The organism is Methylobacterium sp. J-043 (assembly GCF_022829505.1).
In the GTDB taxonomy this organism is placed as follows: Bacteria; Pseudomonadota; Alphaproteobacteria; order Rhizobiales; family Beijerinckiaceae; genus Methylobacterium; species Methylobacterium extorquens_A.
The window spans coordinates 112,619-168,048 of the sequence record NZ_JAKSYB010000025.1; the positions used below are offsets into that span (position 1 = coordinate 112,619).

The window sequence follows — 55,430 nt, forward strand, 5'->3', positions numbered from 1 at the left end:
CCTCGGCGGTCGTCATCGTCGGCTACGCGATCCCGAGCTTCCTGTTCGGCATCCTGCTGGTGATCCTGTTCGCGGGCGGCTCCTTCTTGCAGATCTTCCCGCTGCGCGGCCTTACCTCCGAGAATTTCGAGTCCTTGAGCCTCTGGGGCAAGGCCCTGGACTATGCGTGGCACCTCGTGCTGCCGCTCTCCGCCCTGGTGCTCGGCGCCTTCGCCACCTCGACGCTGCTGACCAAGAACTCGTTCCTCGACGAGATCCGCAAGCAATACGTCGTCACCGCCCGCATGAAGGGCGTGAGCGAGCGGCGCGTCCTCTACGGCCACGTCTTCCGCAACGCGATGCTCATCGTCATCGCCGGCTTTCCCGGCGCCTTCATCACCGCCTTCTTCACCGGCTCGCTGCTGATCGAGACGATCTTCTCGCTCGACGGGCTCGGGCTCCTGTCCTTCTCCTCCATCGTCGGCCGCGACTATCCGGTGGTGTTCGCCACGCTCTACATCTTCTCCCTGCTTGGGCTCGCGGTGAACCTGCTCTCCGACCTCACCTATACCTGGATCGATCCGCGCATCGATTTCTCGGCGCGGGGCGCCTGACCAGGGCCTCGGTTTGCCGGCTACCCGGCCGGCTGCTATCGGCCGGGCAGACCTCGCTCGCCGGACGCCACCCGTGACCGCCCTCCCCCTCGTCATCCGACCCGAGCACCCGGACGACGCCGCGGCGATCGAGCGGCTTCACGCCCGCGCCTTCGGCCCCGGCCGTTTCGCCCGCACCGCCTACCGCCTGCGCGAGGGCGCAGCCCCCCTGCCCGATCTCTGCCTGACGGCGCTCGTCGGCACCTATCTCGTCGGCTCGGTGCGGATCGGCCCCGCCGAAACGCAAGGCGGATCGCTCCTCGTGCTCGGGCCGCTCACCGTCGATCCGAGCTTTTCCGACCGCGGCATCGGCACGAGCCTGATGCAGACAAGCCTCGACGCCGCCCGCATGGCCGGCCACGGTCTCGTCGTCCTCGTCGGCGATGCGCCCTATTACCGCCGCTTCGGCTTCCAGCCCGTGCCCGCGGGCCGGCTCACCCTGCCGGGGCCGGTCGATCCCGCGCGCTTCCTCTGGCTCGAACTCAGGGACGGGGCGAGCGCTGGCCTCTCCGGCACGATCCGGTCGCCGCGCGGATAGCGCGGCTCGCGACGACAAGGCCGCGCTTGACCGCCGGGATCGAGGATCGGACACCAGGGCCAACACGAAGATCACCGGAAACGCCCGCAGTGCCGAGCATCGACGACCGCCAGCCCCCACTCCACTTCAACGCCGCCCGCTACTGCCTCGCGGAAAACGCTCGCCTGCGCGGCGACAAGACGGCCCTCGTCATGGTCGGTGACGGCGGCACCGTCAGCCGCCTCACCTATGCGCAAGCCGACCGGGCGGTGCGCGGCATCGCGGCGGGGCTGCTCGGCCTCGGGCTCAAGGCCGGCGACCGGGTGATGATCCGCATGGGCAACGAGGCCGACTACGTGCTGGTCTACTTCGGTGCGCTCGCCGCCGGGCTCGTCGCCCTTCCCTCCTCGCCGCAACTGACGGCCGACGAAGCCGCCTTCCTGATGGAGAATGCCGGCGTCGCCACCGTGGTGACCGGCGAAGGATTCTCTGGCACGCCGCCGACGAATTGCATCCCGCTCGACTCCAAGACAATCGCGGCGATGAAGGCGGGCGAGCCGCTCGCCGACTACGCCGACACCGCCGCCGACGATGCGGCGACCCTCGTCTACACCTCCGGCACCACGAGCCGCCCGAAAGGCGTGCTCCACGCCCACCGCGCCGTCTGGGGCCGCCGACCGATGCATGCGCATTGGCTCGGCCTCACCGAATCCGACGTGATGCTGCACGCCGGCACCATGAATTGGACCTACACGCTGGGCGTCGGCATCACCGACCCCTGGGCCTGTGGCGCGACGACGGTGCTCTATAATGGCCCCCGCGACCGCGGGATCTGGCCCCGCCTGATCGCCGAGCAGGGCGCGACGATCTTCGCAGCGGTGCCGAGCGTCTACCGTCAGATCCTCAAATACGCCGACCTCGCCGAGCACGATCTCGCTCGCCTGCGCCACGGCGTCACCGCCGGCGAGGCGCTCTCGGCCGACCTCCTCGACGCCTGGACGGAGGCCACGGGCAAGCCTCTTTACGAGGCGCTCGGCATGAGCGAGATCTCGACCTACGTGTCGAGCGGCCCGACCATCCCCGTTCGCCCCGGTTCGCCCGGCCGACCTCAACCGGGTCGCCACGTCGCGATCCTGCCCGCCGACGGACCGCCCGAACCGCTGCCGCCGGGCGAGACCGGCCTGCTGGCGATCCACCGCTCCGATCCCGGCCTGATGCTCGGTTACTGGCAGCGGCCGGAGGAAGAGGCGGCGGTACTACGCGGCGAATGGTTTGCCGGCGGCGACCTCGCGAGCTTCGATGCCGACGGCTACCTCTGGTTCCACGGCCGCAACGACGACCTGATGAACGCCATGGGCTACCGTGTCTCGCCCGTCGAGGTGGAGGGCGTGCTGGCGGTCCATCCCGATATCGCCGAGGTCGGTGTGACGGAACTGGCCGTCCGCGCGGATCTGCGGGTCATCGCCGCCTTCGTGGTTCTGCGCCCCGGCGCCGAGCCCGACGCCGACGGGCTCATTGCGTGGTGCGGCGAGCGGCTGGCCGCCTATAAGGCACCGCGCGCCATCCGCTTCGTCGAGGCGCTGCCCCGCACCGCCAACGGCAAGGTTCAGCGCAAGCGTCTGGCGGAGGCCGCCGGATAGCCGCGCTTGTTCGCGCGAAATCCGGCCGGTACAGCGTTGGCGCCGCACGTATCGAGACCCATGGCCCCGCTTCCGTTCTCCGTCTTCATCATCGTCAAGAACGAGGCCGACCGCATCGGCGCAACCCTCGCGGCGGTGCGTGATCTCGCCGACGACATCGTCGTGGTCGATTCCGGCTCGACCGACGGGACACAGGCGCTCGCGGCCTCGCTGGGCGCTCGGGTGATCCACAACGACTGGCCGGGCTACGGCCGGCAGAAGCGCTTCGCGGAAAGCCAGTGCCGTCACGCTTGGGTGCTCAATCTCGACGCCGACGAGGTGGTGCCGCCCGATCTCGCCGACCAGATCCGCGCCGTCTTCGCCCACGGCGAGCCCGCTCATGCCGCATGGTCCATCGCCATCGCCGAGATTTTTCCGGGCGAGACACGGCCCCACCCCTGGGCCTACGTGCTGACCCCCGTGCGGCTCTACCGGCGGGACTTGAGCACCTACTCCACCTCCCCGGTCCACGATCGGGTGGTACTCGGGCCCGGCGTCACCACGGGGCGGATCAAAGGGCGCATCCACCATTTCTCGGTGCGCTCGCTGGGTGACCAGCTCGCCAAGCTCAACCGCTATTCCGACCAGCAGGCCGACGACCTCGACGCCCGCGGCGTCACGATCCCGGCTTGGCGCCTCTACGTGGAACTGCCGGGCAACTTCCTGAAGGCCTATTTCGGCCGGCGCCACTTCGTGCGCGGCGCCTACGGCTTCCTCACGGCCATGAACTACGCGATCTCGCGCCATCTGCGCGTGGCCAAGCATTACGAGCGCCGTGTCACAACCCCGCGCCGACCGGGTTGACCCGTCCCGCCGGAGCTTCTACAGCCAAGCGCAGTGGAGACGTGGCCGAGAGGCTGAAGGCACTCGTTTGCTAAATGAGCATACCCCTAATAAGGGTATCGAGGGTTCGAATCCCTCCGTCTCCGCCATCCCTACCAGCCCGCAAAACATGTTGATGAGTAGCGGACGGGTTTGCGCCTAAAATCGGTTCGTCACCGATTTGTCCCGCGGAACGCCGCTGCGGAAAAGTCTGGGCGATGGCTGCGCGGGACCGACGGAACGTCGCCGAGCGCCTCGCAGATGTGCTCCGCCATCCGACTTCGAGCTGGGATGCTCCGGATTGCTGCGGTGCTGCAATCGGATCGGCAGATCCCGTGCCGTGACTTCGCTCATGAGGCGGCGACAGCCCTCGTTCAGACTTTCGCATTCGGCGAGGCTGGTCGGCACGCTTAAGCTGCTGCAAGGCGAAGGCGGTCTTTTCGTTCAGGCCGCGTTTGCGAGGTATGGCATCCGCCCTCCCTCACGGTTCGAGATGCCCAAAGAACCGGTGCTCGGCGTGGACCGACTCGATGGGGCAGGATCATACGGTCGGTGCATCCGGACTGCGCTTGGACGGGCGGTTCGGCGGAGGTGCTCGCGGCACCAGGGTCTGGCGCCAGACGTCGGCCTGAACCAGGAGCACTGTCCACACGGATCAGTGGCATGATCTCAAATTACTAGATTCAGTTCGGAACCGCTTTGCGCGCAATCTGTTTGAGCACCACTGCTGACTTGGCAGTTGGGTGCGAGAGGGAGCGACGCGGGCGTGACGGCGGATGTCGACAGGCATGAACTCCGGCAGATCATCGCCGGCCTGAGCGAAGGCGTGATCCTGGTCGAGCCTGACCAGACCATCGCCTACGCCAACGAGGCCGCGCTTTCCATGCACGACGTCGACACCCTCGACGCCCTCGGCGCGACCGTCGACGCCTACCGTGAGCGATTTGCCCTGCGCTACCGCAACAATCGGGCACCCGAGCCTTATCCGATCGAACGGGTAGTCGCAGGCGAACGCTTCCACGATGTCGTTGTCGAGGTCCGGCAGCCCGGCCGCCCGGACATGTACTTCGTTCATTCGCTCCGAAGCCTGGTCGCCACCGACCGCGACGGCAAGCCGAGTTGCCTCGCCCTGATCCTCAAGGACGTGTCGGATCAGTTCGAGGCCGAGGACCGCTTCGAGAAGACCTTCAACGCAAACCCGGCGCCCGCAATCATCACCCGGTTGTCCGATCTGCGCCACGTCAAGGTGAACGCGGGCTTCCTGGAAATGACCGGCCATGTCCGTGACGCCGTGATCGGGCGCAGCGTCTACGAAGTCGATGTGCTGGCCGGTGCCCGCAACCGCGACTTGGCCGTTTCGCGCCTGAACGAGGGCGGCACCATCCCGCAGATGGAAGCCTGCCTCGAGCTGCCCGATGGCGGTTCGCGTTTCGTCATCGTCGCGGGCCAGCCCATCGAGATGGGCGAAGAGCCCTGCATGCTGTTCACCTTCGCCGACCTCGAACTTCGCCGGAAGGCCGAGACCGCGCTCCGGCAAAGCGAGGAGCGCTTCGCCACGGCGTTCCGGTTGACTCCGGTGCCGACGCTGCTGGCGCGCCTGGATGGCTTCACGGTAACCGGCATCAACGACGCGTTCACCCGTGTGTTCGGCTACGGCAGCGAAAGCGTGGTCGGGCGCTCACTGTCCGAGACCGGGCTGTGGCTTGCGCAGACAGCCCGCGAGCGGTTCGAGGAAGCGGTCGGGCGCACCGGTTTCGTCCCCGGGCAGGAGGTGTGCCTGCGTCATCAGGACGGATCGGAACTCGATTGCCTCGTCTCCGCCGAGCGCGTCGAGATCGGCGAGGAGACCTTCGCTTTGCTCGTCCTGCAGGACATCACCGAGCGTAAGCGCGGCGAGCGCGAACTGTTCGAGGCGATCGAGGCGGTGATGGCCGACACCTCCTGGTTCAGCCGCGGGCTCATCGAAAAGCTTGCCAACCTGCGCCAGCCCAGCGGCCACGACCGCGATGGTGCGAGCCCGATCCTCACCCTGCGCGAGCGTCAGATCCTGAACCTGATCTGCACCGGCCTCGATGATGACGCCATCGCCAAGCGCCTCAACCTTTCCCGCAACACCGTCCGGAACCACGGTGCCGCCCTCTACCGCAAGCTCGGCGTCCACAAACGGGCGGAGGCCGTGATCTGGGGACGCGAGAACGGCTTCCCGCTTCATGCCTCCGGTACATAAAAACCGATCTACCGGTACGTCGATACTATTGATCGTCGGGCGCGAGCAGACATCTCTAGTCGATGGGGTTTTTCCCAATCACTCGCGAGGTGCCCGTGACCGACCGCGTGAAATCGAGATCCACCACTGAAGCCAAGGCTTTGGTCAAGGAAGCCATCGGCAAGTTGACGGGTGATGCCCGCATCGAAGCCGAGGGCAAGGCGCAGAAGCGCCAAGTGCAGCCGTCCAAGGCGGCACCGCACGGCGAATGACGCGAAGGTCATCCGGCACATCCGCGTGCCGGCTCATCAACAACACAAGGAGAATGACATGGTCGATACGGATAGGATCACGGGAGCCGCGAAGGAAATCGGCGGCAAGCTTCAGGGCGCGGTCGGCGACCTGACCGGCTCGAAGAACGACTCCGCCGAGGGCCGCTTCCGCGAAGCGCAAGGCTCCGCCGAGAACCTCTACGGTCAGGCCAAGGACGCTGTCCGGCACGCCGCCGACGAGGTCTCCGAATACGCCGAGGACGCCTACAGCCAGGGCCGCCGCTACCTGCGCGACGGATCCCGCGATGTCGGCGGGTACGTCTCCGAAGCGCCGGGCACCTCGCTTCTCATTGCCGCCGCCGTCGGCTTCGGCCTGGGCCTTCTCGTCAGCCGGCTCTGACACCTCCCTTCTTCCGACTTCTCTGACCACCGGAGTAATTGCGTGACCACAACTACAGGCCTTTCCCCCGTCGCCGCCGGCGACACGCGGGCCGTGCTGCTCAACGAGGTGTCCTGGGGCGCCATCTTCGCCGGCGCCGTCACCGCCCTCGTGACCCAGGTCGTCCTGAACCTCGTCGGGGTAGGCGTCGGCTTGGCCTCCGTCGGCACCAACGCCGCCGACAATCCCGCCGCCTCCACCTTCTCGCTCGGTGCGGGACTGTGGTTCGTGGTCTCCGGCATCGTCGCTTCGCTCGCTGGCGGTCTCATCGCCGGCCGCCTCTCCGGCAAGCCGCTGCCCGGCGTGGCCGCCCTGCACGGCCTCGTCGCCTGGGCGGTGACCACGCTGGTGGTTCTGTACCTCATCACCTCGGCTGCGAGCGGCCTCGTCGGCGGTGCGCTCGGCACGGTTTCGGGCGCGCTCGGCGGCGCCGGCAACCTCGTCGGCGGCACGGTGCAGACCGCGGCCCAGGCCGCGGCCCCCTCGCTGTCGAAGATCTCCAACCCGCTCGACGGCATCGAGCAGAAGGTTCGCGAGCAGGCCGCCGGCCAGGACCCGCAAGCCGCCCGTGATGCGGCCGTCGCGGCGGTCCGCGCCGTCCTGTCGGGCGACCCGGCCCAGAAGGAGCAGGCCAAAGCCCGTGCCGCCGACGCACTCGCCAAGGCGCAGGGCATCGCGCCCGACCAAGCCAAGGCGCAGATCGACGGTTACGAGAAGCAGTACGAGCAGGCCGTCGCCACGGCCAAGCAGAAGGCCGAAGCCGCCGCCGTCGCCGCCAAGTCCGCCGCCACTCAGGGCGCCTTTTACGCGGCCCTGGCGCTGATCCTCGGCGCACTCGCTGCCTTCTTCGGCGGACGCATCGGCGCTCCGAAGCCCGCGACCTTCGTCGGCGCCTACGACGCTCGCCGCGTCTGATCACCCTCCCCTCGGCTCCCGCCACCGGCGGGAGCCCCCAACGACCGGCGCTGCCGGTGAACCCCTACCGCCAAAAGGAGAGCATCCGATGAGCAGCACGACCGACAAGATCAAGGGCCTGGCCAACGAGGCGACCGGCAACGTCAAGCAGGGCATCGGCAACGTCACCGGTAACGACAAGCTCGTCGCCGAGGGCAAGGCCCAGGAGTTGAAGGGCGAGGCTCAGAAGACGGTCGGCGACGTCAAGGACGGTGCCAAGAACCTCGCCGACAAGGTCACCGGCAAGCACTGATCCCGGGGGTCGATCCCTAGGCGGGGCCGGCCGAGCCGGCCCCGCCCCTTTCCCCCTTTCGCCCTTCCCACCCGTCATTCGGAGAGAGCCATGAACCGCGATCAGTTCCGCGGCGCGTCCCGTCACATCAAGGGCCGCGCCCAGACCGCGCTCGGCGGCGTCACCGGTGATCCGGTCCGCCAAGTGCGCGGTGCCGCGAATCAGGTGGCCGGAGGAGCGCAGTACGCCTACGGCAGCGCCCGCGACCGCATCGAAGATCTCGCCCGCGACGGCGAACACCTCGCCCACTCCGCACGCGAGCGGGCCGACGACCTGATTCAGGACGGGCGCCGTCATGCCGGCGAGGCCCGCCGCCGCGGCCGGGATTACGGTCGCCGGGCCGTCCGCTACGCCGATGCCAACCGCACCTCGACCCTGCTCGGCATCGCCGCCGCCGCCTTCACGCTGGGCTGGCTCGCACGTCCGTCGCGCTGAACGCCGCAACTCGGGAGACAACCATGATCCGCAAGCTTCTCACCGCCCTCGTTCTGCCGAGGGTCATCGCCTTCGTCAGCCGCCGGCTCACCGGCCGGGCTACGACTCCGACGCGTCATAGGCGCTGAGCCTCCGGAACAGGAGGAGAAACCCTGACTGGTCGAGTTCGCCCGTGCCGCGACCTTGGCCGGTCATTCGGCCCCGGTCGTTCCCATGGGCCGGCCCCCGATAAAACCCTCAGTCCAGCGACCGTCCCACGGGCGACCTACCCTGGGGACGTGCGGCTATCGCAGCATGAACCGGTCGGCCTTCGGTGCCTCGCGTCCGATCTCGCCCAAGGCATCGAGGATCGCCGCATCGGCGGTGTGCAGCAGGGTGTCGAGGGGCAGGTCGTTGGCGTCTGTGCCGAACGGCTCCTCCAGCTCGTCGCCGAGCGCGTCGAGGCCGAAGAACGCATAGGCCACGAGCGCGGCGACGATCGGGGTGGACCAGCCGAGCGAGCCGGCGAGCCCGAACGGCAGCAGTAGGCAGTAGAGCCAGGCGGTCCGATACAGCAGCAGCGTGTAGGCGAAGGGCAGCGGCGTGCCGTGAATGCGCTCGCAGGTCGCCTGGATCGCGGAGAGGCTGGCGATCTTGTGCTCCAGGCTCACGAACAGCACGTCGCTCAGCGCCCCGGCTTTCGCAGCCCCGGCGAGATCCCGCGTCAGTCCCGTCAGCGCCGCGTCGGCCCCGCTCGGCCTTTGCCCGAGGGTCGAAAGTTCTTCCGAGGTCAGCCAGGGGGCGAGCGCGTTGGCTTCGTCGAGCCCGCGCAGGCGGGCGTGCAGGGCATGGGCGAAGCCGGCCCCTCTGCGCAGGCAACGGCGGCGCAGGGCCTCGTATTCAGGTTCCGGCAGCAGCGCCGGCAGGAGCCGCGCGAGGCCGCGCAACTCGACGATCAGGCTGCCCCACGCCCGCCGCGCCTCCCACCAGCGATCGTAGCAGGCGCCGTTGCGAAAGCTCAGGAAGATCGAGAGCGCGAGCCCGACCAAGGTGAAGGGGCCGATGCCGGCCGTGATCGGAAACCAAGCCGGGTGCCGCTGCTCGATCGCCACCACGAGAAAGGAGAGCGCGGCGATCACGATAACCTGAGGCGCGACCTTCGGCAGGATCGAGCCGCGCATGGCGAACAGGATCGTCAGCAGGCCGGGGCGGGGGCGGACGATCATGGCGTGTGTCTCAGCCGGCGCAGGCCGCGACCAGCCGGCGCATGAAGGCCTCGCCACGGGCGAGTTCGTCGAGGGTGATGAACTCGTCGGGCTGATGCGCCTGATCGATTGAACCCGGCCCGCACACCACGGTGGTGATGCCGGTCCGCTGGAAGCGCCCGGCCTCGGTGGCGTAGGGCACGGTGATCGTCGCATTTCGGCCGGCGAGCCGCAGAGCCAGCCGCTCGGCCTCCGAGCCCGGATCGGGCGCGAGCCCCGGCACGGAGACCTCCTCGACCGTCGCGATGCGCCCGAATTCGCCGTAGCGGTTGAGACGTTCGCGGGTCACCCGTTCGCAGGCCCTTGTGAACAGGGCGGGGATCTCGGCCATGTCGAGATCGGGCAATCCGCGGAACTCCCAGAGGAAGGTGCAGAGCTTCGGCAGGATGTTGCGGGCGGTGCCGCCCTCGATCACGCCGACATGGACAGTGGTATTCGGCGGGTCGAACCGGCCGGAGGCGTCGCCGCGAACGACCATCGCGTCGGCGATGCGGTTCAATTCGGCGATGAGGTCGGCGGCCGCCATCACCGCATTGGCGCCGAGCCCGGGCTTGGCCGAATGGGCCGCGTGGCCGTGCACCGTGGTGTTGTAGGTCACCACGCTCTTGTGTGCGTCCGCGACCTGCATCTCCGTCGGCTCGCCGACGATCACGGCGCCCGGCCGCGGCAGGTCCGCGCCGAAGCGGGCGATGGTGTCGGCGACACCCAGGCAGGTGGTCTCCTCGTCGTAGGAGAGCAGGATGTGGATCGGCCGTGTCAGCCCGGCTTCCAGCGCCGCCGGCACCATTGCGAGCGCGAGGGCGTCGAACCCCTTCATGTCCACGGCGCCGCGGCCGTAGGCCCGTCCGTCGGCGACGCGGAGGCGGAACGGATCGGAGGTCCAGGCCTGCCCCGTCACCGGCACCACGTCGGTATGGCCGGAGAGCACGACGCCGCCGTCGGTCATCGGCCCAAGGGTGGCGAACAGCGCGGCCTTGTCGCCCTCCGCGTTCGGCACCCGGATATGGGGCACGCCCCAGCCATCGAGATAGCCGGCCACGAAGTCGATCAGCGCGAGGTTTGACTTAGAACTCTCCGTGTCGAACGCGACGAGCCGCTCCAGAAGCTCCAGCGGTGTCAGGCGGGTACCGCCGGCCGGCGTCGTCAATGGACGACGCGGCGCAGATGGGGCGAATCCAGCGAGAAGGCCGGGATCTCCGCCTCGAAGCTCTCCCCGCCGACCGTGGACATCGTGTAGCTGCCGGCCATCAGGCCGTCCGGCGTGGTGAGGGGGCAGCCGCTGGTGTAGCTGAACGACTCGCCGGGCTCGAGAACCGGCTGCTTGCCGACGACGCCCGCGCCGCGCACCTCCTGGCAAGCGCCACGTCCGTCGATGATCCGCCAGTGGCGCGAGCGCAGCTGCACCTGTTCGCTGCCGTTGTTCACGATCTCGACCGTGTAGGCAAAGAAGTAGCGGCTCTCGCCCGGCGAGGATTCCTCCTCGACGAATCGGGGCTCCACCGTCACCATGATGCCGCGCGTCTCGGCCTTGTACATCGCGTGAAAGCATCTCCGTGGACGGCGCGCAGGCCGCATCGCGACATCTGCGACGCGCCGTGGTACGTGGCGCCAGAAACCTCGTCAATCACGGTATCCTACGGTGAGCCGAGGCCGGAGACCACGTGCCGAACGCTTCGCACCGGGGAGAATTCGAGGGAGCCGTGACGGCTGCACGGCCCGATCGACCGCCCTTGGCGGCGGGGCCGGCTTTCGGCTCCCTCCTGATGCTCGCTCTCGCCATCGCCTTCGCGTGGTGGGACCCGGCTCAGAACCGGTGGCCGGCGCTCGCGCTCGTGATGGCGCTCGGCCTCGATACCGCCGCACGGATCGCGGCTCGGGCCGTTCGACAGCGGACGGGCGTGGAGACTGAGATCCGCGGCCTTCCCTCGCCGGTGCTCGCGCTCGGGAATGCGGCGTGGATTGCCGCGATCGTGGCGGCTGTCTCGGCCGGCTTGCGGCCCGCGCTTTTTCCGCTGATGGCGAGCGCGCTCGCCGGACTCGTGGCGATGGGCGCCGTCGCGCGGCTTGCGCTGGCGCGGATGGTCTTCGCGATCGAGGCGGCGGAGCGCGCGGCGGACGAGGCCAAACGCAAAGGCGAGGGGACGGGACGATGAGCGCAGACGTGCCGGCAGCATCCGGTATCCTGCCGGCGCAGGCCATCACGGCGCTGACGCAGGCCGGGGCGATCCGCCCCGCGACAGCCTACGCCGCCGACCAGATCCAGCCCGCGAGCCTCGACCTGCGGCTCGGCAGCCGCGCCTACCGGGTGCGCACGAGCTTCCTGCCCGGCAGCGGACGCTCGGTCGCGACCTGTGTTGAGGCCTTCGCGCTGCACGAGATCGACCTGACGCAGGGCGCCGTCCTGGAGACGGGCTGCGTCTACATCGCCGAGTTGCAGGAAACCCTGGCGCTCCCCCCCGATCTCAGCGCCAGCGCCAACCCGAAAAGCTCGACCGGGCGTATCGATGTGTTCACCCGTGTCATCACCGACCGGGCCAGCGCCTTCGACCAGATCGAGGCGGGCTATGCCGGCCAGCTCTACGCCGAAATCTCGCCGCGAACCTTCCCGGTGCGGGTCCGGACGGGCTCGCGCCTGTCGCAGATCCGCTTCCGCCAGGGCGACCCGCGGCTGCGGGAGGTGGAACTCGCCGCGCTCCACGCCAGCGACCCGCTGATCGATATCGCATCACCCTCGCTTCAGGGCGGCGTGCCGGTCTCGGTCGATCTCGCCGGCTTCGACGGGCTGATCGGCTACCGGGCCAAGCGCCATACCGGCTTGATCGATGTGGACCGGCCGCGCGGCCACCGCACCCGCGACTTCTGGGAGCCGCTGCCGGCCGACGGCAGCCGCACGCTGATCCTCGATCCGGGCCAGTTCTACATCCTGGCCTCGAAGGAGGCGGTGCGGGTGCCGGCCGACCACGCGGCCGAGATGGTGCCGTTCGATCCGCTCGTCGGCGAGTTCCGCGTCCACTATGCGGGTTTCTTCGATCCGGGCTTCGGGCTCAGCGAAGCGGGCGGGGCCGGAGCCCGCGCAGTGCTCGAAGTGCGCTCGCGCGACGTGCCGTTCCTCTTGGAAGACGGCCAGATCGTCGGCCGCCTCGTCTACGAGCGCATGCTGGAACGGCCCGCGACCCTTTACGGCGCCGCAGGTGCCGGCTCGAACTACCAGGCGCAGGGACTGAAACTCTCGAAGCATTTCGCCAGTGAGCCGGAGCCGCCCGCGGCCTGATCGATCCACCGCGTCCGGGGGCGTCGACGCGCCAGCGCATCGGCAAAACGTTGCCGAATGCCCCTGCCTTGCGACATAGGCGTAAAACCGGCGCTGCCCTCGAACCTTCAGGCGCCGACGCGCTCGTGCTCCTCCATATCCGGCGCCACCTGACCGAAGTTGAGCACCGAGACCAATGTCACACCGCCCACGACGTTGCCGAGCAGCGTCGGGACGAAGAACCCGGTGACATACTTCGAAAAATCGATTTCGCCGGTGGCGACAAGGTAATAGGCATCGACCGAGCCGGCAACGATGTGGGCGAGCCCGCACATCGACACCAGCCACGTCATCAGGATGATGATGAACGGTGCCGCCGAGCCCGTGGCTGGCAGGATCCACACCATGAGGGCGATCAGCCAGCCCGCGAACACCGCCTTGATCACCGTAGTCCAGAACGGGTCCTCGATGGTGTGGCGGCTGATCTCGACGAAGGCCTCCCGCACCTCCGGCTTGAACGCATCGGTATGGGCCAACACCGAGGCGATGGCGATCGTCGCCAGGATGTTGGCGACAAGGACGATGCTCCAGAGCCGCACGACCCGCATCAAGGCCGCGAACGTCCTCTCGGTGAGGAGCGGCAAAATCGGCGTCACCGTGTTCTCGGTGAAGAGCTGCTGGCGCCCGAGCACGACGATGAGGAATCCGACCGAGTAGCCCATGCTCGTGATGAGTTCGGCCCAGGGGGCGTGCGGCAGATGCCCCTTGAGCACGCCGGGCACGATCAGCGAGAAGCCCATGGTGAGCCCGGCGGAAAAGCCCGACAGCAGGAGCGCCAGCCACGTGCGGCGCATCTCCTCCTCGCCCTCGCGCCGGATGATCTCATGCAGGATCACCGCATCCGGGCGGTGAGCCTTCTCGACCTGGGCGTCGTCCTTCTCGCGGGTGTGGGCGCCGTGAGTCTTGGGTTCATCCTGGGGCTTCGGCTCTCCGTACGTGCTGGATTCCTGGGACATGCGGCCCTCGGCGGTCGTCTCGTCGCAGCCTAACGTACGGCAGCGCTTGCGTGCTCCCACCACGCAGAAATTTATTTCATGAGCGCGAGAGCGAGCCCGGCAGCGACGTGCCTATGATTGCAGGCCCGCCAGCAACGCCTCCACGGCCGCCCGCGTCGCCGCCACCGCATCCGCGTCCCGCCCGCGCACAACAATACGGTTGCGGAACCCCTCCGGCGTCATCGACGGGTAGGAGCCGATCGAGACGTCGCCATGCGCGGCAGCGATCTCGGTGAGGCCGCCGGCGAAATTGCCCTCGGGGATCGCGCCCGCCTCGATCGTCTCGGACAGCACCGGCGCGTTGCCCGTCAGCGTCGGGCGGATCTCGTCGAGCATCGCCGCCATGATCTGCGGCACGCCGGCCATGACGAAGACATTGCCGAGCCGGAAACCCGGCGCCTTCGACACGGGGTTGGCGATCAGGTCGGCCCCGTCGGGGATGCGGGCCATGCGCAGCCGCGCCGCGTTGAGGTCTTCCGGCCGGTGGCGCTCCAGCAGCATGGCGCGGGCTCGCGGATCGACATCGATGCCGACGCCGAAGGCCGCCGCCACGCTATCGGCGGTGATGTCGTCGTGGGTCGGGCCGATGCCGCCGGAGGTGAAGAGATAGGTGTAGCGCGCCCGCAGCGCGTTCACCGCGGCAGCGATCTCCTCCTTCACGTCCGGGACGATCCGCACCTCGCGCAGATCCACACCGATCTCGGTCAGCACCTCGGCGATGGTGCCGATGTTCTTGTCCTTGGTGCGGCCCGAGAGGATCTCGTCGCCGATGACGAGGATGGCGGCAGTGACGTCGGAACTTTTGGACATGCGGCCTCGGAGGCGATGATCGGGGTGGAAGCTAGGGCGCGGATGCGCGAAAGCGAAAGCCCCTCGTTCCGCCCCGGCCCACGATGCGTTTCCCCACTCCCTTGATCGAAGGGCGCCTCGTGCGGCGCTACAAGCGCTTCCTCGCCGACGTGACGCTGGCCGACGGCACGGAGGTTACCACGCATTGCGCTAATCCCGGCGCGATGCTGGGGCTGAACACGGAAGGGTTTCGCGTCCTCCTCTCGACCTCGACCAACCCGGCGCGCAAACTCGGGTTCTCGTGGGAGCTGGTGGAGGCGGAGCTCCCCGGCGGGCCGCAGTGGGTCGGCATCAATACGGCCAGGCCGAATGCCCTCGTCGCCGAGGCCTTTCGTGAGAATAAGATCGCGCCTCTGCTCGGCTACGAGACGCTCCGGCCGGAAGTCGCCTACGGCAAGGCGAGCCGGGTCGATTTCCTGGCGAGCGGCGGCGGCCTGCCGCCCTGCCATGTCGAGGTCAAGAACTGCCACCTGATGCGGCAGGCAGGTCTCGCGGAGTTTCCCGATTGCAAGGCCGCCCGCTCGGCCCGCCACATGGAGGAACTGGCCGGCGTCGTCGCCGCGGGCGGACGGGCGATGCTGATCGTGGTGATCCAGATGCGGGCCGACGCCTTCGACGTCGCCCGCGACATCGACCCGGCTTTCGATCGTGCACTTCGTGCCGCCTTGGCGGCGGGCGTCGAGGCCTATGCCTATACCTGCGCGGTCGGGCCGGAGGGCGTCGCCATCGACACGCCGGTCCCGATCCTCACGCCGGGCGCGTCGGCTCAGTCCGCTCGAACATCAGGTTGAGCCGCGTGCGGGCGATCTGGCGGTAGCCGTACTTGTTCAGCAGGTTCGGCAGGTCGATCTGCCACTGGTCGGCGCCGTTCTCGATGACGAGCAGCGACGGGAGAAGGGAGGCCGGCGCATCGCGCAGGAACGGCTCCAAGATCAGATCCTCGGCGCCCTCGACATCGAGCTTGATCGCGTCGATGCGCTCGATCCCTTCCGAGCGGCACAGCTCTACCAGCGTCACCGCCGGCACGCGGACCGTCGCGTTCTTGTGGGTGCCGACGATCTTCACGCTCGACTCGCCGCGGTTGCGCGGATCGATGAACAGGGTCAGTTCGCCGGACTTGTCGGCGACCGCGCAGGCGATGGCCTTCACCGTGCCGAACGGGTTCTGGCCGATGTTGAAGGTCAGCCGGTCGAACACGTCGGGCTGCGGCTCCACCGCGAGGATGCGCGCCCGCCGGCCGGTGAAGCCCGCCACGAACAGGGCATAGGCGCCGATGTTGGCGCCGATATCGAGGAACACCGCATCCTCACGCAGGCGCTCCTTGAGGAAGGCCCGCTCCTGTGGATCGAAGAACTGCGGGGTGAAGAGCACCTTCTTCTCGCAGTTGTTGTTGTAGGGGTGCAGCCGCATCCGCGCGCCGTAGCGCTCAACGTCGAGCGGCCGGCCGCGCATCATCGAGATGGCGAGGCGGCGCAGGAACATCGCCATCCGCCGGGCACGCCAGGAATGCTCGGGGAGCTTCTGCGTGCGCTCCGCGATCCGCGCAACGAGGCCGGTGGGTGCGTAGGTGCCGTAGGGCGAGGTGTCCGTCATCGTGCCGGGGTGATGCCAGCCCGGCGCAGCCGCGGCAAGTCGGGCGCCGATGCGCGCGACGCGCCAAACGCCGTCGGTTGTCGCACGAAGCGCAATCGCTGCCTTTGACAACGGCGCCCCGGCACCCGAAGACATCGGCATGCAGAGCTTCGACTCCGACGGCGTGCAGATCGCCTTTATCGACGCGCCGGCCAAGGAAGGCGCCTCCGGCGGCGGCGCTCCCATCCTCCTGATCCACGGCTTCGCCTCGAACCACGCGGTGAACTGGGTCAATACGCTCTGGGTCCGCACCCTGACCGAGGCCGGCTACCGCGTCGTCGCCCTCGACAACCGCGGCCACGGGCAGAGCGAGAAGCTCTACGAGCCCTCCGCCTACACCTCCGACCAGATGGCCGGCGACGCGGTGCGGCTGCTGCGCCATCTCGGCATCGAGCGGGCGGATGTGATGGGCTATTCCATGGGTGCCCGCATCGCCGCGCACATGGCGCTCGATTACCCGGCGGAAGTCCGCTCGCTGTTGATCGGCGGCCTCGGCTTCAACCTCGTGGACGGGCGCGGCCTGCCGCAGGGTATCGCCGAGGCGCTGGAGGCGCTCCCCGGCGCGCCCGCGCCGAACCCAACGGCCGCCTCCTTCCGCACCTTCGCCGAGCAGACCAAGAGCGACCTGCGGGCGCTGGCCGCCTGCATCCGCGCCTCGCGCCAGACCCTGTCGCGGGCCGAACTCTCGGCCATCGACACGCCGACCCTGGTCTCGGTCGGCACGCTCGACACGGTGGCAGGCTCGGGCCCGGAACTGGTCAAGCTGATGCCGAACGCCCGCGGCCTCGACCTGCCGAACCGCGATCACTCGACAGCGGTGGGCGACCGGCTGCACCGCAAGGGCGTCCTGGAATTCCTGGAGCAGCGTCCGTAGCGGCGCGGTTCGCGGGGCAGAGCCTGTCTCGCTTGGCGCCTTGGCCAGCCCGAACGACCTATTGGTGGTAGATCGTTTGACGGACTGCGCCCGGAGCCCGATTCGCCCCTAAGCTCTGGCCATTCTTGAGGAATGGGCCATGTCGGGTCGGACTTCGCAGACAGCCGCGGACGGTGTCCTTCGCTCGGTCTTGGCGGACGCGCTCGCCAGCGCGCTCATCGTCCTGGCGATCCTGCTGCTGGTCTTCGGTGGCACAGCCCTGGCGCGTCCGAAGCTCACCTATGAAGCGGGCAAGGTCGTCGGCTTGAGCAACCTCTCGACCGACGATGGCTGCCTTCCGGCCAAGATGGCGGGTCGGGTGGTGAAGCGGGCGTTCGGCCGCGACGGCCTCTATCTCGAGGCTATCATCCTTGAGGAGCGATCCGGTCAGCGCACCTTCATCAACATCGAGGACGGTGATCGAAACCTCGACGCCGCCACCAACGGCGCAGTCAAACAGTCGTTTGAGACTATGCTGAGCGTCGGCAAGCCGGTTTCGCTCCGCGTTCTCGGATGTGGGGCGGCGGCGCAAATCCTGTCGCTCGACGCCGTGCGATCGCTCTGAGCGGTGCGGGTTTCAGCGCGGTTCCGGGGTCGGATCGGCGAGCCAATCCGGAATCCACGGCTGAGGACGCGGCGCCCGTGCGAGATCGGTCTGCGCCTCCGAGACCGACACCGGAGCGCCGCCGAGGCTCGGCCGGCTCTGATAGTCGAAGCGGGGCAGGATGCGGCCCTGCGCATCGAGCGTCAGATGCACCTCGAACCAGAGGCCGAGTTCGGGATCGGACCGGTGCTGCTCATCGCGCAGGGCGCGCAGAAGCGGTGCGACGGCGGCGGCCTCCGGGACGGGCTGCGGCCCGCGGCGATAGACCTGCACCTCGCAGAGCGCACCGACGACGGCGGCTCTGAGCCGGGTCCGATCCCACGGGGTCTTGCCGGGCGGACGATGGGCAGCCAACGCGCGTCCGATCTCGATCAGGATCGGATGCTCGGCCCAGTAGGCCTCGCGCTCGTGCATCCAGGCTTCCATCCGCGCTGCGAACACGGTTGGGTTGCAGGTCTCATTCGCCAGTTCGTTCAGGCGCTCCGAACCGATGCGCGCACCGAGCCATGCGGCGAGGGCTTCGCGCCCATCCTCCAGCGCGGCCCCAGCCTCGTCTTCGTCTTCCTCCTCATCCTCGTCGGCGGCGAGATCGCTCCAGGCCGTCCCCGAAAACGCATCGCGGGCGAGCTTGGCCAGAAAGCCTTCGAGTGAACCCGCGAGCACCGCCGCATCGCCCTCGGAGCCGAGGCCGACGATGGGGCTCGCCGCTGTCGGCGCGCCCTTCGGATGCCAGAAGCCGACGAGCGAGCCGTCGGGCAGATACAGAAACAGCGAGAATTCCCTGCGAAGGGCGCTGCCGTCGACGATCGGTGCCTCGTCGCTGAGGGTTCCCTGCAAGCGGAAGCAGCCGAGGCTACCCCAGGGCCGCCCGTCGAGCCAATCGGCGAAGTCGAGGAGGAGCGGGGGCGGTTCGTGCCCCGGCGCAAAGGCGGCCGGAAGGCTGTCGCGCGTGACGATGTAGGAATCCTGCGCCATCTTCCCCCTCTGCCATCCCGTCAGCTCTTCAGCCGGTACCCCGTGCGGAAGATGTAGGTCACGAGCCCGAGGCACAGGGCGAGGAACGCCAGCGTCGCGGCGATGCTGACGCCGACCGCCACGTCGCCCTTGCCGAAGAAGGCCCAGCGGAAGCCGCTAACGAGGTAGACGACCGGGTTGAACAGGGTCACCGCACGCCAGAACGGGGGCAGCATGTCGATGGAGTAGAAGCTGCCGCCGAGGAATGTCAGCGGCGTGACGATGAGCAGCGGCACCAGTTGCAGCTTCTCGAACCCATCCGCCCATAGGCCGATCACGAAGCCGAACAGGCTGAAGGTCAAGGCCGTGAGCAGCAGGAAGAACACCATCCAGAACGGGTGCTCGATGTGCAGCGGCACGAACAGCGAGGCGGTGGCGAGGATGATGAGGCCGATGATGATCGACTTCGTCGCCGCCGCGCCGACATAGCCCAGCACCACCTCGAACGGCGAGATCGGCGCCGAGAGCAACTCGTAGATCGTGCCGGCAAAGCGCGGGAAGTAGATGCCGAAGGCCGCGTTCGAGACGCTCTGCGTCAGCAGAGAGAGCATGATCAGCCCCGGCACGATGAAGGCTCCGTAGGGAACGCCGTCGACCGTCTGCATCCGCGAACCGATGGCGGCACCGAACACCACGAAATAGAGCGAGGTGGAGATCACCGGCGCGACGATGCTCTGCAGCGCTGTGCGCCAGAACCGGGCCATCTCGAAGCGGTAGATGGCGAGGACCGCCGGGACGTTCAGCATGGATACGCCCATCATGCGCGCTCGCGGACGAGATCGACGAAGATGTCTTCGAGCGAGCTCTGGCTGGTATCGAGGTCGGTAAACGCGATGCCGGCATCGGCCAGCTCACCGAGCAGGCCGGTGATGCCGGTGCGCTCGCGCCGCGTGTCGTAGGTGTAGACGAGGCTGCGCCCGTCCGCGCCGAGGTGGAGGTCGTGACGCGCGAGGTTCTCCGGCAGGACGCTGACCGGCTCGCGCAGGTGCAGGATGAGCTGCTTCTTGCCGAGCTTGCGCATCAGCTCGACCTTGTCCTCGACGAGGATGATCTCGCCCTTGCGGATCACGCCCACCCGGTCGGCCATCTCCTCGGCCTCCTCGATGTAGTGCGTGGTGAGGATGACCGTGACGCCCTGCTCGCGCAGGCGGCGCACGAGGCGCCACATGTCCTGGCGCAGCTCCACATCGACGCCGGCCGTCGGCTCGTCGAGGAACAGCACCTGCGGCTCGTGGGCGAGCGCCTTGGCGATCAGGACCCGGCGCTTCATGCCTCCGGAGAGCTGCATGATGCGGCTCTCGCGCTTGTCGTACAGGGAGAGATCCCTGAGCACTCGCTCGATATGGGCCGGGTTCTTGGGCAGCCCGAACAGGCCGCGGCTGAAGCTCACCGTGTCCCACACCTTCTCGAAGGCGTCGGTAGTGAGTTCCTGCGGCACCAGTCCGATCATCCGGCGCGCGGCGCGGTAGTCGCCGAGGATGTCGTGGCCGCCGACGCGGATCTGGCCCGTGCTCGGCGTGACGATCCCGCAGACGATGTTGATGAGGGTCGATTTGCCGGCACCGTTCGGCCCCAGCAGCGCGAAGATCTCGCCCTTGGCGATGTCGAGGTTCACGTCGCGCAGGGCGTGCAACCCCGACGCGTAGACCTTCGAAAGGTTCGCGATCGAGACGATCGGTGGCATCGGGGCTCGGGATTGGCGGATGGGGGCCGCCCTATAGCACGGCGACAGAACCGGTGAACCCTGCCGGTCGCTGGTTACATTTCCCGCTGTTTTCTTCGCCCTCAGTGCCCGGTCCGCGGAACCGGTCTCCGCTCCGGGATTTGACGAACTGTTCTCCTGCGACAAATCACCCCTAACCCGACCTGCCCTCGATGCGATGGCGGGTCGTTTTTTTGGATCATCCTGGCAGCCGTCCGGCCGCCTCCCGCTCGCGCAGGTAATCCTCGGTGGTGCGCGGCTTGGCCGGCGGCGCGGCGTGCGGGTCGAAACCCTGCGTCAGCGCCGCCTCGACGCGGCAATCGTCGCACATCATCAGCGAGCGGATGCGTTGCTCGCCGGCCTCGCCGGAGAACATCCAGTGCCGCTCGCGGAGCTTGCCGATCACCCGCTCGATCGTGGCGCGGGTGCCGAACGGCTTGGCGCAGGTGATGCAGCAGAACGGCTCCTCCTCCTTCACGATCCGGCGCGGCTCGCTCCACGCCTCGAAGTCGATCTGCGGCTTCAGGCTGATGACGTCCTCCGGGCAGGTGGCCGCACACAGGCCGCACTGCACGCACAGGCTCTCCTCAAACGCCAGCAACGGTCGCTCCGAGCTGTCCGACAGGGCATGGGTCGGGCAGGCGCCGACGCAGGAGAGGCAGAGCGTGCAATCCTCGGTGCGGAAGTTCAGCCCGCCGAACGGCGCCCCGGCGGCCAGCGGCACCGTGGCGACCGGGGTCGGCGCGGCCGCATGCATCTCGCGGAAGGCGAGGCGCAGCATCTCGCGCTTGCCGCCGACGGGCACGAAACCGGCCGGTGCCGCGGTCGCACGGCCGGGGGCGGCCGAGCGGAGCGCCGCGCCGAGCGCGTCGGGGTCGTCGGTCTCGATCAGGGCGACGGTCGGCGCCTCCGTGCCGCTGCCGTAGCCGAGGGCGTCGGCAAGCGTCCGGGCAAGCGCCACGGTGCGGTGCAGGCTGTCGAGGTCGTGCTTGGGGCGCTCGCGCACGAGCACCCGCGCCACGGCCGCACCGTAGGCGAACAGCGCGGCCAGAACCTCGGGGCCGAACTGCGTCACTTCGTTGACCCGCACCGGCAGGACATGGGCCGGCAGGCCCTCACCGTAGCGGCCGAGGGCGTCGATCAGCGGCTCGCCGTGGTCGCCGTCATAGAACAGCACCACCGCGTCCGCGCCGCCGGCGGCCCGGTAGGCGCGCATCAGGCTGCGCAGGCGGCGCATCAGCGCATCGGCCGGCGGCAGGGCGTAGTTCGCCGCGCCGGTGGGGCAGACGGCGGCGCAGCTTCCGCAGCCGGCGCAGACATAGGGGTCGATCGCCACCGTGTCGCCGGCCGGCGCGATCGCCCCGGTCGGGCAGACGTCGAGGCAGCGGGTGCAGCCGGTGATGCGCGAGCGGGAGTGGGCACACAGATCGCCGCGGAAATCGATGAAGCGGGTCTTGTCGAACTCGCCGACGAGGTGGGAAGCCGCCATCACCGCGCGCTCGACCGCAGCCGGGTCACGCGGGTCGGCCCGCAGGTAGCCGCTGCGCAACTCGTGCGCGGGGAAGAGCGGCGTGCCGCCGCTGAGGTCGAGGATCAGGTCGCAGGTCGAGACCGCCCCGTCGCGCCCTGCCCCGAACACGAGGTGCGTGCGCGAGGACGGCGCCGGCAGGGCGTAGTCATCGATGCGAAGGTCGAACGCGCCGAGATGGCCCGTCGCCCCACGCACCGTGCCGCGGATCACCGGGAACTCGTTGCGGTGGAGCGGCGCGACCTCGCCGGGTCGGCTCAGGAGGACGGTGACGTCGAGATGCTCGGCCAGACGCCGCCCTGCCTCGATCGCCGCCTCGTCGCGCCCGTAGATCAGGGCAACGCCGCGGCTCTCCAGCGGCACCGTGCCGGCGGCGGGGACTGCCTCCGCCGCCGCGGCGAGCAAGGCCGCCATCTTCGGACCGGCCCGGTCGGCCTCGGACGACCAGCCGGCGGTTTCGCGGATCTTGGCGAAGGTGACGCGCTCCTCCGCCTCCATCTCGGCGGCGATTTCCTCGAAGAGCGGCGCCTGAAGCGTGCAGGAGACCGTGACGGGAAGGCCCGTGGCCAGGGCCTCGCGGTAACGGTCGAGTTCTCGCCCGCAAAGCTGGTCGGCGGCGCGCACGCGGGAGCCGCAACCCTTTTCCAGGACCGCGACATCGAGCGGCATCGTCTTCTCGCAGGAACAGGCGAACACGAGACGATCGGACACGATTGAACCTGAGACGATGGGGAGCGCGAGGGCCTTCGCGCGGAAGCCTGCCTTCCCTATACTCGTATCATTCTAAAACGACGAACGGACATGCGAGCGCAGGTGCCTCGCCCGAGATCGCCTATGACCCTCCCCCTCGATATCGGATCGCCGGGCCTGCGCCTCGCGCCGCTCGTCCTGCCGCCGGCCTTCACCGGTCTCGTTGCAGCGGGCTCCGCGGCGGGGCTGGCCTGCCGGATGGCAGAGAGCGGTGAGGCCGACGCCGCCACCCTCCTCATGGAAGAGCGCGACGACGTCATCGCCTTCGCGGTGGTGCTGGCGCCGATCGAGCCGCTGGCTACGGCGCGCCGTGCCCTCTTCGTCGGGATGCAGGCGCTCGCCGACGCGGTCGGCGCGTTCGGGCCGCCGGAGATTCCGGTGACGTTCCACTGGCCCGACACGCTGAGCTTCAACGGCGCCCGTCTCGGCGGGGGGGCGCTGCACTGGCCTCAAGGCTGCGAGGAGACCGAGACGCCGGACTGGCTCGTCTTCTCGGCGATGCTGATCGCCTCGAAGCGGGATGCGGGCGACCCCGGCCTCACGCCCGACTCGACCTCGCTGGAAGAAGAGGGCTTCCCCAAGGACCTGCGCGAGCCCTTGGTCGAGAGCTTCGCCCGCCATCTCACGAAAGCGTTCGAGATCTGGGACGAAGACGGCGCCGCGCGCTCGACGGGGCGCTATCTCACTCGCCTCATGTTGCCGACGGGCGTGCGGGCGACGATCGAACCGAGCGGCGATGCCCGGCTCGTCCACGCCGACGGCCGCAGCGAAACCCTGAAGCTGCTGCCGGCGCTGATCTCCCCCTCCTGGCGCGACCCGGACACCGGCGCGGTGCGGCTTTGAGTGCGGGCAAGCTGCCGCGGACCCTGCGGCTCGACCCCTCCGACACCTTCGTCTTCGCGCGGGCCGCCGAGGCCGGAGAGTGGGCGGTGACGGGCTCGTTCCTGTTCTTCGATGCCGACCTCTCCGCACTCGCGGGCAAGGAGCGGGCGGCGTTCCGCTCCGGCTTCGTCGGCGTGCGCTCGTTCGGCTTCTCGACGCTCGTCGTCGTCAGCGAGGCGAGCGACGCCGAGCGCGCGGCGGCGGTCGAGGATCTCGCCCGCCACATCCACGAGCGCTTCGGCGCACCGGATCGCGAGGCAGCCCGCGCCGCGGCGCGCGAGGAGATCGAGGTCGCGGCCTCGCTGTGCAACCTGCCGGTCGGCAGCGTCGTGGCGATGCACCGGAGCGAGCGCGATGGCGAGATCGCGGAGGAGTTCCGCACCCTGCACCAGCGCGCACCCGGCGCCGACCCGCTGCACGGGCGCGCCTTTCACTTCGTCGAGACCGACGAGGACGGGCCCGACGAACAGGCCGACCTCGTCGGACTTCTGAGCAACGCCTCCGCGGGGGCCGAGAGAGCATGACCGAGTTCTGGGTATCGAGCGGCCATCACCTGACGCAGCGCACCGAAGGGGGCGGGCTCGCTGTCACGGACGAGTTGATCCTCGCCTATCTCGCGCGCCCCGAACTGGTGCCGCCGGAGGAGGCCTGCGCGGCCGAACGCGCGCTGCACGCGGGCCTTCTTTCCGATCCGCGCCGGCCGGTCTCGAGTAGCGAACTCCGAGAAATCGCGGACGCGGATGCGCGGGAGAACTGGGAGGTGATGCTCGCCTTCCGCGAGCGGCTGCTTACGGCCCGCTCGGTGGAGGCGGCCTATCTCGCCCTCGTGCGCGGCGGGTTGCAGGGCGTGCCGGGGCTGTTTCTCACCCAGCTCGTGCATCTCATCCTGCGCAACGCGCTCGATGCTTGCGAGGACCCGTTCGTGCTGCGCGCCGCAGAATTGTTCTTCCGCTCGCAGCGCGCCAGCCTGCACGAGGGCGCGGTGCTGCTGGCGGACGCCGAGGTGATCGAGGCGCGGGAGGGCGGTGCGCCGCTCTCGCCGCTGGTGACGATGCTCGGCAAGGAAGCGGCGAGCGAACTCGACGTGCTCAACGAGGAGAACGCCTGGACCTACTGGAGCCGGTCGGACGCCTTCACCCTGGCGCTCAATCTCGGCACAAGCGGCCGAAGCCGGGCGGGGCTGGCGCGGGCGATCGAGGCCTTCGTGCGCCACCTCCTCAACGCGGAGGTGACGGTGACGCCTCTCGACCGGCTGGAGGATCCCGATTGGCGCTGGTTCGTCGGGCTCGATGCGGAGGGCACGCGGATCGGCAACGCGCTCTGGCGCGGCGAGACGCTGGACGAGGCCGCCCGCGAGCGGGTGATCGCGGTGTTCAGCCTCACCTTCGCCGATCCGGCCCGCGTCGATCCCCGGGTCGGAGAGCGGCCAGTCTATCTCCTGCTCGCCATGACGCCGGACAAGACCGTGCAGCTCAAGCCACAGAACCTCGTCGTCGGATTGCCGCTGGCCTCCGACCGGGCCGCCGCGTGAGGTCGGACATGACACCGGAACAGATCCCGGACGACCGCTTCGAGGTCGGCATCATCGTGGCGCGCCGCCGCCTGAAGGGGCTGTGGGCGAGCCATGCCTGGATGCCGGTCGAGGCGCTGCCGGCGGCGCCCGAAACCGCGCCCTGGACCCAGCTCTCCGAGACCGAGGAGGAGGCTACCTTCTACGCCGGCGCCCACGAGGTCACGCTGCACATCGCCGAGACGGCGCATTACCGCGACAACCTCGTCTCCGGCCGCCCCTCGCTCTGGGTCACGCTGCACGCCACGTCCGAGGACACCTACACGGTGGCGAGCGTGACCGCCGATCCCTACGAGGGCGAATCGATGGCCGAGGGCATCGGCGAGATCGTCGAAGCGGTGCCGATGCCGCCCGAGGTGCAGGCCAAGCTGCTCGCCTTCTTCGAGGCCTTCCACATCGAGCGCAAGTTCGAGAAGCGGAAGCGCGACCGCGCGGACCCCGAGGCCCTGGCGCGCCGCGCGCCCGGCACACAGGGGAAACCGGAATGAGCGGCAGCTTCCTCTCCCGCTGGGCCCGCCGCAAGGAGGCCGTGCGCGCCACCGAGCGGATTGTTGCGCCCGCGATCACGGACGGGACGGAGGCGGAAGCCGCTCTCGACGCAGAGGCACAGGTCGGGGAAGAATCACCTGCGCTTCAGCCCGTCGCCCTAACCGGCGACGAACCGGAGGCGGGGCCGGACGATCTTCTGGCAAGACTTCCCTCTCTCGACGCCTTGACGCCCGAGACCGATCTCACCGCCTTCCTCCAGGCCGGCGTGCCGACGGCCCTGCGCAACGCGGCCCTGCGGCGGATGTGGTCGCTCGATCCGGCGATCCGCGACTTCGTCAGCGAGGCGCGAGAATACGCCTACGACTGGAACACGCCCGGCGGCGTGCCGGGCATGGGTCCGCTCCTGCCGACCGACGACGTGAAGGCGATGCTGAAGCGGATCATCGACGGCGTCCCCGTGGCAACCGAGGAGGAACCGGGCACAGAGCCGGAGGAGGTGCCGATGGCTTCGTCCGACGAGCCCGTGGAGATCGCCGGTGCGGCGCCCGCTGAACCCGACACCGCAACCGAACCTGTGCCGCTATCGCCTCCGGATATGCACGCCCCGGTAGCGGCCGCCGACATCGACGCCCCGGAAGTCGTACGGCCTACCCTCCCCCGGCCCCGCCTGCGGCGCCATGGTGGTGCGATGCCCTCGTAATTCACGCGCATTTCGATTGCGGCAAAGCAAAACGCTTTTTATTATCGGTCCAAACAAGCGGTCCTGCAGGCGGGCCCGAGGAAAACGATGAGTTCGGTCGCGTCGGTGATGGCACTTCCGGGAGATGAGGTGTCTGGGGTCGTCGGCGTTGCGGACGACATCGACCTCCTGCGCGCGCAGCAATACGACCTCCTGGCTGCCTTGCTCGGCCGGGCGCCCGGTTCGGCGCTGCTCGCGGCACTCGCCGGGCTGAAGGAGGGCGACGGGGTTCTCGGCCGGCAGGTCTCGGCCCTGCGCCGTGCGGCGGCGGAGACCGATACGGACACGGTCGAGCGCGAGTACTTCGCGCTGTTCATCGGCGTCGGCCGCGGCGAACTCCTGCCATACGCTTCCTACTATCTCACCGGCTTTCTCAACGAGCGTCCGCTCGCCCGCGTGCGCGAGGATTTCTCCGCGCTCGGCATCGAGCGGGACGAATCGATGAGTGAGCCGGAGGATCATCTCGCGATCCTCCTCGAGGTCATGGCCGGGCTTGCAGCGGGGCGGTTCGAGGCAGAGCCCGGCATGCAGGCGCGCTTCTTCGCCCGGCACATCATGCCCTGGGCGGACCGTTTCTTTGCCGACCTGGAGAACGCGAAGGCGGGCCGGTTCTACCGCGCGGTCGGTGGGCTCGGCCGCGCCTTCATCGAGATCGAGGCGGAAGCCTTCGCCATGGAAGGCTGAAGAGCTTCTCCGTCGTGACAAATGGAATCGAGGCGCGTTGCCCCCAAGCAGGCAGGCGCCGGAGGAGACGAGGGTGATGCGACAGGATCCGAAGACGCTCGGTCGTCGCCAGTTCTTTCGGGCGCTCGGCGGCAGCACGGTGGCCGCCGCGGCGGCCGTCGCCTCGCCGATGGGGGCGACCGAAGCGCAGGCCTACGATCCGGGTAACGACGAGACCAAGGCCCGTTACCGGGAGAGCGACCACGTGAAGGCGTTCTACCGGACCAACGGCTACGAGACGCTCAAGAAGAACACCGATCCGGCTTCCACCGGTCCGAAGTGAGGCTGCCATGCTGATCAAGCGCAAGAGCGGCGACGCTGCTCGCACCAAGCACCAGGCCGTCGCCGCCGGTCTGGCGGCAGGCGTGCTCGACCGCCGCGCCTTCCTCCGCAAGTCCGGGCTGACCGCCGGCGCGCTCGCCGCCGCCGGTACGATCCAGCTTGGCTCGGTGCGCAAGGCACAGGCCGCCGGCTCCTCGGCGGTCGGGCCGGACACGGTCATCAAAAAGAACGTCTGCACCCACTGCTCGGTGGGCTGCACGGTGACGGCCGAGGTCGTCAACGGCGTCTGGGTCGGCCAGGAGCCGTCCTATGCGAGCCCGATCAACCGCGGCACGCACTGCGCCAAGGGCGCGGCGATCCGCGAACTCGTCTCCTCCGACCGCCGCCTGAAGTACCCAATGAAGCTCGAAGGCGGGCAATGGAAGCGGATCTCGTGGGATCAGGCCTACGAGGAGATCGGCGACAAGCTCGCCGCCATCCGCGAGAAGAACGGCGCCGATTCGGTGTACTGGCTGGGCTCGGCCAAGTTCACCAACGAAGCCTCCTACCTGATGCGCAAGTTCGCTGCCCTGTGGGGCACGAACTCGATCGACCATCAGGCGCGCATCTGCCACTCGACCACGGTGGCGGGCGTGGCCAACACCTGGGGCTACGGCGCCCAGACCAATTCCTACAACGACATCCGCAACGCCAAGACGATGATCATCCTCGGCGGCAACCCCGCCGAGGCGCACCCGGTCTCCCTTCAGCACGTGCTGTCGGGCAAGGAGATCAACCGCGCGAACATGATCGTCATCGATCCGCGCTTCACCCGCACCGCGGCGCACGCCACGGAATACGTGCGCATCCGCTCCGGCACCGATATTCCGGTGGTGTGGGGCATCCTCTGGCACATCTTCCAGAATGGCTGGGAGGACAAGGAGTTCATTGCACAACGCGTCTACGCGATGGACGACGTTCGCAAGGAAGTCGCCAAGTGGACGCCCGACGAGGTCGAGCGCGTCTCGGGCGTGCCGGGCGAGCAGCTCAAGCGCGTGGCGGAGACGTTCGCCAAGGAGAAGCCCGCCACCTTGATCTGGTGCATGGGCGCGACCCAGCACACGGTCGGCACCGCCAACGTGCGCGCGCTGTGCATCCTGTGTCTGGCCACCGGCAATGTCGGTAAGCCCGGCACCGGCGCCAACATCTTCCGCGGCCACACCAACGTGCAGGGCGCGACGGATCTGGGTCTCGATGTGACGTCGCTGCCGCTCTATTACGGCCTTGTCGAAGGCGGCTGGCGCCACTGGGCCCGCGTCTGGGACGTGGAGTACGACTGGCTGCAATCGCGCTTCGATGAGGTTCCGGCGAAGGGCGGCCGCAAGGCACGCACCCGCAAGGAGAACATGGAGGCGCCCGGCATCACCTCGACCCGCTGGTTCGATGCCGTGAACCTACCAGCCGAGCAGGTCGATCAGCGCAGTCCGATCAAGGCGTTCATGGTGTTCGGCCACGGCGGCAACACCGTGACCCGCATGCCCGAAGCCATCGACGGCATGAACAAGCTGGAACTGCTGGTCGTCGCCGACCCGCACCCGACCACCTTCGCCGCGCTCGATGCCCGGCAGGACAACACCTACCTCCTGCCGATCTGCACCTCGCTGGAGATGGACGGCTCGCGCACCGCCTCGAACCGCTCGATCCAGTGGGGCGAGCAGATCGTGAAGCCGGCCTTCGAGTCGAAGAACGACTACGAAGTCCTCTACCGTCTCGCGCAGAAGCTCGGCTTTTCCGACAAGCTCTGCAAGAACATCAAGGTCGTCGACGGCATTCCCGATGCGGAAGACATCCTGCGGGAGATCAACCGCGGCGGCTGGTCCACCGGCTATTGCGGCCAGTCGCCGGAGCGGCTGAAGGCGCATATGCGCAACCAGCACAAGTTCGACCTCGTGACGCTGCGTGCGCCCAAGGACGATCCGGAGGTCGGCGGCGATTATTACGGCCTGCCCTGGCCGTGCTGGGGCAAGCCGGAGCTGCGCCATCCGGGCTCGGCGATCCTCTACAACACGAGCCTCCACGTGAAGGAAGGCGGCGGCGGCTTCCGCGCGCGGTTCGGAACCGAGCGCAACGGCCAGACCTTGCTTGCCGAGAATTCCTTCTCGAAGGGCTCCGACCTGACCGACGGCTATCCCGAGTTCACCTTCGGGGTGTTCAAGAAGCTCGGCTGGGACAAGGACCTGACGCCGGACGAACTCGCGACGATCCTCAAGATCGGCGGCGAGAAGCCCGATACCGTGAGCTGGGCGACCGACCTCTCGGGCGGCATCCAGCGCGTCTGCCTCGACCACGGCGTCTCGCCCTTCGGCAACGGCAAGGCCCGGGCCAATGCCTGGAACCTGCCCGACCCGGTGCCGGTGCACCGCGAGCCGGTCTACTCGCCCCGCCCCGATCTCGTGGCGAAGTACCCGACCCGGCCCGACGAGCGGCAGTTGCGCATGCCGAATATCGGCTTCTCGGTGCAGAAGTCGGTCGTAGACCGCGGCGTCGCCAAGGACTTCCCGATCATCCTCACCTCCGGTCGCCTCGTGGAATACGAGGGCGGCGGCGAGGAGACCCGTTCGAACCCGTGGCTCGCCGAGCTGCAACAGGACATGTTCGTCGAGATCAACACCGGGGATGCGGCTGCGCGCGGCATCAAGGACGGTCAGTGGGTCTGGGTGAGCGGGCCTGAGAACAGCTCCAAGGCCAAGGTCAAGGCGCTGGTGACCGACCGCGTCGGCAAGGGCGTGGCGTTCATGCCCTTCCACTTCTCCGGTTGGTACCAGGGCAAGGACATGCGCGACTACTACCCGAAGGGCACCGACCCTGTGGTGCTCGGCGAGAGCGTGAACACCGTGACCACCTACGGCTTCGATCCTGTGACGGGCATGCAGGAAACGAAGTGCACCCTGTGCCAGATCGCAGCGGCCTGAGAGGAACCGAACCATGGCCCGGATGAAGTTCCTCTGCGACGCGGATCGCTGCATCGAGTGCAACGCCTGCGTCACCGCCTGCAAGAACGAGCACGAGGTGCCGTGGGGCATCAATCGCCGCCGCGTCGTCACCCTCAACGACGGCAAGCCCGGCGAGCGCTCGGTCTCGATGGCCTGCATGCACTGCACCGACGCACCCTGCGCGGCGGTGTGCCCGGTGAACTGCTTCTACACCACGGCCGATGCCGTGGTGCTGCACTCCAAGGACATCTGCATCGGCTGCGGCTACTGCTTCTACGCCTGCCCGTTCGGCGCGCCGCAATATCCGCGCGTCGGCAACTTCGGTTCGCGCGGCAAGATGGACAAGTGCACCTACTGCTCGGGCGGCCCCGAGCCCGATTTCTCGACCGCCGAGTACGAGAAGTACGGCTCGAACCGCCTCGCGGAAGGCAAGCTGCCGCTCTGCGCCGAGATGTGCTCCACCAAGGCGCTGCTCGCGGGTGACGGCGAGATGATCGCCGAGATCTACAAGCAGCGGGTGATCAAGCGCGGCTACGGCTCCGGCGCCTGGGGCTGGAAGACGGCCTACCGCGAGACCGTCGCGATCTGAGCCTGTGTCGAGCGCGGATATACGGGTCCGCGCTCGCGAGCTGTGACGACCCTTCGAAAGGAACGCCGATGCGGCGGGCGACGACCTTCCTCAGCACCCTCCTTCTGGCGGCGATGCTCTTCGCGGTGCCCGGCGCCCTCGGTCCGGTGTGGGCGCAGAACCCGATCCAAGCCGACGGCCAGAACCCGATGGGCGCCCGGCCGACCGCGGATTCGGTCAATGAGGAATTCCTGTTCAAGCAGGAATCCAAGATCCGCGGCCGGGTCTCGATCCCCGACGGCAAGTCGGCCAACCTGATCCAGCCGCAGGGCCGTGAGTATCAGAACTTCCGCGAGCGCTGGCTGCCCTGGATCGGCGCGCTCACCATCCTCGGCATGCTCGCCGCGCTCGGCGCGTTTTTCTTGTTCCGCGGCCGGATCATGATGGAGCACAGCCAGGAATCGGGGAAGAAGATCCTGCGCTTCAACGCGTTCGAGCGCTTCACCCACTGGATGACGGCTTTGTGCTTCATCATCCTGTCGCTGTCGGGCCTGAACTACATCTTCGGCAAGCGGCTGCTGATGCCGCTGATCGGACCGGAGGCGTTCGGCGCCATCGCGCAATGGGCCAAGTACAGCCACGTTTACCTCGCGTGGCCGTTCATGCTCGGCGTGGCCTTCATGTTCGTCCTTTGGATCCGAGACAACATCCCGAACCGGGTCGATTGGGCCTGGATCAAGGCCGGCGGCGGCTTCATCGGCAAGGGTCATCCCCATGCCGCCCGTTTCAATGCCGGCCAGAAGGGTGTGTTCTGGATGGTCGCCGGCTTCGGCGCGGCCATGGCCGCCACCGGCCTGATGATGCTGTTCCCCTTCGCGCTCACCGACATCAACGGGATGCAGGTGATGCAGGTGATCCACTCCGTGATCGGAATCGTGTTCATCGCGGGCATCCTGGCCCACATCTATATCGGCACGCTCGGCATGGAGGGCGCCTACGACGCCATGGGCAGCGGCAAGGTCGATCTCGCCTGGGCGCGCGCGCACCATGACCTCTGGGTCGAGCGGGAGGAGGCGCGCACCGGCAGCGGACCGCAGCTCAAGGGCCATCCTGCACCCGCGGAGTGATGAAAGGGGAGACCGGCGGCGCGGGCCGGTCTTTACCGTCGAACGACAGGGCCACCCGCGCTGACCGAGGCTCATGCCTCCAGGGAAGACACGACCATGAAAGCCTTCCTCGCCGCCGTGATTGCCGCCATCGCCCTCGGGGTGCTGGCGATGTTCGCGCTCACCAGCAATCAGAAGTTTGCCTATCAGGCGTTCGCGACCTCCGGGGCGCGGGTGTCGGAGCCCGGCACCAACCTCGTCGGTCCCCGCTGGAACGGCGATCCGAAACCGGACGAGTACAACGGTGAGCCGCATGGCAAGGCCGAGGGTGAAGCGTCGCACCCGAAGCGCTCCTGAGCGAACCTCAAAAACACGATAACGAAATCGAGGGAGTGAGCCCGATGAAGCCTTCGCCGATCATCCGGCACCTCGCCTGCGGCCTCGCGGCCTGTGCGCTTCTCGCCGGCACCGCCATGGCTCAGGATGCGAGCCCGAGCGCGCCGGCCGCGCAGCAGGCATCGGGCAAGCCGGCCAATCTCTGCCAGGAACTGGTGGCGTTCGTGAAGCAGCCGGAGCCGGCCAACAAGGCCGCGGCGACGCCGCCGCAGCAGGCCACCGCCGTCTCGAACCCCTCCGGCAAGACCGAGGGCGGCAAGCCGGCGGATGGCGGCGAACCTCAAAAGACGTCGGGCCTCAGCGGCGCCGTCAACGAAACCGGCAACGGGCCGGCATCGGGCCCCGCCACCGGCAACCCGGCGGACAACCCGAACGCCAGGGCGAACGCGGCGGCCAAGAGCCCGCCTCCCCCGGCAGCGCCCGCCCCGGCCCCGAAGCCGGACCCGGCAACGGTGGAGAAGCTCGAAGCCGCGGCCGGCGCTAACGATTTTGCCGGCTGCCGCGAAGCCGCCCGGTCCATGCGCGTGGCTGGCGTCGTTCTCCCCCCGCCCCTGCTCGCGCTCGCGGCGTTGGATCTCAGGTTCTTCCAGCAGTAGAAATGGAGGCGGAGCCGCCAGGCTCCGCCTCCGGTCAGGCAGCGCCCTGCAGCGGTGCCACCGGGTTGGCGACAGGCGCCGGCTTCTCCGCACCGCCGCGCACCAGCGCGATCACCAGCGCCGTGAGCGTGAGCAGATCGCAGGTCAGGCCGAAGACGGAGCCGACCAGCGTGTTGTGGATCGCCCAGCACGAAGACGCGCCGAGGAAGAAGCGGCGCATGGATTGTGAATTCCCCTGAAGCCGTGCCGTCGTCGCCAGCAGCGACCCGAGCCCGGCGCAGGCCGAGGGCCATCCGCTCCAGGTCGCGAGCGTGAGGCAGAGGGCGACGAGACTGCTCGCCAGGAACAAGGGGGCGACCCAGGCTGCCCGAGAATCGGGCCCGATCCAGCGGGCCGCCACCACGCTCTGCATCACCGAAACGAGGCACATCGCTGTGCCGGTCTGTGCGCCGAGCCGCAGGAAGTGCCCTGCGAAGCAAGCCGAGCAAGCCGCCGAAGTGAAGAGGATCAAACTTCGCCGCGGCATCATTCCACCGGCAAAGCCCAGGCAGAGCCCAAGACTTCCAAACAGGTCGAGGTGTTCACGCGCGGCATTCCACGCGAGGGAAGCGAGATCTACGGGGGACATGAGAAGGGTCTCGAACGACGCGTTCGTTATTCGTGTGTGACGGGCGTTCTGTTGAAGCTTGGTCTTCACTCTTCCTTCGCGACCTTTGCGGTTCGCCGCGAAAGCAGTGCCGACTGCGCGTAGAGCCGCACGGGTCTTGCCCGTTGCGCTATTCCTGCGTGGTAACCGGTTCGTTAACGCGACGATAACGGGACGTCGGCGTGGCAAAGGCGCCTCACCTCTGGAGCGAGGCGCCTTTGCCCGCCCGGTGAGAATGAACGTTCATTGACATGAGAATGAACGTTCACTATCGAGTTCTCGGCAGCGTAGGAGTTGGGCCATGAGCATGGTTGTCGGTGACCGGGCGTCTTTCCCTCGCGCCGTCGGACCGGAGGGCTTCAGCCCGGCGCGGTGGTTCAAGGCGGTCTGCACGCCGGCAAACCTGCTCGTCTGCGCCGTCGTGGCGTTCGGCTGGTTCGCGCTGCTTGGCTGGACCGGTGCCGGTCCGGACGGCTGGCAGGCCCGCCTCTGTGCCGATCTCGACCTTCAGCCGCGCTCCTGCGCCGCCGTGCAGTTTCTCAGCGAGCCGAGCCGCACCGCCGCCACGGACACCGTAGGAATTACGTCATGAGTGCAGCGGCCGGCGCCGTCATCGACGCCCGGAGCGGACAGGCGGCCCGGCGCGAGCACATTCTCGACGCGGCCGAAGCCTGCTTCGTCCGCAACGGGTTTCACCGCACCACGATGCAGGATCTTGCCCGCGAGGCTGTGATGAGCCCCGGCAACATCTACCGCTACTTCGATTCCAAGGAGGCCGTCGTCCTCGGGCTGGCCGAGCGCGACCGCGAGCGCGGCGCCGTCCTCGTCGAGGCGATGGAGCGGGCCGGCGACAGGCGGGCCGCGCTGATGGGCGTGCTCGCCCGCTTCTTCCTCGACCTCAGCCGCGGGGCGGCGATCCTGCGCCTCGACGTCTGGGCGGAGTCGAGCCGCAATGCGGCCATTGGCGCCATGGTCGCCTGCGGCGACGAAGAGGGTCGGACCTGGCTCATCACGATGTTCGACGCGATCAAGACCTCGCCCGAGTGCGACTCGGCCGCCCTGTTCGATGCCGTCGCCCCGCTGATGAAAGGCATCATCGTGAGCCGTGCGCTGAGCGCCGATTACGATGCCGGCCCGGCCGTGGCGCAGCTTCAGGCCGTGATCGATGCCGGCCTGTCCGGTCCGTTCCCCCTCCCCCGCCTCGATCTGGAGACCGGCCGATGAAACGCGTCCGGGCCCTCGCCCTCCCCGCCTTCCTGCTCGCCGCCGCGGGCCTCGCGCCGGCTCGCGCCGAGACCACCCCGCCCCCGTCGAAGACCGCACCGGCGCCCACCGTCAGCGTGGTCGAGGCCGAGCGGCGCGAGATCATCGAGAGCGTGGTCGTGACCGGCACCCTGGTGCCGCGCGACGAGATCCTCGTGACCCCCGAGATCGACGGCTACCGCCTCGTCGAGCTTCCGACCGAGGAGGGCATGCGCGTCGAGAAGGGGCAGGTGCTCGCCCGCCTCAACCGCGACCTGATCGACCGGCAGCTCGCGCAGCAAGGTGCGCTGATCGACAAGGTGAACGCCGCCGTGCCGCAGGCCCAGAACAACATCGAGCAGGCCGAGGCCTCCGAACTCGAAGCACGTCTGGCCCATGATCGCGCCAAGCAACTGATCCAGACCGGCATCACCACCGCGGCCGTCATGGAGAACCGCACCGCCGCCCTGCGGCAGGCGGAGGGCAAGCTCGCCTTCGCCCGTAACGGGTTGGCGATGGCCAAGGCCGAACTGGCGCAGGCCAAGGCGGTGCGCGACGAACTCGAGTTGCGCCTCGCCCGCACGGAGATCCGCGCACCGGAAGCCGGCATCGTCAGCCGCCGCACGGCGCGGGTCGGCATGGCGACGTCCTCGTCGGCCGAGCCGCTGTTCCGGCTGATCGCCCGCGGCGAGATCGAACTCGAGGCCGAGGTCATCGAGACCAAGCTGCCGCTGCTGCGCGAGGGTGCCCCTGCCTTCATCGAGATCGGCGAAGGCGAGCGCGTCACGGGCAACGTCCGCGCGGTCTACCCGGAGGTCGATAAGGCGAGCCGGCTCGGAAAGGTTCGCGTCCGCCTCGATCCCGATCCGCGCCTGCGCATCGGCACCTTCGCCCGCGGCGGCGTCGAACTCGCCCGCACCCGCGGCGTCACGGTGCCCCAGGCCTCCGTCCTCTACGGCGGCGGCAAGCGAAGCTCCGTGCTGGTCGTCGCGGAGGACAAGGTCGAGTCCCGCGAAGTCCGCACCGGCCTGTCCGACGACGACGACATCGAGATCCGCTCCGGCCTCACGGAAGGCGAGCGGGTCGTGGCCCGCGCCGGCAGCTTCCTGCGCGACGGCGACCGCGTCCGCCCGGTTCCGCTCGCGCGACCGGGGCAGACACCGGCCGCCATCTCCGCCGCGCCCGCGCCGCAGGCCACCGCCGACGCCGGCTCACGCTAAGGCGGCTTGAGCCTCAGCCCCATCGATCATCCATCTGACGGGTTGCCCCGATGCGCCTGAACATTTCCGCCTGGGCGATCCGCAATCCGATCGCGCCCCTCGTCCTGTTCCTCGTGCTGGTGGTGCTCGGCCTCGTCAGCTTCCGGGGACTTGCCGTCACCCGCATGCCGAACGTGGACGTGCCGATTGTTTCGGTCTCGATCACGCAGGGCGGCGCCGCGCCTTCCGAGTTGCAGACCCAGGTCACCAAATGGGTCGAGGATTCGATTGCGGGCGTTCGCGGGGTGAAACACATCACCTCGGCGATCACGGAAGGGTCCTCCGTCACCACGGTCGAGTTTCGGCTTGAGGTGAACACCGACCGGGCGGTCAACGACGTGAAGGATGCGGTCTCGAAGATCCGCATCAACCTGCCCCGCACCATCGACGAACCGGTCATCCAGCGCGTCGAGATCACCGGCCTGCCGATCCTCATCTACGGTGTGACATCACCCGCGATGACGCCGGCCGACCTGTCGTGGTTCGTCGAGGACAAGGTGGCGCGCACGCTCCAGGGCGTGAAGGGCGTCGGCGGCGTCGAGCGTGTCGGCGGTGTTGCCCGCGAGATCCGCATCACCCCGCTGCCCGACCGGCTGCTGGCGCTCGGCATCACCGCGGCGGACGTGAACCGGCAGGTACGCATCACCTCGGCCGACTTGGCAGGCGGACGCGGCGAAGTCGGGGGGCGCGAGCAGTCGATCCGCACGCTGGCCGCCTCGCGCACGATCCGCGACCTGAAGGCGACCTCCATCGTCCTGCCCGGCGGCCGCAAGGTCCGCCTCGACGACCTCGCCACGGTCGAGGATTCGATCGAGGAGCCGCGCACCTTCGCCCGCTTCAACGGCGAATCCGTCGTCGCCTTCTCGGTCTCCCGCGGCTCGGGCGCGAGCGATGCCGAGGTTGCTGCGGGCGTCGAGAAGAAGATCGCCGAGTTCGCTCAAGGCTATCCCGACATCCAGTTCCAGGAGATCGATTCCTCGGTCGCGGCGACGCGGGGCAGCTACGCCTCGGCGATGCACACGCTGATGGAGGGCGCCGCCCTCGCCGTCATCGTAGTGTTCCTGTTCCTGCGCGACTGGCGCGCCACCCTGATCGCCGCCGTCGCTCTGCCGCTCTCCGTGCTTCCGACGTTCTGGGCGATGGATGCGCTGGGCTTCACCCTCAACGGGATCAGCCTGCTCGCGATCACGCTGGTCACGGGCATCCTCGTGGACGACGCCATCGTCGAGATCGAGAACGTGGTGCGCCACATGCGGATGGGCAAATCACCCTACCGCGCTTCGATCGAGGGCGCCGACGAGATCGGGCTTGCCGTCATCGCCATCACCGCGACCCTGATCGCGGTCTTTGCCCCCGTTTCCTTCATGGGCGGCATCGCCGGGCGCTACTTCATCCAGTTCGGGCTCACCATCGCCGTGTCGGTGTTCATGTCGCTGCTGGTGGCACGCTTGATCACGCCGCTCTTGGCCGCCTACTTCCTGCGTGACCACGGCCACGCGGAGGAGCGAGAGGGCCCGGTGATGCGCGGCTATACCCGCCTCGTCGACTGGTCGGTGCGCCATAAGTGGATCACGCTGATGGTTGGGCTCGCGCTGTTTGCCGGCTCGATCGTCTCGACCAAGCTCCTGCCCTCGGGCTTCATCCCGAAGCAGGACAACGCCCGCACCCTGTTCATGATCGAGCTGGCTCCGGGCGCCCGCCTCCCCGACACCATCGCGGTTGCCGACCGCGTGGTCGAACGCATCCGTGCCCTGCCCGAGGTCACCTCGGTCTTCGTCGATGGCGGTCGTCAGGCCGGCGGCAAGAAAGAGACGCGGCTCGCCACGCTGATCGTGAACCTGAGCCCGAAGTCCGAGCGCGCGAAGCGCCAATGGACCATCGAATCCGAGGTCGCCGCCCTGCTGTCGCAGGAGCCCGACATCCGCTCGTGGACCCTGCGTGACAGCGGCCAGCGCGACCTTGCCCTCGTCGTCAGCGGCCCCGACGTCGATGTGGTGACGGAGATCGCCGCACGGCTCCAGCGTGACATGGCGGCGATCCCGCACCTCGTCTCGGTGATGTCGACGGCACCGCTGAACCGCACCGAGGTGCGCATCCGCCCGAAGCCGGGTGCTGCGGCCGATCTCGGCGTCGCGACCGACGTGATCGCAGAAACCGTGCGGGTCGGCACCATCGGCGACATCGGCATCAACCTCGCCAAGTTCAACGCGGCGGACCGCCAGGTGCCGATCCGGGTGCAGCTTCCCGAGAGCGCCCGCGGCGCGATCGCGCGGCTCGAAAACCTGAAGGTACCGGCCAAGAACGGAACGGCGGTGCCGCTCGCGGCGGTGGCCGACATCGAACTCGACCAGGGCCCCGGCGCGATCGAGCGCTACGACCGGGCGGTACGCGTGGCGGTGGAGGCCAACATGGAGGGCTCGGACGCGCTCGGCTCACTGATCGAGCAAGCGCTGGCGACACCGACGGCGAAAAGCCTGCCGCCGGGCGTGACCATCCGCCAGACCGGTGACGCGGAGATCATGCAGGAGGTCTTCTCCGGCTTCCTCATGGCGATGGGCGCCGGCATCATGATGGTCTACGCGGTGCTGGTGCTGCTGTTCGGTTCGTTCCTCCAGCCGCTCACGATCCTGTTCTCGCTGCCCCTCTCGATCGGCGGCGCCATCCTCGGCCTGCTGATCTGCCACATGCCGATCTCGATGCCGGTGGTGATCGGCCTCCTGATGCTCATGGGGCTGGTGACGAAGAACGCGATCATGCTCGTGGACTTCGCCGTCGAGGAGATGGCCCACGGCGTGGATCGCGTCACCGCCATCGTCGATGCCGGGCGCAAGCGGGCCCGGCCGATCGTGATGACCACGATTGCCATGGCTGCCGGCATGGTCCCCTCGGCCCTGGCGCTCGGCATCGGCGGCGAGTTCCGCGCGCCGATGGCGGTCGCCGTGATCGCCGGTCTCATCGTCTCGACCCTGCTCTCGCTGGTCTTCGTCCCCGCGGTGTTCCTTCTGATGGACAGCCTCGGCAGCAACATCGGCCGGCTGCTCAGCCGCTTCGTCGGCCCGCGCGACGAGCCCGAAGACGCCCCCACCCCGGCCGCACACCACGGCTGATCCACTCCGCATCGGCCCCGGCGATGGGCCGGGACATGGCCCGAGGAGCCTTGATGACACCCATCCTGACACGCTTCGCCACGGCGGCGATCGCCGCGCTGGCCGCATTCGCCTGCATGAGTCCGGATATGGCCAAGGCCGCCGACCCGACCGGGATCTGGCTCACCGAGGACGGGCGCGCCCGCGTCCGCACGGAGCATTGCGGCGGCGACGGCCGTCACCTGTGCGGCTACGTGGTGTGGCTGCAGAAGCCCGAGGGCGAGGACGGCAAGCCGCGGACCGACCGCTACCATCCCGACGCGCGGCGGCATGCTCGGACGATCCTCGGCCACCAAATGCTGCTCGGGCTCAAGCCGAATTCAGAGGGGCGCTTCGAGGGCAAGATCTACAACGGCGACAACGGCAAGGCTTACGACGTCACCGTCTGGAGCGAGACGCCGACCGAACTCTCGGTGAAGGGCTGCATGCTCGCGGTGTTCTGCGGCTCGCAGGTCTGGACGCGGGTCAGCGACGTGCCGCCGGGACAGCTCCAGGCGGCGACCGACGCACCGGGCGGGCCGCGCGCCGATCCCGAATGGGCAGCCAAGCCCGCGCCGGGGACAGGTCCGAAGGGCCGCACGCCGGACGGGCAGAAGACCGCGCCGCGATAGAGTTTCGCGCATCCCGTATGGATGCCCCGGCATCGCGTCGCTTCTTCCGGAAGCGCGCGGTACGCCGGCCGGCACGTGCACTGCCCCCTCGCACGAGCCGGCCGGTTGTCCATTCCAAGATGTGACCCCCGAGCCGTGCACCGCCACCGGCAATGACGCGCCTCTGGTTTGCACTCCGACCGCTCAGATATCGCGGCCCTGATAGACACCGGGCTCTTCGATGCGCCGTCCCCTCATGCGCTCGAGAGCACGTCCGTCGATGGCTGCGAGAGCGGCGCCGATGAGGGCCATACCGACAGTGTGCCGAACATCCAGAGGCTCGCCCAGCACCAGGGCGCCAAGCAGGATGGCTGTCATCGGGATCAGAAAGGTGACGAGCAGGAGATTGGTCGCCCCGGCCGTCGCCAGCAGGCGGAAGTAGAGCCAGTATGCGAGCGCGGTGGAAAGCACCGCGATTCCGAGCACCGCGCCCCATACGGCCACGCCTGGCATCGGCAGCGTCCACGGCCGGTCCACCAGCAACGCCACGGGCAGAAGCACGAGCGTGGATGCCGTCACCTGGCCGGTCGCGGTGGCGAGCGGCAGGATGCTCATGCGCTGGAAGCGCCGCCCGAAGACGCCGGCCAGGGCGTAGGATAGGGCTGCGCCGAGCACCGCGAGTTGCGCCAGGAGAGGGCTCCCTTCGTCGGCGAACGCCCCGGCGCCGATCATCACGGCCACACCCAGGAGGCCGGTGAGCGCCCCCGCCATCCGGCTTCCGGTCATCCGCTCGTCGGACGTCAGCAGGTGGGCGACGACGACGGTGAAGAGCGGTGTCGTGGCGTTGAGAATGGCCGCGATCCCCGAGGCGATCTGCGTCTGCCCCCAGACGATGAGGGAGAAGGGCACGACGTTGTTGAGGAGCCCCATCCGGAAGAAGGCAATCCAGACGTCGCGGCCGCGAGGGAGGCGGATGCCGGCCAGAGGCAGGGCGGCATTGAGGATCAGCGCAGCCAATCCGACGCGCAGGACGACGAGCGTCAGAGGCGGCAGCGCGGACAGTGCCACACCCGCGAAGAAGAACGATCCGCCCCAGAGCACGGACAATCCGAGCAGCATCGCCCATTCGAGCGGCGACATGGTGCGGTTGACGACGGTTGGCATGGGCAAGCTCCGGCAAACTCCGAGCCCTTGCCTACGGCTCCATCCGGACGCCGCGCTTCCCGCTTCCTGCTTTCGAATCCCCCGGCGCCGCCACGGGCGCGATGCTTCGGAACGGCCGGAGCGACGCCTACCGCGACCGGTCGAGCAACCCCGAGACCACGCGGGCGGTGTAGTCCACCATCGGCACGATGCGGGAATAGTTGAGCCGCGTCGGGCCGATCACGCCGACGACACCGACGATCTTCTGCGCGCTGTCGCGGAAGGGGGCGGCGATCATCGAGGAGCCGGAGAGCGAAAACAGCTTGTTCTCCGAGCCGATGAAGATGCGCACGCCGTCGCCCTGCTCGGCCCGCGCCAGCAGCTCGATCACATCCTTCTGCGTCTCGAGGTCATTGAACAGCAGTCGGATGCGCTCCAAGTCTTCGGCCGCGCGCAGGTCGTCCAGAAGGTTGGCCTGCCCCCGCACGATGAGTTGCCGCGCCTCGGACGGGCCGACCGTGGTGGCGAGCCCGGCATCGACCAATCGCTCGGTCAGAGTGTCGAGCTCCCGCTTCATCGCCATGCGGCCGTTCTCGATATCGGCACGCAGGGTATCGAGGGTGCGGCCGCGCAGGCGGGCGTTGAGGAAGTTCGAGGCTTCCTGCAGCGCCCCCGCCGGCAGGCCCGGCGGAAGATCGACGAGGCGGTTCTCCACCGTTCCGTCGATCGAGACCAGAACCACGAGCGCGCGCTCGGCATCGAGCCGCACGAACTCCACATGCTTGAGCCCGGCATCGACCTTGGTGGTCAGCACCACGCCCGCCCCGCGGGAAATGCCCGAGAGCAGCGAGGACGCCTCAGCCAGGGCCGAATCGAAGGTGTGGCGCGAGGCTGCCGCCTGCATCTGCGCCTCGATGCGCGCCTTCTCGGCGAGATCGACATCGCCGATCTCCATCATCGCATCGACGAAGAAGCGCAGGCCCAGCTCCGTCGGCAGGCGCCCGGACGATGTGTGAGGTGCAAAGATCAGTCCGGAATGCTCCAGATCCGCCATCACGTTGCGGATCGAGGCCGGGGACAGGCTCATCGGCAGGATGCGCGCGAGATTGCGCGACCCCACCGGCTCGCCTGTGGTGACGTAGCTCTCGACGATCTGCCGGAAGATTTCTCGGGCGCGCTCGTTGAGGGCGGCGAGCGCTTGGGGTTGCGGATTCACGATGGGCTGTAGAGCCTCGATCAAGGGAAGAGGAACCTGGCGCATGCAGGACCCTGACAAACGAGTGTGAGCGCTTGGGCGCCGCCGATCAATCCTATCGTGCCGCGACGCGACCGACGAAGGACGGACTGTGCCCAGCCGGCAAACGACACCCTGCACGAGTTCGGCCGGGAAATCATAGGGATCATTCTGCCTCCCCGAGTCGTTTGGTAAGCAGGGCGGCGTTTCGAACCGCGATCCGCGGCCCCCTCACCCGAGTAAAGATGGAGCCTCCGATAGTGCTGACTGGCGCACGAAAGACCATGGTCAAGGTCGCCGCACTGGCGATCGCGGTCACCGGCTTGAGCCTCGCTTCGGCGCCCCGCGCTGCGCAGGCTGCCCCGCTCCCGATCCAAACCGAGGCGACCGCGCCGGCCGGTGAGATGATCGAGCAGGCGCAGTACCGCCGTGATCGCCGCCACTACCGCCGCCACATGCGTCACCGTGGCCATTGGCACCGCCATCACCGGTTCGGCGGCCCGCGCCATCATCACCACCGCCGTCACTGGAATCACCGCCGCTGGTGATCGGCCGGAAGGTCGTTTGAAGGGCCGCCGTCGCGAGACGGCGGCCTTTTTCATGCCGGAGGCCGTCTCCGAGCGAAAAGGGGCAAGTCCATCGCTCGAAGACGCCCGAGGGGTTTCGTGGCGCAAGCCGCGCCGCGCGGAGCGGGCTTTTCGGGACTTCGGTCCTGAGACGTTTGGAGCGAAGCGAGAGCCTCGACCCGCAGAGACGGGCGCCGGCAACTGAGGCCGGCGGGAAATCCAGAGCCATCGCCTTCAGGCGATCGCCCTGGGGCAGGCCGGGCGGCGGTTGCCGCCGGGGCTGGCAGCGCCTAAGAGCCCGGGCTTCGATTTTCGACACGGGAGCTTACCAAGCCATGCGGCCCTCGAAGCGCGCGGCGGACGCGATGCGCGACGTCACGCTGGAGCGGGCGGTCGCCCGCTACGCGGAAGGCTCCTGCCTCGTCACCTTCGGCAACACCCGTGTGCTCTGCACCGCCTCGCTGGAAGAGCGCGGCCCGCCGTGGCTGCGCGGCTCCGGCAAGGGCTGGGTCACCGCCGAATACGCGATGCTGCCGCGTGCCACCCACGAGCGCACCCGCCGCGAGGTCAATTCCGGCAAGCCGTCGGGCCGCACGCAGGAGATCCAGCGGTTGATCGGCCGCTCCCTGCGCGCCGTCACCAACCTGCCGGCGCTGGGCGAGCGACAGATCACCGTCGATTGCGACGTGATCCAGGCCGACGGCGGCACCCGTACCGCCTCGATCACCGGTGCCTGGGTGGCCCTGCACGATTGCTTTGCCTGGATGCGCGCCCGCTCGATCATCTCGGTCGATCCCCTGAAGGACCATGTCGCGGCGGTCTCCTGCGGCATCTACAAGGGCCAGCCAGTGCTCGACCTCGACTACGCCGAGGACTCGGCGGCCGAGACGGACGCGAACTTCGTCGTCACCGGCAAGGGCGGCATCGTCGAGGTGCAAGGCACCGCCGAGATGGAGCCGTTCACGGACGAACAGTTCCTCGAATTGCTCCGGCTCGCCAAGGGCGGCGTCGCGGGGCTCGTCGAACTGCAGCGGAAGGCCATCGCGTGAGCACGCACCGCATCCTCTCGGGCAAGGTCGTCATCGCGACCCACAATGCCGGCAAGCTCGTGGAGATGCGCGAGCTGCTGGCCCCGTTCGGGGTCGAGGCGGTCTCGGCCGGCGAACTCGGCCTGCCGGAGCCCGACGAGACCGGCACGATGTTCTCGGAAAACGCGGCGATCAAGGCGCACGCCGCCGCCAACGCCTCCGGCCTACCGGCCTTCGCCGACGATTCCGGCCTCTGCGTCGATGCGCTGGATGGCGCGCCGGGCCTGTTTTCCGCCCGCTGGGCCGGCCCGGACAAGGACTTTTCCGGCGCCATGGCCCGGATCGCCGCCGAACTCGACAAGCGCGGCGCCACGGATCGTCGCGCCCACTTCGTCTCGGCGCTCGTTTTGGCGTGGCCCGATGGCCATACCGAGCTGTTCGAGGGCCGCGTCTTCGGCGATCTGGTGGCGCCGCGCGGCAGCCTTGGGTTCGGCTACGATCCGATGTTCCGGCCCGAGGGCATGGATCGCACCTTCGGCGAGATCTCTTCGGAGGAGAAGCACGGCGTCGATTGGCAGAGCGGTAACGCCCTTTCGCACCGGGCGCGGGCCTTCGTCGAGCTTGCGAAGGCGTGCCTGCGACGGCCGGGCTGAGCTTTCGCGTGGCGTTCGGCGTGCTTACATCACGCCAACAAGACGAAAAGCGCACCGTCCGCACCGCTTCGATCCCAATCGCAGCCTCATCCTGAGGCGCCGCGTCAGCGGGCATTGCAGGATGAGGACGGTGGATAGGACTCCCGAGAAGCACGCGGATCAGGGAAGTTTTGACAGGCCGATGCCCCCCGCGACACCGCCCGACCATCCGACCCGCGATGCGGGATTCGGCATCTACCTGCACTGGCCGTTCTGCGCCGCGAAGTGCCCCTATTGCGACTTTAACAGCCATGTCCGCCATGCGGGCGTGGACCAGCCGCGCTTCCTCGCCGCCTTCAAGCGAGAGATCGCCCACGCCGCAGCACTCGCGCCGGGGCGGACGGTCACCAGCATCTTCCTCGGCGGCGGCACGCCCTCGCTGATGGCACCGGATACGGTGGCGGGTCTGCTCGATGCCGTGGCCGGAGCCTGGAGCGTGGCGCCGGGCGCGGAGGTGACCCTGGAGGCCAACCCCACCAGTGTCGAGGCGACCCGCTTTCGCGGCTATCGCGCCGCCGGGGTCAACCGTGTTTCGCTCGGCGTTCAGGCACTCGACGACGGCGACCTCAAGCGGCTCGGGCGGCTGCACAGCGTGGCGGAAGCGCTCGACGCCGTGCGCACCGCAGCGGCGCATTTCGAGCGCTTCTCCTTCGATCTGATCTACGCCCGACCGGACCAGACACCGGAAGCCTGGGCGGCCGAGCTACGCCGGGCGATCGATTACGCCGCCGAACATCTCTCGCTCTATCAGCTCACCATCGAGCCCGGCACGCCGTTCTTCGGTCTCGCTCAGGCCGGACGGCTCGTGCCACCCGACGACGATGCCTCGCGCGCCCTCTACGACGTGACGCAGGAGATCTGCGGGCTTGCCGGCCTGCCGGCCTACGAGATCTCGAATCACGCCCGGCCCGGCGCACAGTCGCGCCACAACCTGCTTTACTGGCGCTACGGCGAATATGCCGGCATCGGCCCCGGCGCCCATGGCCGCCTCGTCCTGCCGCAGGGACGCACCGGCACGCTCACCGAGAAGGCGCCCGAAGCCTGGCTCGCCCGCGTCGAGCGCGACGGCCACGGCATCATCGAGACGGAAACGCTGTCTGCCGAGGATCAGGGCGACGAGTACCTGATGATGGGGCTGCGGCTGACGGAAGGCATCGACCCGGCCCGCTACGCGACCCTGAAAGGGCGCCCGCTCAACGCCGGGCGCCTCGACGCGCTGGTGGCGGACGGCCTCGTCGCGCAGCGCCCGGATGGCCGCATCGCCGCGACCGCCCGCGGCGCCCCGGTGCTCAACGCCGTGGTGGCGGAATTGGCGGGCTGATACGTTTTCCTCTTGATCAACATGGAGACCGTATCGGCAATCCCGCGCGGCGCCTGAGCAAAGCCCAAATTCGTTATCGCTAAGGGATCGACCGGACTCAGATCCCCGAAGGTCCGAGCACTTTCGGGGCCGGGCTCACTACATTCGCCGCGTTGTTGCGGATCTCATAGACCGCCAAAGTCCGCTCGCTGACGCCCTCGGGCAGGAAGCGGAAGGTACCATCGAGGCCGGAGAAGCCCGCCGGGTTGGTCAGGGTCGCGTCGGCGAAGCGCTGCGAGCCGTATTGGCGCACCAGTGCGGCCGTGAGCGAGACCGCGTCGTAGCCGAGCGAGGCGGTCCGCGGCGGCATCGTCCCGAAGCGAGTCTGATAGCGCTGGGCGAAAGAGGCGAAGCCAGCGGTGTCGGGCGCAGCGTAACGGCCGCCCTGGAAGGCCGCCTGCGACAGCACCCGCGGGTCGTTCCACAGGGCGAGCCCGAGGGGACGCACCCGCGCGGGCGAGAACCCGACCTTCGTCAGGGCGGGGGCGACGGCCATCAGGCCTTCGGCGGTGTCGGGCACGAACAGGGCATCGGCCTGTGCGCCGCTGCCCGCGATCACGCCGCGCAGCCGGTCGACCGCCGGGCCCGGATTTCCGGCGGGGTAGCGCTCGATGCCGACGAGGCGGGCGCCGCGCCGGGCCACCGCCTCACGGAACTGCGCCTCGACGGCATTCCCGTACGTCGTCTCGGGGATCAGCGCGGCGAAGGAACGGCGACCGCCGGCACTCGCCTCGTCGACGATGCGGTCCACCTCCGATTGCGGCAGGAAGCTGATGAGGTAGACGCCGCGCGCGGCCACCGCCGCGTCGGTCGAGAACGCGATGACCGGCTTGCCCGCCCCGCGGGCGACGCCCCCGGCGGCCTGGACATTGGCGGCAAAGAGCGGACCGAGCATCATTTCGGCGCCCTCGGCGAAGGCCGCCTGCGTCGCCTCGCGTGCGCCCTCCGGCGTGCCGCGGTCGTCCTTCACGAGGATCTGGAGGCTCGGCTTCTGGAAATCGTCGTAGGCGAGTTCGGCAGCGTTGCGCAGGGCCGCGCCGACCGCCGCCCCCTGCCCGCTCAGCGGGACGATCAGAGCGACCTTCACCGTGCCTGCGCCGATGACATTGCCGGCCGTCGCGCTGGGGCCGGGTTCGGCCTCCGGCACCGCCCGAGCCACGGGCCGCGGTGCATCCGGTACGCCCAGGCAGCCTGCGAGCCCCATCGTGAGCCCGAGGCCGAGAAGCGCGGCACCCGCGCGGGCCGTCCACCGTCCGCCGCGTCGCGCCATCGCGACCCCCCCTGTCCGAGCGCAATTCAGGCTCACGATGCGGAGGGGCCTGCAAAAAGTAAATGTGAGGGCCTGCCTTTCCCCGGTCTTCAAAGGCGCGCGGGCATGGCATTGTCGCGGCGATGACACAGCGACTCGACAAGCGCCCCGAAGGGGCTCCCCGCAGCCCCGCGACCTTCACGGCCTTCGGCCTCGCCGCCGAGGCTGAGTCCCTGGCGCCGGGGCTCTACGTGGTGGCGACCCCCATCGGCAACCTGCGCGACGTCTCGTTTCGCGCGCTCGCAACACTCGCCGCCGCCGATGCCGTGCTCGCCGAGGACACCCGCGTCACCCGCACCCTGCTGATGCATTACGGGATCACCACACCGCTTCTCTCCTACCATGAGCATTCCAACGAGGCGGTGCGCGAGCGGATGGTGATGCGGCTGAAGGCCGGCGAGACCCTGGCGCTGGTCTCCGATGCCGGCACGCCGCTGGTCTCGGACCCCGGCTTCAAGCTGGTTCAGGCAGCGATCGCCGCCGGTATCCCGGTGACGCCGATCCCCGGCCCGTCCGCGGTGATGACCGCCATCGTCGCCGCCGGCCTGCCGACCGACCGGTTCTTCTTCGAGGGGTTCCTGCCCCAGAAATCGGGCGCCCGCCGCAACCGGCTGGAGGCGCTCGCCGGCATTCCCGGTACGCTGGTGGTGTTCGAATCCCCCCATCGCCTCCCCGAGATGCTCGCGGACGCCGCCGCCACCCTTGGGCCGGAGCGGCCGGCGGCGGTGGCCCGCGAATTGACCAAGCTCTATGAGACGATCCGCCGCGACAGCCTCGGCGGCCTGGCCGAGGCCTTCGCGCAGGAAGGCCCACCCAAGGGCGAGGTGGTGGTCGTGATCGGCACCGCACCCGAGGACGCTGCCCCGCGCGAAGCCGATACGGGGCTCGACGCCCGGATCGAGGCGGCGCTCGCTCGCCACTCGATCAAGGATGCGGCGGCCCTCGTCGCCGACGAGACCGGCCAGCCCAAGCGCGTCGTCTATGCCCGCGCCCTGGTGCTCGCCCGCCGGGCGGACGATGAGACCTCCGCCTGATCCGGAGGCGCGGCGCCGCGCCACCCACGGACGCGGCCTCTCGGCCGAGGGGTGGGCGCTGCTGGCGCTTGTGCTGAAAGGCTATCGGCCACTCGCCCGGCGGTTCGCGGCCGCGGGCGGGGAGATCGACCTGATCGTCCGGCGTGGGCGCACGATCGCCTTCGTCGAGGTCAAGGCCCGCGCGACGCTGGAAGCCGCCGCGACCGCCATCGACGCCCGCAAACGGGCACGCCTGTCGCGGGCGGCACGGGCTTGGCTCGCGCGTCATCCGCTTCCGGCCGATGCAACCCTGCGGGCGGATGCCGTCTTCGTGGCGCCGCGCCGCTGGCCGCGCCATCTGCCCAACGCGTTCGAGATCGAAGGTCTATGAGCGTCCGGCCCAGAGCCGGACCCGCCGTGTCAGCCCTCGGCGGCGGCGATGGCCGCGGCGAGGGTGCGCTTGAGGTCGGCTTGGCTGAACGGCTTCTGCACCACCAGCCGGTCGCGGAACGGCTCGCGGATGCCCGCGCCGCCATAACCGGTCGAGAACACGATGGGCAGGTTGCGCTCGGCGATGGCCTCGGCCACCGGGTAGATCGGCTCCCCCGCGACGTTCACATCGAGGATGGCGACCGTGAAGCTCTCGCTTCGGGCCATCTCCAGGGCAGTCGCGAGCCGGGCCGCCGGCCCGACGATCTCACAGCCGAAATCGAGCAGCATATCCTCGAGAAGCATCGAGATCGCCGCTTCGTCCTCGACAACCAGCACCCGCGCGCCGGACAGACGATCCTCGTTCGAATCCACACTCACGCCGGGTCGTCTTCCCTATCGATTCGTTCCCGATCCGGAACGCTGTCTCGAGTCTGTCAGTCGCGCCTGGATTGTTTCGGAGGAAATCCCTCCAATACGCTTTCAGAGCGGATGAGCGACCCGGAAAGCACGACCCGGCACCGCGAGCCGTCGCCCGTAAAGCTGGGCGTGTCAAGCACCGCAAAGCCCCGCCCCCGCCATGCTGATCGGCCCGATGTTATTCCGCGCAACATTTCCGTCCCATTGTCGCACCCTGGCGGCGGCCCAGGCCCGGATCGGAGCCTGCTCAACCGTGAGTCGGCGTGGCCTTATCGCCGCCGCCGCGATGCTTCCGCTCCGAGCCCGTGCCGAGCCGGCTCGTCCGATCGTGATCGGCTCGAAGAGCGATACCGAGGGCGCGCTTCTGGGAAACCTGATTTTCTTGGTACTTGATGGTCTTGGCCTGCGCGTGGAGCGCCGCCTCGGGCTCGGGCCGACCCTCATCGTCCGCTCGGCCCTGCTCGCCGGAGAGATCGACCTGTATCCCGAGTATACCGGCAACGTGGCCTTCTTCTCCGGCACCGAGACCGATCCCGCGTGGAAGACTGCCGCTGAAGCTTATGGCCTTGCCCTGCGGCTCGACGCCGCGCACGGGCTGGCCTGGCTCGGCCGGGCACCGGCCAACAACACGTGGCTGATCGCAGTGCAGGGCCGCCTCGCCCGTGAGCGGGGGCTCGCCAGCATGTCGGATTTCGCGGGCGCCGTCCGCGACGACCTGATCCGGCTTGCCGCCTCGACGGAGTTCGTGGAAAGCCCGGCCGCCCTGCCCTCCTTCGAATCCGCCTACGGCTTCTCCCTGCCGCTCTCGCGCATCGTCAGCCTGCCGGGCGGCGACACGGCGGTGACCGCCCGCGCTGCGGCGGAAGGCATCAGCGGAATCAATGCAGGCATGGTCTACGGCACGGATGGAGCGCTGGCCGCTCTTGATCTAGCCGTGATGAGCGATCCCAAGGGGGCGCAGATCGTCTACGAACCCGCCCCCGTGATCCGCGCGGCGACGCTCGAACGCCATCCGCAGATTCGCGACGCCCTCGACGCGATCTTCGCGCGTCTCGACGCCGATACGCTGCGGCGGCTCAACGCGGCGATCACAGTGGAGGGGCGCACCGCCGAGGCGGTGGCGAAAGCGTGGCTGGCCGAAGCGGCAAACCGCCCGTGACGGCACGCCTCCTCGCCGGCCTCGCCGCGGCGGCCCTCTTCCCGGCCATGCTCGCTTGGCTTCCCCTGCTGTACCTTGCACCGAACCGGCTGGTGACCGGCGCACCCATCGCTGCCTCGGCGGCGCTCGGCACCGGGTTCTGGCCCATCGCCATCCTCGCCGCCGGGGGCCTCGGCTTGCTCGCGGCGGGCCGGGGAGAGAGGAGCGCCGGCCTCGCCGGGCTCGCTTGCCTCGGCGCCCTCGCTCTGCTGCTAACGGGGCTCGGCGCCGGCGCCGCGGACCTAACCGCCGGCCAGCCATTCGCGACACGGGCACGCCTCGCCTCCGGCGCCTGGACCGGCGGGATCGCGCTCGTCTGTGCACTGTCCTTCGCCGCGCGGCGCGCCCGCCTGCCCGGCGGCGGCCTCAAGGCGGGGGCTGCCGTCCTGGCGCTGATCGGGGGCCTGTGGAGCTCCGGTCGCCTCGACGCCCTCTCGCTCGTCGTCGAGGCGCGCGCCCGCTCTGATGCCCTCGGCGGCGCCATCCGCGATCATCTCGTCCTCGCGCTCGGCGCCCTGGTGCTGGCCGCGGGCCTTACCAGCGGGCTCGCGCTGTGGCGTCGCGGGCGCGGGGCGGTCGAACTCACGGTCAGCGGCTTGCAGGTCGTGCCAGCGGTCGCCTTGCTGGGCGGCCTCGTCGCTGCCCTCTCGGCGCTTCTCACGGCCGCTCCAGCCCTACGTGGCTACGGCTTCTCGGCGCTCGGCACCGGGCCGGCGCTGATCGGCATCGCGGCCTACCTGCTCCTCCCGCTCTGGCGCGGACTTCAAGCGGCGCAGCGCGCCACCGGTCCCGACCGCGTCGATGCCGCGCGGGCGCTGGGGCTCACGTCGGGCCAAATCCTGACGACCGTCCGCCTGCCGCTCGGTGCCCCGGCTCTCGTCGGCGGCCTGCGGGTCGCCACGGTCCAGGCGCTCGGTCTCGCGACCCTGGGGGCGCTGGTCGGAGCGGGCGGGCTCGGTACGCTCGTCTTCGACGGCATGGCGCAATTCGCACCGGACCTGATCCTGCTCGGGGCCCTGCCCATCCTCGCGCTCTCCCTCGCCGCCGAGGGGGCGCTCGGCAGGTTGGAAGCGATCTTGCGCCGATGGTGGCCGCGATGAAACGGATGACCCCGGCCCTTGGACCGCTCGCGCTCGGTGTTGCGCTGGCCGCGGCGAGCCATCCGGTCTTCGCCGGTCTAATCGGCGCAAGCGGCCGGCCCCTCACCATCGGCCACATGGTCGAGTTGGCGTTGAACCACCTCACCCTGGCCGCGACCGGGCTCGCCCTGATCGCCGCACTCGGAATCGGGCTCGGCCTGATCGCCACACGGCCGCGCTTCGCGGCGCTCCGCACCGGCATCGACACGCTCGTTGCCTTCGCCCAAGCGGTCCCGCCGGTGGTCGTCGTGGCCCTGGCTCTGCCGTTGCTCGGCTTCGGTGGGCCGCCGACCCTGCTGGCGCTGACCGCCTACGGCATCATGCCGACCCTGCGTGGCACGGTCGGAGCGCTCGACGCCGTGACCGCCGAGGCTCGGGAATCGGCCCAGGCCGTCGGCCTCACCCCGGCGCAGATCCTCATCCACATCGAACTGCCGCTCGCCGCCGCGGGCCTCGTGGACACGTTGCGCACCGCGCTGATCCTCGCCGTCTCCGTCACCGCCGTCGGAGCGCTCGCCGGGGCCCCGACGCTGGGCACGCCGATCGTCGCCGGGCTCCAGAACCAGAACATCGCGGCGATGCTCCAGGGTGCGCTGGCAACCGCGGCGCTGGCCTTCCTCGGCGATGCGCTGCTGCTCGCGATCGGCGCCAGGGTACGGCCGCCCGGAGGACGAACGGCCGGTTGATCGAGACTACTTGTCCAGAAACTCGACCTTCGCGCCCTTCTGGGTATGGCTCGCGAGGTCGCGCGCGTCCCAGTTCGTGAGGCGGATACAGCCGTGCGACTCGGTCTTGCCGACCTTCTCCGGCTCCGGCGTGCCGTGAATGCCGTAGGACGGAATCGACAGGTCGATCCAGACGAGGCCGACCGGGTTGTTCGGGCCCGGATGGATCGAGAACTTCTTCGTCGCCTTGACGCCCTTGAAGCGGTATTTCGGGTTGTAGGTGTACCAGGGATCGAAGGCGACGGCCTTCACCTTCGCCGACCCATCCGGCGCCGGCTTCTCCGAACTGCCGATCGATGCGGGGTAATCCGCCGTCAGCTTGCCGTCCTCAGCAAAGGCGCGCACCCGCTTCGTGCGCTTGTCGACCTCGATGCGCGTGACTTTGGGGGCCACCGGCGCACCCTCGACCTTGCCCTCGCCCAGCGGCGGTACGGCCGCGACGACCAGCGTGCCGCCGGCCTTGTCGAGGGGCACGTTCGGGTTGAGGGCGGAGAGCAGGTCGCGCTGCATGTGGAAGCGCTCGGCCAGCATCTCGCGGGTGTTCGTGTAGCGCATCGGCCCGACCTCGGCCTGCTCCTCCATCTTGGGCGGCATTTGCTCGACGAAGGGACCTTTCACGTCCTCCTCCGTGATCGTGTATTGCGTCACGACCGGCTCCTTGCCGGTCGCTTGAAGCCGGTCGAACACCTCGCGGGTAAGCTTGTCGCCCTCGGGCAACCCTTGCGCCGCAGCGAAGGCTTTGAGTGCGCCGCGCAGATTCTCGCCGTCGCGCCCGTCTATGGCGCCGGGGGAGAAGCGGGCCCGGTCGAGCAGTACCTGCACCTTCACGAGCAGCGGGGCGGGCTTCTTCTCCGCCTCCTTCGCCTCGGCTTCCTTCTTGGATTTCTTCGCCGGCTTGGACGCCTTGTCAGGCTTGGCCTCTTCCGGGGTCTCTTGGAACGCCGCGTTCTCGATGGCCTCGCGGGTCAACTCGGGCGTTCCGGACTCGGCGGCCTGCGCGGCCGCCGACCACACACCGAGCGCCGCCAGCGCTCCTCGCATCCACACCCGTCCCATCGCCCGCCCGCGCTCCTCACATCAAGACGGAGAGGAAGCGATGGCCAAGCGCTACCGTTCCCGCGGCGAATGGCGCTTCGTTATACCAAATCCGCTCGATCCCATCGGGATCGAGCATCGTCCCGAAAGGTGGTTGCCGCCTTTCGGGAAAAGACGATGCAAAAACAAAAGCCTAGCGCATCGTCCTCGATCCGGTAACCGGGACGATGCGCTCGCGGATGTGGACGTCGCTCACGCGCCGCGCGGGCATGCCGATACGGGAAAGCCGCCTACTGGCAGAGACGGTGCCCGGCCGCACGCTCGCGCAGGTCGAGATGCAGGTGGTTGCCGTGGGCGGCGTCGCTGCCCGGCCCCAGCACCGTGCGGAAGAAGCCGCAGGCGCCGGCGCGCACGGATGCCAGGAACGCCGCCTCCGGCGTGCCATCCGGCGCAGCCGTCACCTTGAGGCTTGCGCGCTTGGTGAAACCGTACCCCATCACGTCGATGGCGTTGGCGAAGCTGTGCTCGCTGAGCTTGGCGTCGGTATCGTGGTTCTGCCCGCGGCAGACATAGGTCCCGCCGAGCGCGAGACTCTTCAGGCCCTCGCCGAACTCCTTCTGGGCCGCGACCTGCACCTCCGTGGTCCAGCGCGCCAGCGCCTCCGCGGCCCGGCAGGTCAGGGTGGCCGCCGGCTCCAGTGCGACGCCGTCGGCGATTGCCGTGATCGTGAGCGGATGCGGCGCGCTGCACTGGCCGTTGCCGAGCGGCGACGCCGCTTCGAAGCGCGCCCCGAGCCGCTCCAGCCGGCGCAGGCAGGCGGTGTCGTCGGGCGCCGAGACCTTGAGAGCGAGCGCCGCCTCGCCCGACAGCTCCGGCGGCCGAGCGGGCGGCAGAGGCGCCTCCGGCAGGGCAGCAGGCGCATCTTTCGTGTCGGTCGCGCTCTTCGTTTCCTTGGGCGGCTCGTCCGGCTTCGCCACGGCGCCCTTGTCCGGGCCGGTGGCAAGCTCCGGCGGGCGCTCCGGCGGCAGCGGTGTCACCTGTGGCGCGGGCGGCACGAGGTCATCCGGGCGCGCCGGCGGCTGGGGCGGCGGCAGCGGCACCGTCGCGGGAGGCGGCTTGGCCGGATCGGACCATGCCGGGCCCGGCGGAAGGGCAAGCCCGGCAGCGACGAGGCACGCCAGAAGGGAAGCGAGGGTGGAAGGCTTCATGCCGTGTGTGTCCCGCTTGCCCGGCCGCGAACCGTCCTCCCCTCATCCGCCGCCCGGCCGTCCCCAGCAAGGACGTGGGGGCCACGCCCGGCGAAAACGTGAAAGAACCGGGCGCGGGCAGCTGTCGCTTTGCGCCGCTCGGCCCACAAACCTATGCTCACCGCTTCACCGTCCGACGCGCCCGAAAGTTTTGCCCATGACCGCCGACACCGCACGCGACCTTTCTGAGGGTACGGAGCCCGGCCGTGGCGGTGTGGACGCCAACCCGTTCGACGTGTCGGACTGGGCGACCCCCTTCGGCCTTCCGGATTTCGCGGCGATCCGGCCCGAGCATTACGTGCCGGCCTTCGCGCAGGCCCTGAAGGCGCACGAGGCCGAGATCGCGGCCATTGCGGGGAGCGAGGAGCGGCCGACCTTCGCCAACACGGTCGCGGCGATGGAGCGCGCGGGCGCAGCACTCGACCGCGTGGCCAACGTGTTCTTCAACCTCACCGGCAGCAACACCAGCCCGGAGCTTCAGGCCATCGAGCGGGCGGTCGCGCCGCAGCTCGCGCGGCATTCGAGCGCCATCACCCTGAATCCGCAGCTCTGGGCCCGGCTCTCGGCCGTTGACGCCGATGCCGAAGGGTTGGGGGCGGAAGAGCGCCGCGTGCTCGACCGCTACCGCAGCCGGTTCCGCCGGGCCGGCGCCGGCCTTGCCCCGGAGGCTAAGGCCCGCATCGCCGAGATCGCGATCCGGCTGGCCGAACTCGGGACGCAATTCGCCCAGAACGTGCTCGCCGACGAGCGCGACTTCATCCTGCCGCTGAACGGCGAGGCGGATCTCGCCGGCCTGCCGCCCTTCCTGCGCGATGCCGCCGCGGAGGCCGCCAAAGAGCGCGGCGGCGGTAAGAGCCACGTCATCACCCTCTCGCGCTCGCTGATCGAGCCCTTCCT

General features: G+C 69.1%; 59 protein-coding genes and 1 tRNA gene (2 of these 60 running past the window's edge). 43 read left to right on the forward strand and 17 right to left on the reverse strand.

The features are described 5' to 3' along the window. From MKK50_RS02030 to MKK50_RS02080, 11 genes are all read left to right on the forward strand, one after another. Positions 1-593 carry the 3' portion of a microcin C ABC transporter permease YejB gene (locus MKK50_RS02030; RefSeq protein WP_253367828.1) on the forward strand. 508 nt of this gene lie to the left of the window's left edge, so only the last 593 of its 1,101 coding nucleotides appear in the window; its start codon lies off the left edge, out of view; its stop codon occupies positions 591-593. 73 nt (positions 594-666) lie between these two features. Further along, positions 667-1,170: a GNAT family N-acetyltransferase gene (locus MKK50_RS02035; protein ID WP_499020041.1), complete on the forward strand. Its 504-nt coding sequence runs from the start codon at positions 667-669 to the stop codon at positions 1,168-1,170. Between the two features lie 89 nt (positions 1,171-1,259). After that, entirely contained in the window at positions 1,260-2,789 is a 1,530-nt protein-coding gene (locus tag MKK50_RS02040; RefSeq protein WP_499020042.1) for a class I adenylate-forming enzyme family protein, read from the forward strand. Between the two features lie 60 nt (positions 2,790-2,849). Then, entirely contained in the window at positions 2,850-3,632 is a 783-nt protein-coding gene (locus tag MKK50_RS02045) for a glycosyltransferase family 2 protein (RefSeq protein WP_499020044.1), read from the forward strand. 35 nt (positions 3,633-3,667) lie between these two features. Continuing rightward, a tRNA-Ser gene (locus MKK50_RS02050) sits at positions 3,668-3,760 on the forward strand. Positions 3,761-4,416: 656 nt separating this feature from the next. Then, positions 4,417-5,877, forward strand: a complete 1,461-nt coding sequence (locus MKK50_RS02055; protein WP_499020045.1) for a helix-turn-helix transcriptional regulator — start codon at positions 4,417-4,419, stop codon at positions 5,875-5,877. 95 nt (positions 5,878-5,972) lie between these two features. After that, positions 5,973-6,128, forward strand: coding sequence for a CsbD family protein (locus MKK50_RS02060; protein WP_499020047.1), 156 nt, complete (start codon positions 5,973-5,975; stop codon positions 6,126-6,128). 58 nt (positions 6,129-6,186) lie between these two features. Beyond that, the gene (locus MKK50_RS02065) at positions 6,187-6,528 is read left to right on the forward strand and encodes a CsbD family protein (protein WP_253367812.1); all 342 of its coding nucleotides are present in this window, start codon (positions 6,187-6,189) and stop codon (positions 6,526-6,528) included. A 42-nt stretch (positions 6,529-6,570) separates the two neighbouring features. After that, complete coding sequence (locus MKK50_RS02070) at positions 6,571-7,482, forward strand: PhnA-like protein (protein WP_499020049.1); 912 nt, start codon at positions 6,571-6,573, stop codon at positions 7,480-7,482. Positions 7,483-7,570: 88 nt separating this feature from the next. Beyond that, positions 7,571-7,774 carry a CsbD family protein gene (locus tag MKK50_RS02075; RefSeq protein ID WP_253367808.1) on the forward strand — a complete coding sequence of 68 codons (204 nt, stop codon included), beginning with the start codon at positions 7,571-7,573 and terminating at the stop codon, positions 7,772-7,774. Between the two features lie 90 nt (positions 7,775-7,864). Next, positions 7,865-8,248 (forward strand): CsbD family protein, encoded by a 384-nt coding sequence (locus MKK50_RS02080; protein ID WP_499020051.1) that lies wholly within the window; start codon positions 7,865-7,867, stop codon positions 8,246-8,248. Between the two features lie 284 nt (positions 8,249-8,532). Here the strand turns inward: MKK50_RS02080 and MKK50_RS02085 are convergent, their stop codons facing one another. The 3 genes from MKK50_RS02085 to apaG are packed head-to-tail and all read right to left on the reverse strand — an operon-like array spanning position 8,533 to position 11,028. Then, positions 8,533-9,453: a bestrophin family protein gene (locus tag MKK50_RS02085; protein ID WP_499020053.1), complete on the reverse strand. Its 921-nt coding sequence runs from the start codon at positions 9,451-9,453 to the stop codon at positions 8,533-8,535. Between the two features lie 10 nt (positions 9,454-9,463). Further along, the gene (gene argE, locus MKK50_RS02090) at positions 9,464-10,639 is read right to left on the reverse strand and encodes an acetylornithine deacetylase (RefSeq protein ID WP_499020054.1); all 1,176 of its coding nucleotides are present in this window, start codon (positions 10,637-10,639) and stop codon (positions 9,464-9,466) included. Then, positions 10,636-11,028, reverse strand: a complete 393-nt coding sequence (gene apaG, locus MKK50_RS02095) for a Co2+/Mg2+ efflux facilitator ApaG/CorD (RefSeq protein ID WP_253367797.1) — start codon at positions 11,026-11,028, stop codon at positions 10,636-10,638. Before apaG ends, argE begins: the two co-directional genes overlap by 4 nt. A 164-nt stretch (positions 11,029-11,192) precedes the next feature. Here apaG and MKK50_RS02100 point away from each other — a divergent pair, with 164 nt between their 5' ends. Together MKK50_RS02100 and MKK50_RS02105 are read left to right on the forward strand one after the other, a co-directional pair. Next, complete coding sequence (locus tag MKK50_RS02100; protein WP_499020055.1) at positions 11,193-11,645, forward strand: hypothetical protein; 453 nt, start codon at positions 11,193-11,195, stop codon at positions 11,643-11,645. Next, positions 11,642-12,763 (forward strand): 2'-deoxycytidine 5'-triphosphate deaminase, encoded by a 1,122-nt coding sequence (locus MKK50_RS02105; RefSeq protein WP_253367795.1) that lies wholly within the window; start codon positions 11,642-11,644, stop codon positions 12,761-12,763. Before MKK50_RS02100 ends, MKK50_RS02105 begins: the two co-directional genes overlap by 4 nt. 107 nt (positions 12,764-12,870) lie before the next feature. Here MKK50_RS02105 and MKK50_RS02110 read toward each other — a convergent pair whose 3' ends face one another. Next, complete coding sequence (locus MKK50_RS02110; protein ID WP_499020058.1) at positions 12,871-13,758, reverse strand: formate/nitrite transporter family protein; 888 nt, start codon at positions 13,756-13,758, stop codon at positions 12,871-12,873. Positions 13,759-13,869: 111 nt separating this feature from the next. After that, entirely contained in the window at positions 13,870-14,607 is a 738-nt protein-coding gene (locus tag MKK50_RS02115) for a competence/damage-inducible protein A (protein WP_499020059.1), read from the reverse strand. Positions 14,608-14,690: 83 nt separating this feature from the next. Between MKK50_RS02115 and sfsA the strand changes: the two genes are divergently transcribed. Continuing rightward, positions 14,691-15,437, forward strand: a complete 747-nt coding sequence (gene sfsA / locus MKK50_RS02120) for a DNA/RNA nuclease SfsA (RefSeq protein WP_499020062.1) — start codon at positions 14,691-14,693, stop codon at positions 15,435-15,437. Here sfsA and MKK50_RS02125 read toward each other — a convergent pair. Then, entirely contained in the window at positions 15,394-16,239 is an 846-nt protein-coding gene (locus MKK50_RS02125) for an FkbM family methyltransferase (RefSeq protein WP_499020065.1), read from the reverse strand. The two genes, sfsA and MKK50_RS02125, sit on opposite strands and share 44 nt — an antisense overlap. Before the next feature lie 139 nt (positions 16,240-16,378). Here MKK50_RS02125 and MKK50_RS02130 point away from each other — a divergent pair, with 139 nt between their 5' ends. Then, positions 16,379-17,152: an alpha/beta fold hydrolase gene (locus MKK50_RS02130; protein WP_499020067.1), complete on the forward strand. Its 774-nt coding sequence runs from the start codon at positions 16,379-16,381 to the stop codon at positions 17,150-17,152. Between the two features lie 139 nt (positions 17,153-17,291). Then, positions 17,292-17,756, forward strand: coding sequence for a hypothetical protein (locus tag MKK50_RS02135; RefSeq protein ID WP_499020069.1), 465 nt, complete (start codon positions 17,292-17,294; stop codon positions 17,754-17,756). Between the two features lie 12 nt (positions 17,757-17,768). On the opposite strand, the gene MKK50_RS02140 is transcribed toward MKK50_RS02135, so the two are convergent. From MKK50_RS02140 to MKK50_RS02155, 4 genes are all read right to left on the reverse strand, one after another. After that, positions 17,769-18,770 (reverse strand): hypothetical protein, encoded by a 1,002-nt coding sequence (locus MKK50_RS02140; RefSeq protein WP_499020071.1) that lies wholly within the window; start codon positions 18,768-18,770, stop codon positions 17,769-17,771. Positions 18,771-18,790: 20 nt separating this feature from the next. After that, positions 18,791-19,570 (reverse strand): ABC transporter permease, encoded by a 780-nt coding sequence (locus tag MKK50_RS02145; protein WP_012252177.1) that lies wholly within the window; start codon positions 19,568-19,570, stop codon positions 18,791-18,793. Continuing rightward, entirely contained in the window at positions 19,567-20,493 is a 927-nt protein-coding gene (locus tag MKK50_RS02150; RefSeq protein ID WP_253367779.1) for an ABC transporter ATP-binding protein, read from the reverse strand. The genes MKK50_RS02145 and MKK50_RS02150 overlap by 4 nt, the downstream gene beginning before the upstream one ends. A gap of 217 nt (positions 20,494-20,710) precedes the next feature. Beyond that, on the reverse strand, positions 20,711-22,708 hold the full coding sequence (locus MKK50_RS02155; protein WP_499020150.1) for a 4Fe-4S binding protein: 1,998 nt from the start codon (positions 22,706-22,708) through the stop codon (positions 20,711-20,713). Between the two features lie 165 nt (positions 22,709-22,873). On the opposite strand from MKK50_RS02155, the gene MKK50_RS02160 reads away from it, so the two are divergent. The 12 genes from MKK50_RS02160 (at position 22,874) to MKK50_RS02215 (ending at position 33,112) form a co-directional block, all read left to right on the forward strand. Then, positions 22,874-23,632, forward strand: coding sequence for a biotin/lipoate--protein ligase family protein (locus tag MKK50_RS02160; RefSeq protein WP_499020074.1), 759 nt, complete (start codon positions 22,874-22,876; stop codon positions 23,630-23,632). Further along, on the forward strand, positions 23,629-24,195 hold the full coding sequence (locus tag MKK50_RS02165) for a DUF6505 family protein (RefSeq protein WP_499020076.1): 567 nt from the start codon (positions 23,629-23,631) through the stop codon (positions 24,193-24,195). The genes MKK50_RS02160 and MKK50_RS02165 overlap by 4 nt, the downstream gene beginning before the upstream one ends. After that, the gene (locus MKK50_RS02170; protein ID WP_499020078.1) at positions 24,192-25,202 is read left to right on the forward strand and encodes a DUF6352 family protein; all 1,011 of its coding nucleotides are present in this window, start codon (positions 24,192-24,194) and stop codon (positions 25,200-25,202) included. The genes MKK50_RS02165 and MKK50_RS02170 overlap by 4 nt, the downstream gene beginning before the upstream one ends. A gap of 8 nt (positions 25,203-25,210) precedes the next feature. After that, a complete protein-coding gene (locus MKK50_RS02175; protein WP_499020080.1) occupies positions 25,211-25,729 on the forward strand; it encodes a DUF3305 domain-containing protein in 519 nt (172 codons plus the stop codon). Next, entirely contained in the window at positions 25,726-26,430 is a 705-nt protein-coding gene (locus MKK50_RS02180) for a DUF3306 domain-containing protein (protein ID WP_499020082.1), read from the forward strand. The genes MKK50_RS02175 and MKK50_RS02180 overlap by 4 nt, the downstream gene beginning before the upstream one ends. An 87-nt stretch (positions 26,431-26,517) precedes the next feature. Beyond that, a complete protein-coding gene (locus tag MKK50_RS02185; protein WP_499020083.1) occupies positions 26,518-27,153 on the forward strand; it encodes a TorD/DmsD family molecular chaperone in 636 nt (211 codons plus the stop codon). Positions 27,154-27,229: 76 nt separating this feature from the next. Next, the gene (locus tag MKK50_RS02190) at positions 27,230-27,475 is read left to right on the forward strand and encodes a formate dehydrogenase (RefSeq protein WP_003601742.1); all 246 of its coding nucleotides are present in this window, start codon (positions 27,230-27,232) and stop codon (positions 27,473-27,475) included. A gap of 7 nt (positions 27,476-27,482) precedes the next feature. Further along, positions 27,483-30,425: a formate dehydrogenase subunit alpha gene (locus tag MKK50_RS02195; RefSeq protein ID WP_499020086.1), complete on the forward strand. Its 2,943-nt coding sequence runs from the start codon at positions 27,483-27,485 to the stop codon at positions 30,423-30,425. A gap of 13 nt (positions 30,426-30,438) precedes the next feature. Then, positions 30,439-31,035: a formate dehydrogenase FDH3 subunit beta gene (gene fdh3B / locus MKK50_RS02200; protein WP_003605051.1), complete on the forward strand. Its 597-nt coding sequence runs from the start codon at positions 30,439-30,441 to the stop codon at positions 31,033-31,035. 68 nt (positions 31,036-31,103) lie between these two features. Continuing rightward, the gene (locus MKK50_RS02205) at positions 31,104-32,141 is read left to right on the forward strand and encodes a formate dehydrogenase subunit gamma (RefSeq protein ID WP_499020088.1); all 1,038 of its coding nucleotides are present in this window, start codon (positions 31,104-31,106) and stop codon (positions 32,139-32,141) included. A 96-nt stretch (positions 32,142-32,237) separates the two neighbouring features. Then, entirely contained in the window at positions 32,238-32,477 is a 240-nt protein-coding gene (locus tag MKK50_RS02210) for a hypothetical protein (protein ID WP_003605055.1), read from the forward strand. 44 nt (positions 32,478-32,521) lie between these two features. Beyond that, a complete protein-coding gene (locus MKK50_RS02215; protein WP_499020091.1) occupies positions 32,522-33,112 on the forward strand; it encodes a hypothetical protein in 591 nt (196 codons plus the stop codon). Positions 33,113-33,146: 34 nt separating this feature from the next. Here MKK50_RS02215 and MKK50_RS02220 read toward each other — a convergent pair whose 3' ends face one another. Continuing rightward, positions 33,147-33,740 (reverse strand): YgjV family protein, encoded by a 594-nt coding sequence (locus MKK50_RS02220; protein ID WP_499020093.1) that lies wholly within the window; start codon positions 33,738-33,740, stop codon positions 33,147-33,149. Positions 33,741-34,059: 319 nt separating this feature from the next. Here MKK50_RS02220 and MKK50_RS02225 point away from each other — a divergent pair, with 319 nt between their 5' ends. Genes MKK50_RS02225 through MKK50_RS02245 form a run of 5 tightly spaced genes read left to right on the forward strand, consistent with a single transcriptional unit; the run spans position 34,060 to position 40,016 of the window. Continuing rightward, positions 34,060-34,350 (forward strand): hypothetical protein, encoded by a 291-nt coding sequence (locus MKK50_RS02225; protein WP_499020095.1) that lies wholly within the window; start codon positions 34,060-34,062, stop codon positions 34,348-34,350. Further along, positions 34,347-34,982: a TetR/AcrR family transcriptional regulator gene (locus tag MKK50_RS02230; RefSeq protein WP_253367757.1), complete on the forward strand. Its 636-nt coding sequence runs from the start codon at positions 34,347-34,349 to the stop codon at positions 34,980-34,982. Before MKK50_RS02225 ends, MKK50_RS02230 begins: the two co-directional genes overlap by 4 nt. Next, positions 34,979-36,220 (forward strand): efflux RND transporter periplasmic adaptor subunit, encoded by a 1,242-nt coding sequence (locus MKK50_RS02235; RefSeq protein ID WP_499020096.1) that lies wholly within the window; start codon positions 34,979-34,981, stop codon positions 36,218-36,220. Before MKK50_RS02230 ends, MKK50_RS02235 begins: the two co-directional genes overlap by 4 nt. Before the next feature lie 50 nt (positions 36,221-36,270). Continuing rightward, positions 36,271-39,366: an efflux RND transporter permease subunit gene (locus MKK50_RS02240; RefSeq protein ID WP_499020097.1), complete on the forward strand. Its 3,096-nt coding sequence runs from the start codon at positions 36,271-36,273 to the stop codon at positions 39,364-39,366. A gap of 53 nt (positions 39,367-39,419) precedes the next feature. Next, positions 39,420-40,016, forward strand: coding sequence for a DUF2147 domain-containing protein (locus MKK50_RS02245; RefSeq protein ID WP_499020098.1), 597 nt, complete (start codon positions 39,420-39,422; stop codon positions 40,014-40,016). Positions 40,017-40,199: 183 nt separating this feature from the next. Here the strand turns inward: MKK50_RS02245 and MKK50_RS02250 are convergent, their stop codons facing one another. Both MKK50_RS02250 and hrcA read right to left on the reverse strand, forming a co-directional pair. Then, positions 40,200-41,159, reverse strand: a complete 960-nt coding sequence (locus MKK50_RS02250; RefSeq protein WP_499020099.1) for a DMT family transporter — start codon at positions 41,157-41,159, stop codon at positions 40,200-40,202. A gap of 127 nt (positions 41,160-41,286) precedes the next feature. After that, positions 41,287-42,399, reverse strand: coding sequence for a heat-inducible transcriptional repressor HrcA (gene hrcA / locus MKK50_RS02255; RefSeq protein WP_499020100.1), 1,113 nt, complete (start codon positions 42,397-42,399; stop codon positions 41,287-41,289). Positions 42,400-42,617: 218 nt separating this feature from the next. Here hrcA and MKK50_RS02260 point away from each other — a divergent pair, with 218 nt between their 5' ends. From MKK50_RS02260 to hemW, 4 genes are all read left to right on the forward strand, one after another. Further along, entirely contained in the window at positions 42,618-42,920 is a 303-nt protein-coding gene (locus MKK50_RS02260; RefSeq protein ID WP_056195744.1) for a hypothetical protein, read from the forward strand. Between the two features lie 353 nt (positions 42,921-43,273). Continuing rightward, positions 43,274-43,987 (forward strand): ribonuclease PH, encoded by a 714-nt coding sequence (gene rph, locus MKK50_RS02265; RefSeq protein WP_003604865.1) that lies wholly within the window; start codon positions 43,274-43,276, stop codon positions 43,985-43,987. After that, the gene (gene rdgB / locus MKK50_RS02270; RefSeq protein ID WP_499020102.1) at positions 43,984-44,619 is read left to right on the forward strand and encodes an RdgB/HAM1 family non-canonical purine NTP pyrophosphatase; all 636 of its coding nucleotides are present in this window, start codon (positions 43,984-43,986) and stop codon (positions 44,617-44,619) included. The genes rph and rdgB overlap by 4 nt, the downstream gene beginning before the upstream one ends. A 181-nt stretch (positions 44,620-44,800) precedes the next feature. Continuing rightward, the gene (gene hemW / locus MKK50_RS02275) at positions 44,801-45,979 is read left to right on the forward strand and encodes a radical SAM family heme chaperone HemW (protein WP_499020105.1); all 1,179 of its coding nucleotides are present in this window, start codon (positions 44,801-44,803) and stop codon (positions 45,977-45,979) included. A 97-nt stretch (positions 45,980-46,076) separates the two neighbouring features. On the opposite strand, the gene MKK50_RS02280 is transcribed toward hemW, so the two are convergent. Next, the gene (locus MKK50_RS02280; protein ID WP_499020107.1) at positions 46,077-47,288 is read right to left on the reverse strand and encodes a penicillin-binding protein activator; all 1,212 of its coding nucleotides are present in this window, start codon (positions 47,286-47,288) and stop codon (positions 46,077-46,079) included. A 122-nt stretch (positions 47,289-47,410) separates the two neighbouring features. Between MKK50_RS02280 and rsmI the strand changes: the two genes are divergently transcribed. Both rsmI and MKK50_RS02290 read left to right on the forward strand, forming a co-directional pair. Beyond that, positions 47,411-48,361: a 16S rRNA (cytidine(1402)-2'-O)-methyltransferase gene (gene rsmI / locus MKK50_RS02285; RefSeq protein ID WP_499020108.1), complete on the forward strand. Its 951-nt coding sequence runs from the start codon at positions 47,411-47,413 to the stop codon at positions 48,359-48,361. Beyond that, positions 48,345-48,731, forward strand: coding sequence for a YraN family protein (locus tag MKK50_RS02290; RefSeq protein ID WP_499020111.1), 387 nt, complete (start codon positions 48,345-48,347; stop codon positions 48,729-48,731). The genes rsmI and MKK50_RS02290 overlap by 17 nt, the downstream gene beginning before the upstream one ends. A gap of 29 nt (positions 48,732-48,760) precedes the next feature. Here the strand turns inward: MKK50_RS02290 and MKK50_RS02295 are convergent, their stop codons facing one another. Further along, complete coding sequence (locus MKK50_RS02295) at positions 48,761-49,150, reverse strand: response regulator (RefSeq protein ID WP_012779253.1); 390 nt, start codon at positions 49,148-49,150, stop codon at positions 48,761-48,763. A gap of 292 nt (positions 49,151-49,442) precedes the next feature. On the opposite strand from MKK50_RS02295, the gene MKK50_RS02300 reads away from it, so the two are divergent. From MKK50_RS02300 to MKK50_RS02310, 3 genes are read left to right on the forward strand one after another with little or no spacing between them, the layout of a single operon-like run. Beyond that, on the forward strand, positions 49,443-50,348 hold the full coding sequence (locus MKK50_RS02300) for an ABC transporter substrate-binding protein (protein WP_499020113.1): 906 nt from the start codon (positions 49,443-49,445) through the stop codon (positions 50,346-50,348). After that, positions 50,345-51,487: an ABC transporter permease subunit gene (locus MKK50_RS02305; RefSeq protein ID WP_499020115.1), complete on the forward strand. Its 1,143-nt coding sequence runs from the start codon at positions 50,345-50,347 to the stop codon at positions 51,485-51,487. Before MKK50_RS02300 ends, MKK50_RS02305 begins: the two co-directional genes overlap by 4 nt. After that, positions 51,484-52,212, forward strand: coding sequence for an ABC transporter permease (locus tag MKK50_RS02310; RefSeq protein ID WP_499020118.1), 729 nt, complete (start codon positions 51,484-51,486; stop codon positions 52,210-52,212). The genes MKK50_RS02305 and MKK50_RS02310 overlap by 4 nt, the downstream gene beginning before the upstream one ends. A 6-nt stretch (positions 52,213-52,218) precedes the next feature. Here the strand turns inward: MKK50_RS02310 and MKK50_RS02315 are convergent, their stop codons facing one another. Together MKK50_RS02315 and MKK50_RS02320 are read right to left on the reverse strand one after the other, a co-directional pair. Then, positions 52,219-53,307 (reverse strand): L,D-transpeptidase family protein, encoded by a 1,089-nt coding sequence (locus MKK50_RS02315; RefSeq protein ID WP_499020122.1) that lies wholly within the window; start codon positions 53,305-53,307, stop codon positions 52,219-52,221. 269 nt (positions 53,308-53,576) lie between these two features. Then, positions 53,577-54,494, reverse strand: a complete 918-nt coding sequence (locus MKK50_RS02320; RefSeq protein WP_499020125.1) for an extensin-like domain-containing protein — start codon at positions 54,492-54,494, stop codon at positions 53,577-53,579. A gap of 196 nt (positions 54,495-54,690) precedes the next feature. Between MKK50_RS02320 and MKK50_RS02325 the strand changes: the two genes are divergently transcribed. Beyond that, on the forward strand, positions 54,691-55,430 hold the 5' portion of the coding sequence (locus MKK50_RS02325; RefSeq protein WP_499020127.1) for a M3 family metallopeptidase. Its footprint extends 1,360 nt past the window's final position; only the first 740 of its 2,100 coding nucleotides appear in the window; its start codon is at positions 54,691-54,693; the stop codon falls past the right edge of the window.

Coding starts and splice junctions, on each gene's coding strand:
- MKK50_RS02195 (WP_499020086.1), top strand. CDS start 27,483: ATGCTGATCAAGCGCAAGAGCGGCGACGCTGCTCGCACCAAGCACCAG.
- sfsA (WP_499020062.1), top strand. CDS start 14,691: ATGCGTTTCCCCACTCCCTTGATCGAAGGGCGCCTCGTGCGGCGCTAC.
- MKK50_RS02160 (WP_499020074.1), top strand. CDS start 22,874: ATGACCCTCCCCCTCGATATCGGATCGCCGGGCCTGCGCCTCGCGCCG.
- MKK50_RS02315 (WP_499020122.1), bottom strand. CDS start 53,307: ATGGGACGGGTGTGGATGCGAGGAGCGCTGGCGGCGCTCGGTGTGTGG.
- MKK50_RS02110 (WP_499020058.1), bottom strand. CDS start 13,758: ATGTCCCAGGAATCCAGCACGTACGGAGAGCCGAAGCCCCAGGATGAA.
- MKK50_RS02185 (WP_499020083.1), top strand. CDS start 26,518: ATGAGTTCGGTCGCGTCGGTGATGGCACTTCCGGGAGATGAGGTGTCT.
- MKK50_RS02225 (WP_499020095.1), top strand. CDS start 34,060: ATGAGCATGGTTGTCGGTGACCGGGCGTCTTTCCCTCGCGCCGTCGGA.
- MKK50_RS02105 (WP_253367795.1), top strand. CDS start 11,642: ATGAGCGCAGACGTGCCGGCAGCATCCGGTATCCTGCCGGCGCAGGCC.
- MKK50_RS02085 (WP_499020053.1), bottom strand. CDS start 9,453: ATGATCGTCCGCCCCCGCCCCGGCCTGCTGACGATCCTGTTCGCCATG.
- hemW (WP_499020105.1), top strand. CDS start 44,801: ATGCCCCCCGCGACACCGCCCGACCATCCGACCCGCGATGCGGGATTC.
- MKK50_RS02135 (WP_499020069.1), top strand. CDS start 17,292: ATGTCGGGTCGGACTTCGCAGACAGCCGCGGACGGTGTCCTTCGCTCG.
- MKK50_RS02065 (WP_253367812.1), top strand. CDS start 6,187: ATGGTCGATACGGATAGGATCACGGGAGCCGCGAAGGAAATCGGCGGC.
- hrcA (WP_499020100.1), bottom strand. CDS start 42,399: ATGCGCCAGGTTCCTCTTCCCTTGATCGAGGCTCTACAGCCCATCGTG.
- MKK50_RS02075 (WP_253367808.1), top strand. CDS start 7,571: ATGAGCAGCACGACCGACAAGATCAAGGGCCTGGCCAACGAGGCGACC.
- MKK50_RS02320 (WP_499020125.1), bottom strand. CDS start 54,494: ATGAAGCCTTCCACCCTCGCTTCCCTTCTGGCGTGCCTCGTCGCTGCC.
- MKK50_RS02170 (WP_499020078.1), top strand. CDS start 24,192: ATGACCGAGTTCTGGGTATCGAGCGGCCATCACCTGACGCAGCGCACC.
- MKK50_RS02180 (WP_499020082.1), top strand. CDS start 25,726: ATGAGCGGCAGCTTCCTCTCCCGCTGGGCCCGCCGCAAGGAGGCCGTG.
- MKK50_RS02230 (WP_253367757.1), top strand. CDS start 34,347: ATGAGTGCAGCGGCCGGCGCCGTCATCGACGCCCGGAGCGGACAGGCG.
- MKK50_RS02045 (WP_499020044.1), top strand. CDS start 2,850: ATGGCCCCGCTTCCGTTCTCCGTCTTCATCATCGTCAAGAACGAGGCC.
- MKK50_RS02250 (WP_499020099.1), bottom strand. CDS start 41,159: ATGCCAACCGTCGTCAACCGCACCATGTCGCCGCTCGAATGGGCGATG.
- MKK50_RS02205 (WP_499020088.1), top strand. CDS start 31,104: ATGCGGCGGGCGACGACCTTCCTCAGCACCCTCCTTCTGGCGGCGATG.
- MKK50_RS02080 (WP_499020051.1), top strand. CDS start 7,865: ATGAACCGCGATCAGTTCCGCGGCGCGTCCCGTCACATCAAGGGCCGC.
- MKK50_RS02280 (WP_499020107.1), bottom strand. CDS start 47,288: ATGGCGCGACGCGGCGGACGGTGGACGGCCCGCGCGGGTGCCGCGCTT.
- MKK50_RS02310 (WP_499020118.1), top strand. CDS start 51,484: ATGAAACGGATGACCCCGGCCCTTGGACCGCTCGCGCTCGGTGTTGCG.
- MKK50_RS02210 (WP_003605055.1), top strand. CDS start 32,238: ATGAAAGCCTTCCTCGCCGCCGTGATTGCCGCCATCGCCCTCGGGGTG.
- MKK50_RS02220 (WP_499020093.1), bottom strand. CDS start 33,740: ATGTCCCCCGTAGATCTCGCTTCCCTCGCGTGGAATGCCGCGCGTGAA.
- MKK50_RS02235 (WP_499020096.1), top strand. CDS start 34,979: ATGAAACGCGTCCGGGCCCTCGCCCTCCCCGCCTTCCTGCTCGCCGCC.
- MKK50_RS02125 (WP_499020065.1), bottom strand. CDS start 16,239: ATGACGGACACCTCGCCCTACGGCACCTACGCACCCACCGGCCTCGTT.
- MKK50_RS02175 (WP_499020080.1), top strand. CDS start 25,211: ATGACACCGGAACAGATCCCGGACGACCGCTTCGAGGTCGGCATCATC.
- MKK50_RS02145 (WP_012252177.1), bottom strand. CDS start 19,570: ATGATGGGCGTATCCATGCTGAACGTCCCGGCGGTCCTCGCCATCTAC.
- MKK50_RS02240 (WP_499020097.1), top strand. CDS start 36,271: ATGCGCCTGAACATTTCCGCCTGGGCGATCCGCAATCCGATCGCGCCC.
- MKK50_RS02260 (WP_056195744.1), top strand. CDS start 42,618: ATGGAGCCTCCGATAGTGCTGACTGGCGCACGAAAGACCATGGTCAAG.
- rph (WP_003604865.1), top strand. CDS start 43,274: ATGCGGCCCTCGAAGCGCGCGGCGGACGCGATGCGCGACGTCACGCTG.
- MKK50_RS02155 (WP_499020150.1), bottom strand. CDS start 22,708: ATGCCGCTCGATGTCGCGGTCCTGGAAAAGGGTTGCGGCTCCCGCGTG.
- MKK50_RS02215 (WP_499020091.1), top strand. CDS start 32,522: ATGAAGCCTTCGCCGATCATCCGGCACCTCGCCTGCGGCCTCGCGGCC.
- fdh3B (WP_003605051.1), top strand. CDS start 30,439: ATGGCCCGGATGAAGTTCCTCTGCGACGCGGATCGCTGCATCGAGTGC.
- MKK50_RS02290 (WP_499020111.1), top strand. CDS start 48,345: ATGAGACCTCCGCCTGATCCGGAGGCGCGGCGCCGCGCCACCCACGGA.
- MKK50_RS02115 (WP_499020059.1), bottom strand. CDS start 14,607: ATGTCCAAAAGTTCCGACGTCACTGCCGCCATCCTCGTCATCGGCGAC.
- MKK50_RS02190 (WP_003601742.1), top strand. CDS start 27,230: ATGCGACAGGATCCGAAGACGCTCGGTCGTCGCCAGTTCTTTCGGGCG.
- apaG (WP_253367797.1), bottom strand. CDS start 11,028: ATGTACAAGGCCGAGACGCGCGGCATCATGGTGACGGTGGAGCCCCGA.
- MKK50_RS02245 (WP_499020098.1), top strand. CDS start 39,420: ATGACACCCATCCTGACACGCTTCGCCACGGCGGCGATCGCCGCGCTG.
- MKK50_RS02130 (WP_499020067.1), top strand. CDS start 16,379: ATGCAGAGCTTCGACTCCGACGGCGTGCAGATCGCCTTTATCGACGCG.
- MKK50_RS02150 (WP_253367779.1), bottom strand. CDS start 20,493: ATGCCACCGATCGTCTCGATCGCGAACCTTTCGAAGGTCTACGCGTCG.
- MKK50_RS02140 (WP_499020071.1), bottom strand. CDS start 18,770: ATGGCGCAGGATTCCTACATCGTCACGCGCGACAGCCTTCCGGCCGCC.
- rsmI (WP_499020108.1), top strand. CDS start 47,411: ATGACACAGCGACTCGACAAGCGCCCCGAAGGGGCTCCCCGCAGCCCC.